The organism is Bradyrhizobium sp. WCU1 (assembly GCF_053474805.1).
In genome coordinates, this window is sequence record NZ_CM130280.1 from 5942713 (window position 1) to 6000238 (window position 57526).

Sequence of the window (57526 nt, forward strand, 5' to 3'; positions counted from 1 at the left end):
TCGTCATGAGCTTCGCAATGAAGCGCTGGTGGAAATCGAGGATTGAAGAAAATGGACATTCGCGGAAAGAAAGTTGTCGTGATCGGCGGCGCCGGGCTGATCGGGTCGCATGCGGTCGATCAACTGACGCAGACCGATGTCGGCGAGATCGTGATCTACGACAACTTCGTGCGCGGCACGCATGAAAACCTGGCCGGCGCGCTGCGCGACCCTCGTGTCAAGATTTTCGAGGCCGGCGGCGACATCACGCAGGTCGACATTCTCGATGCGGCCCTGAAGGGGGCCGACGGCGTTTTCCAGTTCGCCGCGCTGTGGTTGCTGCAGTGTCACGAATATCCGCGCACGGCTTTCGACGTCAATGTCAACGGCATGTTCAACGTCCTGGATGGCTGCGTGCGCAACGGCGTCAAGCGGCTGGTCTGGTCGTCCTCGGCGTCGGTGTACGGCGATGCCGTCGAGGAGCCGATGACGGAGGACCATCCGTTCAACAACAAGAACTTCTATGGCGCGACCAAGATCTGTGGCGAGGCGATGGCCCGTGCCTACCACTTCCGCTACGGCCTCGACTATGTCGGGCTTCGCTACATGAACGTGTACGGTCCGCGTCAGGACTATCGTGGCGCCTACATCGCGGTCATCATGAAGATGCTCGATGCCATCGACAAGGGAGAAGGACCGACGATTCTCGGCGACGGATCGGAAGCCTTCGATTTCGTCGCGGTGGAAGATTGCGCGCGAGCCAATCTCTGCGCCATGGGCGCGAGTGCGACGGACCGCTTCTACAATGTCGGCACCGGACAGCGGACCTCGCTGAAGCAGATCGCCGAGAAGCTCCTCAATCTCACCGGCTCCAACCAGCCGATCAACTATGCGCCGCGGAGCCAGGCCACGCTTGTGCGCAATCGCATCGGATCGCCGAAGCGGGCACAGGAAGAAATCGGCTTCACCGCCGCGATCGACCTCGATGACGGGTTGCGGCGGCTGATCGAGTGGCGCAAGAGCCATATCGATCAGGTCGATCAGCGGCGCGCCAAGGCCCAGATCTGAGCGCGCGTACGAGATCATTGAATAGATCGGCCAGGACAACATGTGCGGCATAGCCGGAATTCTGCACCGCGACGGGCGACCCGCTTCGATCACCGCGTTGACGGCAATGACCGATATCATTGCCCATCGCGGGCCGGACGGCGAAGGCCACTACTGCAACGGTCCCGTTGGCCTCGGTCATCGTCGGCTGTCCATCATCGATCTGACCGACGCCGCGCGGCAGCCGATGGAGACGCGCGACGGCCGATTTGTGCTGACCTACAACGGCGAAATCTACAACTTCAAGGAGTTGAAGATCGAGCTTTCCGCCAAGGGGCACGTCTTCAATTCGTCAGGTGACAGCGAAGTGCTGCTGCATGCCTTCGCCGAGTGGGGCATTGGTGCGCTGCTCAAGTTCAACGGCATGTTCGCTTTTGCGATCTGGGACAATCAAGAGCGGAAGCTCACATTGGCTCGCGACCGCTTTGGCGTGAAGCCGCTCTACTATGCGGAGCTCGGTCAGACCTTTGTGTTCGCGTCCGAGCATAAGGCCTTTCGGGCATTTCCCGAGTACAAGGCACGCGTCGATATCAGGGGCCTCTCGGAATATCTCAGCTTTCAGAACTTCTTCGCGGAGCGGACGCTGTTTGCCGGCGTGAAGTTGCTGCCGGCCGGTTGCTATCTGCAAATTTCGCAGGGAGGCAAGATTGGCGAGCCGGTGCAGTACTGGGATTTCCATTTCGAGGAACCCGAGTACGCAGTCGATGAGAACGAGGCGCTCGACGAGCTCGATCGCCTGTTCAGGCAGGCGGTCAACCGGCAACTCGTGAGCGACGTTGAGGTCGGGTGCTATCTCTCCGGCGGCATGGATTCCGGCTCCATTACCGCGCTGGCATCGAGTCAGCTGCCGTTCATGAGGACGTTTACGGTCGGCTTTGATCTCAACTCGGCCTCAGGCGTCGAGCTCGGCTATGACGAGCGGACGAAGGCCGAGTACATGTCCTATCTGTTCAAGACCGAACACTACGAAATGGTCCTGAAGGCGGGAGACATGGAGCGTGCACTGCCCCGGCTTGCCTGGCATCTGGAAGAGCCGCGCGTCGGGCAGTCCTACCCCAACTTCTACGCGGCGAAGCTCGCATCCAAATTCGGCAAGGTGGTGCTGACCGGGACCGGGGGAGACGAGCTCTTCGCTGGATATCCCTGGCGCTACTATCGCGCCGTCGTGAACGATGATTTCGATCACTACATCGAAAAATATTTTGGTTTCTGGCAGCGCATGGTTCCGAGTGGAACGATGCCGAGCCTGCTCGGACCGGTATGGGATGAGGCTAAGCAGACCTCGCCGATTGATATCTTCAGGGGGGTGTTCAAGGAGCACGCTTCGGAGCTGCGGCGGCCCGAGGATTACGTCAATCATTCGCTCTACTTCGAGGCCAAGACGTTCTTGAACGGGCTGCTTGTCGTCGAGGACAAGCTGGCGATGGCGCATGGGCTCGAGAGCAGGGTGCCGTTCCTCGACAATGATCTGGTCGATTTCGCGATGAAGCTGCCCGCCAAGATGAAGCTCGGCAATCTGACCGAGGTTGTCAGCCTCAACGAAAACGAGCCCGGCGGAAAGGCGCAGCGCTATTACGAGCGCACCAAGGACGGCAAGCTGATTCTGCGCAAGATGATGAGCCGGCACATTCCCGACGAAGTGGCGGAGCGCGAGAAGCAGGGCTTTTCCGCGCCGGATGCCAGCTGGTTCAAGGGTGAGAGCATCGAGTATGTCAAACGCAGGCTCTTCAGCAACACTGCCCGCATCTACGATCTGGTGGACCGGAAGACCGTCCGTTCACTGGTCGATGAACATCTGGAAGGCCGACAAAACAGGCGGCTGCTGATCTGGTCCCTGCTCAACCTCGAGCAGATCATGGAAAGCTGCTTTTAGGTGCGGATGAATGGGGGCGCGTTGAAGATGAATGGTCTCTTCCCGGCGGCAAGATGGGTGCGGGTCGGCCTGTCGCCGTACCGTAACTCACAGGCCCTGTGGACCACAGTCAAACAGATCCGGCGATATCCCGATCTCTTGCGCGAGATGGTCGATCGTGACCTGAGCGCCGCGCATGCGCGGCACGGGTTCGGCGCCTTGTGGGTTTTCATCCACCCGCTGGTCGTCGTCGGAACATACCTGCTCATCTTCGGCTTCGTGCTGGGCAGCAAGCTGTCGATCACCGCGGATTTCCCCGGCGACTACTCCGCCTACATCCTCGCAAGCCTGGTGCCGTGGCTGATCTTGCAGGCGGCGCTGGTGCGCGGGCCGGGCGCGTTGATCGGGAGCGCAAGTCTCGTCAAGCAGGTCGTGTTTCCTATCGAGCTGCTCCCGATCGCGGCGACCATTGCTGCGACGATCCCGCATCTGCCGGCCCTCGGGCTCGTCATTGTCTACAAGGCTTATGTGGGGGGTCTCAGCTGGATGCTGCTGTTGCTGCCGGTCGTGTTTACCATCCATGCGATTCTGGCGATCGGATTGAGCTTCGCCCTGTCCGCTATCACTCCGTTCTTCCGCGATATGCGCGAGATCGTTACGGTCTTCACGTCGATTGCGATGTATCTGATGCCGACGGTGTACCTGCCCGATTGGATGCCGCGTGCACTCCGTCCGTTGATCTATTCGAATCCCTTCAGTTACGTCGTCTGGGTCTACCAGGACGTTCTCTTCTTCGGTTCGTTCAGGCATCCGTACGCCTGGGCGGTGACCATCGTGTTCGCGCTGTTCAGTCTGGGGCTCGGATACCGCATCTTTGAAAAGCTGAAACCGTACTATGGCAATGCTCTCTGACGATCGAAACGACGGCGGACTGGTCCCGCTTGCCGGTTCATTGGAGCCGCAGTGCGCCATTCGCGTCACTGACCTGGGAAAAGCCTATCGGCTCTATCCGCAGCCGTTGGATTTCGTGAAGGAGATCCTCACCGGAAAGCCCCGACACCACGAGCATTGGGCAATCCAGAATGTTTCCTTTGAAGTGCTGCGCGGACGCGTGGTCGGCATCATCGGGCCGAACGGCGCGGGAAAGAGTACCCTCCTGAAGATCATCGCCGGACTGCTGGATGCCACAACCGGGCGTGTTGAAGTGGCTGGAAAGCTGTCTGCGATTCTGGAATTGGGCACCGGCTTTCATCCGGACGTGTCGGGGCGCGACAACATCGTCCTGGGCGGCATGTGCCTCGGCATGTCGCGAGCTGAGATCGAAGCGAAGGTTCCCTGGATCATCGATTTCAGCGAACTTGAAGACGTGATCGACCAGCCATTCCGGACCTACTCCAGCGGCATGCAGGCGCGGCTCACCTTTGCCACGGCGATCAGCGTCGATCCCGAACTCTTTATCGTTGATGAGGCTCTCGCAGCCGGTGACACCGCATTCGTCAACAAGTGCATGAAGCGCGTTCGTCATATTTGCGAAAGCGGCGCAACCGTCCTGTTCGTTTCGCATTCGAGCGGGCTGATCAGCGAACTGTGCGACGAGGCGATCTGGATCGACAAGGGACGGGTGCTGATGCATGGCAATGCCCAGCGCGTCAGCAAGGCGTATGAGCAGAGTGTCTGGGATATCGAGGAAGCGCGCAATCTCAGGGAGACCAAGAAGCTCAGCCAGTCGGTTGAGAACACGGCTGAAACCGGTAAATATCAGCTTGGCGGCGATACGCTGCAGATCACTGCCGTCGAGGTGCTTGACGTCGACGGCAAGCCGATCGGCGTCGTCAAAAACGGGCAGCCGCTTCGAATCCGGGTGTCGTGGTCGGGCGTCTCTGAGCACAAGCAGATTTACGCAAGCCTGCGGATCGATACCGCGCGGCTCCAGGCGGTCGCCGGAATTGAGGGGTACGACGGTGGCCTGTTTCTCGATGGAGAGAATGGTCTGCCGGAACGCGGAAGCGTGATCTACGAGGTGCCCGAGCTCGCTCTTGGCGAAGGGCAGTATTACATTTCAGCCTCTCTGTGCCATCACATGCTGCCGAAGGGGGCGGAAGCCATTTTGCACTATGTGGAGAAGGCGGCTCAGTTCTCGGTGGCGCGGAACTCGTTGTGGCACTTCAGCTACCTCTATGATCCGAAGTTTACCTGCCGGATAGAAGGCGACCTATGATCGAAGACGGATGGCGGGAGAGACTGGAAGCCTTCTTCGAGCTCAGGGCCAGTTCGATCACGGAGCGGCCGACCCTCGAAGATCTCTGCTATATTGCCGGCCGCAATCCGCGGCTGTGGGCTGACGAGCGCCTTCTCGACGACCTCAGATTCGACATGCTCGCCCTAATGAAGGTCGGCCAAAGCTCATCGATTCTTGAAGTCGGCTGTGCAGCCGGTTTTTTAGCGAAGGTCGTCGCTCCCAGTGTCAGTGAATATACGGGAGTTGATCTCGCCGACGCTCCGCTTGCGGTTGCAAAGCGGCTTGGACTGACAAATGCGAATTTCGAGAGAGCCCGCGGCGAAAGCCTCCAGTTCCCTGATCGGCGGTTCGATGCTGCGTTTTGTTATGACGTGTTCTCGAATTTCCCGTCGTTTGCGGTAGGGGAGCCCATCATTGCGGAAATGTTACGTGTGGTGAAGCCGCAAGGCCGCGTGCTGGTCGGATCCATTCCAGATCGCGAGAAGGCGGAAGAACTACAGGCCGTGGCGAACAATCTCACGACGAAATTCGAGCAGGAGTTTGGACCTGAAGCGGAGCGGGCGCCACTGGGAACAATTCGGAAATCCGAGCAAAGACCGGGCCCTGGAGCGAAGATCGCTAGATTGCTGGGATTGAGGAAGTTGTCGGCGCCGATTTCGCTCGAGATCAAGCCCGAGATCATCTCCTACTATTTCGATCGTAAGGATTTTGTGGAGCTTGGACGTCGCCTCGGCGTCGAAACTAGAATTGTCGATATCCATCCGCTGAATCCCTATTACGGCACGCGCTTCAATGCAGTGTTTGAATCGCGATGAAAGTCGTCCGATTTCGCAAAATCGATCGTAGCGCTTGGGACCGTCTGGCGCTGCAATCGCCGCAGGCCTGGCTCACACATCGGTCTTCCTGGGTCGAGATCGAGGAACGGTTCTTCGTGTCTGCGAACCTGTCGTTCGCTTTAGAAGAGAATTCGCAACTCGTCGGCATCCAGCCGTTGTTTATCAGTGAAGGCGCCGGAACGGCGCTTGGCGAGCGATTGCTACACTCGGGAATTCATCGCCATACTGGCCTTGCGCTCGACGCCGATATCGACGCTGGCGTAGCGAAGGCCGCGCGTCAGGCCGCGATGCACGAGATACTCGCTATCGCCGATCTATATGACGTCGATCGCATTCAGTTGAACTGCCACAATCTTGCGCCGGCAAATCGGCCTTCCGGAAGGGAGGCAGTGCCGTTCTGGGTCAGCGATTTCGGTTTTCAGCTTGGCATTGCGTTCGGACCGTCGGGAATGTTGCCTTGCCCCGGTTCCTCGACCCTGAATGCTGATCAATTGGTCGATCTTGCTCCGGCCGTTGAACAGTTGTTCGCGAGATTGGATAACACTTGCCGCACCGCGGTGCGGAAAGCGGAGAAATCAGGTCTGCAATTCGAGATATCGAGCGATGTCTCACATCTCGAAGCCTACATCAATATCGCGCGCGCATCGGCCACAAGAACCGGCGAAAGCCTGCCACCACTCGAATATTATAGAAGTATCTTCAGGTCATTTGCTGCCACGGCCGGCGTTCACGTCGCATTTGTCAGGCACGATATGAACGCAATTGCAGGCCTCATCTTGTTGGCTGACAAGAATGCGGTCAGTTTTCTCGCCGGCGTTTCCCTGCCCGACGCGATGAAGCTGAGGCCCAACGACTTCCTGCACTGGAACGCGATAAAGTGGGCCAAGCATTCGGGATTCGAAGTATACCGGTTTGGACCCTGGTTTCCTGAGGTGCCGCGCGACTGGCCGATCTCCAAGGTCTCTCTGTTCAAGACCAAATTCGGATCGAGAAGCCTGCCAATCATCCAGGGTAGCTTGTTCCGCCGGCCAGAACTCTACACGTCGAACCTTCCGAATCCGCTGAACGAGGTTGGGAGGATGCCGGCGCGACCGACTGTTTCCGGACCAGCGGGTTCTTCGTTGATAGCTCACCATCTCCAGATGTTCGGATTCGAGAGGGTCTCGTCGATGCAGGATGGCGAGCCCGTGGTGCTTCACCGGCCGAGCCTTGCCGATGTGCCTTTGGCGAACGGCGTTCTTGAGCGGGGCGGCTGCGTGATCGCTGTTCTTCCCAGCGTGCCATTTGGAAAAGCGTTCGGTGTCGAAACGGAAGCAAGAACAGTTGTCTCACCTGAGGTGTTCCACGCGAGATTTGCGGGTCAAAAACCGTGGTCGCGGCTGCGAACGTTGCATTCTCATATGCTCCTCAGGGCTGAAGGTGATGTGACGACTATCGTCACGAACCACCGGCAGGAAGCGGTCTGGCTTCAGAGGCAGGCAGGGAATGGCGGTTCGATCATTTTCATCGGAACGGATATCGCTTCCGATCTCGTTCGCTATCGGCAAGGCGATCCCGCGGCCGCGAACAATCGGCCCACGAAGACCATGTGGGGTATTGCCGGCGAGCGGCCGAACTATCTTTTCGAAGGCCAGCTTGCAGGGGAAAGCTTGCGTGAGCGACCCGCCGACTGGTGGTGCGAGGCGCTAGCCGACGCATTAGCGCGCCTGTGCGGGGTGAACAGATTGCCGATGCTGCCGAACGGGGCGGCGGGTGCCATCATCGTGACCGGAGATGATGACCAGGCGGCGCTGAGCCGTTATGCGCAGCAGCGGGAGGCGCTCGGATCGACGCCGATCACCTACTATCTTCACCCCCTCACAAAGCACACCGCGAGCACGCTCAAGCAACTTGGATCAGGCAGGAGGCTCGAGCTGGGTCTTCATCCCGATGCGCTTGAGCAGCCCAACCGGTACGCCGATCTTTTCACCGAACAGGCGAAATGGTTTGAGCAGTTGGCCGGAGAGAGCGCGCGGACCGTACGAAATCATGGCTTTCTGAATGATGGCTATTGGGGGCATGCGACGGCCTGGAATGCTCGCGGCGTGAAGGGCAGTTCGAATTTGCCGGGGCTCGACGGCTGCATCATCAATGGTTCGCTGTTGCCCGCCAAGCTCCTGCTGGACAACAAGCTGACTGAACATTGGAGCATCCTGACTGCGATCGGTGACGGGATCGTATTTGTGCATGGTTGGGATGATCGTCAATCGGCCAACTGTATCCTTGATCTGGCTGATCGGATTCGCAACGATGGCGTTCCCGGAGTGATCGTTGTCAATCTGCATCCCGAGAATATCGATAAGACTCGGGGGATGCACCGGGCAGTCCGCAAAGTTGTCGAGGACGGCTTTGTTCCGTGGACGATGAGCGAATGTTTTGAGTGGTTCGAACGCCGACAGCAACCGGCACTTGAGCTGCGAAAACGACCATCCTTTCAATGGTGGAGAAAAATTTGAGTACAGCTCGTCGGCGTTTGGTTGTGCTTGGGGGGCCCGGAGATGGGCTTGTCGTTGCAGAAGCCATTCACCAGGCTGCTGCGGCAGGGCAGGCGATTGAGCTCGTCGGCTTCCTTAATGATGCGCTGCCATCAGGCTCGGTTTTGCAGAATGTCCCGGTCCTTGGACGTTTCGAAGACTGGCGGCTACTCGATTCCGATATGCTGTTCTGCCCGGCGGTTCAAAAGGTGAAAGACATGCCGGCGCGGGTCGATAGGATCGAAAGCCTTGGAATTCCGGATGAGCGCTGGGGAACCATCATTCATCCGCGAGCTGTGGTGGCATCTGACGTTGAAGTCGGTGTGGGCGCCTTCGTGGCCTCCTGCGTCACGGTTCAACCCGGATCCCGGATAGGTCGATTTGCCAGCGTCCGCGCCGGAGCAGTTCTCGGGCACCACAGCGTTGTCGACGATCACGGCTATGTTGGACCGAATGCAACGATGTGCGGCCGAACTGTCGTGTCGTATGGCGCTCATCTCGGCCCCGGGGCCGTTCTGCTCGACAGCCGCACTCTCGGACCATTCTCCGTCGCGGGAATTTCGGCGGCGGTTACCAAGGACGTGCCCGAGTATTGGGTTGTGTTCGGAAATCCTGCCGTCCGGGTTGGTACGGTTCCAAAACGTCAGAGATAAAGAGTTACCCGACCAGCGGCATGTTGGAATCAAGGAAACATGGCCGCTCTCGCTGATCATCTCGTATCGAGGGAGGATGTATGACGGACGTTCGCGCCAAGATAGTTGAAATCATCAACGGAATAACGCGGCCTGCAAAGATCGGAAATTCCGATCCCGAGAAGTCGTTGCTTGCCGAGGGGCTCCTGGACTCTCTCGATTTTGCGAGCGTGCTGATGGCCATTGAGGACGAGTTCGACCTCGTTCTGCAGGATGCCGACGTGGAGGACTTGAATTCAATCAACAAGCTGGTCCAATTCGTTTCGGTCCATGCGACGGCGTAGGTAGGTTGGTTGTGTCGCGACCGCCACAACTTATTCTCGTCACCGATGACACTGCAGGCAGAGCCCTGACGATCGATGATATCGTCGTCGGCGACGCGGTCGAGCAGCAGTTTGCATTCGATCGTCCAGCGCGCGACGCCTTTGCGATCGTTGCAAACGATCGTGCGCCTGTTCACGACGACGAACGGTTTGCCCACAGCAAGGGATTCGGCGGTCCAATCATTCAGGGGTTCTGCGTTGCGTCGCGCTTCTCTCGGCTGATTGGAATGTACTTGCCGGGAGAGCACGCAATTCTGCAAGGCGTCAATCTTACTTTCCGGCAACCTACGTATGAAGGGCAAGCCGTTCGTTTCCGAGTGTGCGTAACGCGAGTCCTTCGACCCATGCGGGTCATCAAGTTGAGTCTTCTGACGACATCAGATAGCGGCGACCATCTGGAGGGCGAGGCGCAATGTCTGATACGGTAGCGGGGAACGCATCGTCTGTCGCATGTCTCCTGGAGCGCCTGGAGGGTCGACGAGACGCTCCGGCATTGGCGATTGGCAAGGCGGAAATATCGACCGGTCAGTTGCTCACGGCAATGGCCGCTTGGGAAGCGGATCTCTTGGCGGCTGGTATCGCGCCCGGCGATATCTGCGCTTTCGAGGGGGAATATGGCGTCGAATCGATAAGCCTGATCCTGGCGTTGCTGAAGCTCAAGACCGTTCTCGTTCCCTTCAGCCTCGGTGTCCGCGAGGAGCGTGGACGATTGTCCTCGCTTGCCAGAGTGAAGTGGTTCATCGATCCGCTCGCAAGAGGAATCGCGCGAGAGGGCGAGTTGGAGGGCCGCGATCACCCGCTGATCGAGGAACTCAGGACACGGGAGCATCCAGGTCTTATCGTATTTACCTCTGGATCGTCCGGCACCCCCAAGGCGATCCTTCACGACGTCGAACGTGTCGCCTCGAAGTTTCTAAAGCCTCGCAAGTCGTGGCGCATGCTGTTGATGCTGCTGATCGATCATTTCGGCGGAATAAACACGCTTCTTGCCTGTCTGTTTGACGGTGGCGTGGGGATATGCGTTGACAACAGATCTCCAGAAGCAGTGTGCCGGGCAGTATCGGATGGGCGGGCCGAATTGCTGCCGACGACGCCAACGTTCCTCGGCGTGCTGATCGGCTCGGGTCTTTGGAGAAAGTATGATCTCTCGTCAATTCGTTTGATCACATTCGGCGCCGAGCCCATGCCACCCGCAACGCTTCGGCGAGTGAGAGAGGTCTTTCCAAATGCGGCTCTCAAACAGACTTATGGCTTGTCCGAGCTCGGGGTCCTCCGGTCCTCGTCACCTGATCCTGAATCTCTATGGATAAGGATTGGAGGGGACGGGTTTGAGACGCGCGTGATCGATGGTGAACTCCACGTTCGATCGGCGTCATCCATGCTCGGGTACTTGAACGCGCCGAGTCCGGTGAACTCCGATGGCTGGATGAGCACTGGCGATCTTGTCGAGGAAAACGACCGCGGATTGGTGCGCTTTGTCGGGCGCAAAACCGAAGTTATCAATGTTGGTGGGCAAAAGGTCTTCCCACTCGAAGTCGAGGATGTGATCCTCGAGCTGGACGACGTTGTAGAGGTAGCCGTTCATGGAGTGCCTCACACTCTGCTCGGCAATGCAGTCGTTGCGCGCGTTGCACTTCAGCGACCGGAAGGTACGGGCGAGGCAATTCAGAGAATTCGCGATCACTGCCGAAGCCGTCTGCAAAAATACAAGGTCCCGATCCGGTTTGAGATTGTAGACCACGCTTCGCTGACGACGATGCGGTCGAAAAAGGCCCGGAACCGCCCGATGCCGGAGAACTGATTTTGTGTGGCGCACGAGAGTTTCCAGATGAATGACAAGCACAGCATTTTGGTAAGTGGCGGAAGTCGCGGCCTCGGCTTGGCGCTCGTGAAGGCCTTCCTGGCAGATGGGCATCGGGTTGCATCTTTCAGCCGCCGGCAATCAGGCGAGGTTGCTGGGCTCCTCAACGACTATCCGGATCAGTTTGTCTTCTCTGAGTGCGATATTACGGAGACCGATCGGTTCAAGGAGCTTATTCGGAACTTTGAAAAGCGCATCGGACGGCTTTCAGGCCTGGTCAACAACGCAGGGATCGTGGCGGAGGAAATTCTGGCGCGGCAGGATGTCGGCGACATCGAAAAATTGCTGGCGGTCAATCTCGCGGGACCGTTGCACCTTACTCGCGCCGCGATTCGCGGCATGATGATCAATGGCGCCGGTGTAGTCGTGAACATAAGTTCGATCGTCAGTGTTAGTGGATACAAGGGAACGGTCGCATATTCTGCTACTAAAGGTGGAATCAATGCGATGACGCGCGCCCTGGCCAGAGAGCTTGGCGGCCGGGGAATACGGGTAAATACCGTGGCGCCCGGCTATATGGAAACGGATCTCGTTGCCGACATGGATCCCTCGAAATTGAAGCAGATCGTGAGGCGAACTCCGCTGGGCAGAGCAGGGACAGTTGACGATGTTGTCGGGATCGTTCGCTTCTTGATGAGCGAAGAGGCCCGGTTCATCACTGGGCAGACAATCGTCGTCGACGGCGGCTTGACGGCTTGAGCGAGATGCAGACGCTTCTCTTTGAACCAGCCGCCGCATTTCGGGGACCGCGCGACTATGTGCACTCCACCGATATCTATGAAGAAATCATGGCCGGAGCCCGATATCACGGTGTCGCGCTCGATTGTGGCCTCGACCTGAAGATTCTTAATAGGATTTGCTATCGTCCCGTCTATTCCTTCGTAAGGGACGGAGACGTTGATACGGCTGACGCTGCGGCCATTGCCTTACTCCCAGGGTCTCCCTGGCAGGTGAAGATCATTGAAACGACGGAGCCGGTTGTCGCGCGGAAGAGCTATGACGAGCAGAAGATCTTCAACGCGTCCAGGATTGCTGGAAACCGGATATCACTCGTGGAACCGGTTGGGATGAGGCCTGTCGAGATTGCTACGGCTCTCTCGGTGAAGTTTCACAAATTTGGCTTCCCGCCGGATCCCGGCACGCGCTGGCTCCTGGCGCGGCTCGAGTTGTCTCGACTGTTTCGAGACGAGGATTCTGTTGGTCTTGCGATCGAGCTTGAACGCAGAGTCGGCAAGAAGATGACCCGATCCCGTATCGTCTCGGCAGACGGCGTAATCGGAGCCCTAACGTTTATCCTGGCATAGTGGATGAAATTGCGTATCGACGCAATTCTCCGCATGCCGCATCCAGCTGAGGCGCTCAATTGAACATCACCGAGCCAAGTTTTGACGAGAGTGAGATCGCCATCCTGCGGGAATGTCTCAATTCGAAATGGGTTACCCAGGGGCCATTAACCGAACGCTTCGAGAAGCTGATCGCAGCGAAGCATGAAGTAAAGCATGCCCTCGCGTGCACGTCGTGCACCGCGGCGCTGCATTTGGCGACCTTGGCCCTGAACCTTGGGTCGGGCGACGAGGTGATTGTCCCGGCCTTCACCTGGGTGACAAGCGCGCACTCCGCGGAATATGTCGGCGCAAAACCCGTCTTCGTCGACATCGATCTGTCGACCTTCAATATCGCTCCGGAACGGCTGGAGGCCGCGATCACGCCGCGCACGAAGGCGATCGTTGCGGTCCACCTGTTCGGTCTCGCCGCTCCGATGGATGAGATCAAGGCGATTGCAGAGCCTCGCGGTATCGCGGTGATCGAGGATGCGGCGTGCGCGATCGGCACGACCTACAAGGGCAAGCCGATTGGCGCGATCGGCGACATCGGTTGCTTTTCGTTCCACCCGCGCAAGGCGGTGACGACGGGAGAGGGCGGCGCCGTGACCACCAACCGCGATGACCTCGCGGAACGCGTGCGATCGCAACGCAACCACGGCGCCACCGGCGCTCCGGATGCGTCGATCGAGCCTCACGGCCCCTGGACGATGGCGACGTTCGACAATCTTGGCTTTAACTTGCGCTTGTCGGACATCCAGGCTGCCGTCGGCGTGGCGCAGATGGGCAAGCTCGACCGGCTGCTGTCGGAACGCAGGCGTCTCGGGCATCGCTATTCCGAGTTGCTGGCAGGAAACAATTCGATCGTGCGGCCGCTGGGCGGGGACGTCGACGGGCATGCGTTTCAATCCTACGTTATTCGTGTCGTTGACGGAGATCGTGCGCGCCGCAACGCAATAATGGCGACGCTGGCTGCCGCGGGAATCCAAACCCGCCCGGGCACGCATGCGGTGCATCGGCTCGGCTACTACAAGAACAAGTATGGCCTGCGGCCCGAGCAGTTTCCGAACGCGGCACTTGCCGAGGACACGACGATCACACTGCCTATTTTCCCGAACATGACGGAAGAGGATCAGGCCCGGGTGGTTGATTGCATTAATCGGGCAAGCGCCTGAGGCAAGCGCGGAACGGCATCGGTGTCTTCGAGACTCTTTCGGTCGGCGCGCTACCTGCTTGAGGGGACGCGCTTTCCCAACCTTACGCGGTTCGCCCGAAAGAACCAGACGTTTGAAGCAGCTCTCTCGGCACTTGCTCCAACGCGAGGGAGAGGACGCGTAGACCAGGCGATCGTTGGAAACGCGAACCGGTTTGCTGCCGAGGGCGATTACGCGCTGCTCACCACTCTGCTGGATGCGTTGCGGCCGTTCCTCAATCCCGATCAATCGCCTGACGCGCGCGACTTCTGGGATGCTCTCGTCGCCGATTGTCGCGCGATCACTGAGGATCGCTTGCGGAGCGGAGAGATGAATTCGCTCTGGGGGGTCACGCCGATCGTCAATCTGACTTCGGGCGTCGCCGCAGACCGTGCCTTGGGCGTCAATGCGCGCTCGCTCGTGTTTACGACGTACCATACGTCTTCGAATTTCGATTTTGTATGCTCTGAAATTCAAGCGCGCCTCGTGGCCGAGCGGGGCGAGGACTGGTTCCTGTTTCGATGGCTCATGCTGATCTGGGCGATCGCCAACTTCGATTTTTTTCATCTCTACAACGATCGCGGCATCATCGAGCCGGCAGGTGGCTACGGCAGTCCCCGCTTCGGAATTGCGGTGCGCGAGATGGAAATCTATCGGCAGGCCGGGAAACGGCTCTATACCTACGCATATGGCGCAGACCACAGAACGCGCGAAAAAAACATGGCGCTGGGAAAATGGAATTTCTGCTCGGAATGTCCTGATCCGGGCGTCTATTGTGTCTGCGACGATGCCGGTGGCGCTGCCATGCTGCAAGTCATCAGGGAGTACTCAACGGCCGTGGTCGCGCATGGGCTCGCCATGAAGCTCATTCCTGGTGCTCGAAATGTGCCGTACTTGACGGTCGATGTTGACAGGGTATCTCCCGGGCCACCCCGGAGTCGAGGGAACGGCAAGCTGGTCGTGGGCCACTTTCCAAACCACGGTTATTTCAAGGGGACGAAGTATCTGCAAGGCGCAATCGACTCCCTGCAGGCTGAAGGTCATCAAGTCGAGTTCCTGCAACTGAGCGGAAGGCCGCACGATGAGATTCTGGCAGCGATGCAGACGATCGACGTTCTTGTCGACCAGCTCATCAGCGGGTCGTTCGGCTTGACGGCCGTTGAGGCAATGGCATCGGGCTGTCCCGTCATCTGCTACCTGCACGATGGGGTCGCGGTGGCCGAGCGGGAGGCCTGTCCGGTCATCGAGGCAAATCCGGACACGATAAAGCAGGTCCTGCATCAGCTGATCCTGGACCGCGCGCGGCTTTCCGACGCCGGCGCTGCCGGCCCTCACTATGTCCGCAGAAACTACTCGGTGGAGGCGCTGGGCAAGCATTTGGCAGATCTTTATCTGGCAACTGCGGACTTGCCGATACCGCTGAAGGCAAGAGTTGCCGAAAGCGCCAGGTTGCTGAATTCGTGATGCCGTCAAAGCGATGCATGCCCGAAAATCCGAACTGGCTTTGCCGTCGCGTCGCTCATGCACGGAGCGCCTGAACCAGTGTCAGTTTCCTATGTCGAAGCGCGCCTCGAGAGCCCCTTGAGCCCAACCGACGCAACACGCGCGATCGAGGCTGAAAACGCACGCGCATTGCGTCTGGTCGACGACTTCCAGCGAAGAATGGGGCGACCGCTCCGGGTTCTTCACATCGGCAACATCGCCAACAATGCCTACAACAATGCCCGGATTCAGCGACAGCTCGGCATCCAGGCGGATGTGCTCTGCTATAATTATTACCACATCATGGGCTGTCCCGAGTGGGAGGACGGCGCGCTGCAGGAGGGATCCTCGGCGCTGGGGCAGGATCATTTCAAACCGGATTGGTGGGCGACCAGCTTGAAAGGATGGAAGCGGCCTCGCTGGTTTGTTCAGGGGCCATCCGCGCTTTGCATTGAATACCTTCGCGCCAAGAACGCAGGTTGGCGAACGACGGCATATCTGAAATGGCTGGAGCTGGAGCTGAAGGCGCTTCAGGACGCCCGTTCCGGCGACAATGCGGGCTTCCGTGCCAAGTATGTTCCCCAGCATCTGAGATTCCTGCTCTGGCTCAGCGGACCCGGTCGGTCGTCGCAAGGGAGCAGGCAGCCGCTCAGCCTGTACAGAATATGGCTGGGCACTCTCGTGGCAAACGGCGTGCTCGGTCGTGAGGGCAAGACGGACGAATTCGAAGCGAGCTGGCTGGACAAAATCTCGGCCGCCGCATGGTTGAGGATTGCGCGCCGGGGTCCGCAGGCCGATGCGGAGGCCCGGGCCGCACTCGGGGCCCTGCGGGAAGATGTTCGCTGGTTGTGCACCGGCGGATTGCGGGAGAGATCGTCTTCGGTCGCCCGTTCACTGACCCACAGCTTCCTGGCGCTGCTCGAGCGGGTCATGCTCAAGTTCGTTCCGGTTTCGGAATCCGGCTGCGTGGCGCGATCGATGTCCGATCCGGTGACGCGGGCGAAGGAAATCGAGGCGCTGCTCGATGAAATCAGGAGGGATCCCGCCGAGCTTGACGGTCAGTCACTTCGTTACCGCGAAGAGTATGTAACGATCCATCCGAAGCCCTTCGAAGATGTCCTGCTGCACTATGACATCATCCAGGGATATGCGATCGACGGACTGATACCGATGATGAACGGCGTCAAGAATTTCAGCTGCTACGAGCACGGAACGCTGCGCGAAATCCCGTTCGAGAACAATCTGACCGGATTGATCTGCCGGATCTCGTTTCAGCGCGCGCCCGCAGTCTTTGTAACCAATTCGGACGTCCTGCCGTCGGTCGAACGCCTGGGACTGGCGAAGGACAAGGTCGTCTACCTTCCGCACGCGTTCGACAATCACAAGTTGCGCGCATTCCGTGAAGCATACCCGGAGCTAAAGCCCCCGACGGGCGGGCCGGTGATCTTCTTCAGTCCGTCCCGCCATCATTGGAAACTGGGAAATTCGTCCTGGCAGAAGGGCAATGATGTGATCATCCGGGCCGCGGCCGAAGTCGCGCGGGAGACGAGAAACTTCAGGCTTGTGTTCGTCGAATGGGGCCAGGAAGTCGCAGACAGCAAGGCGTTGATCGACGAACTGGGCCTGTCCGAGCTGGTCGAATGGATTCCGGCCATGTCGAAGCGGGAGCTGTGGCAGCGCTACTGCGTATCGCACGCGGTGGTCGATCAATTCGTTGTTCCAGCGCTCGGCGGCGTCGGGTTCGAGACGATGGCGCTGGGTGTCCGGCTGATCTCGGCGATCGACAGGCAGCAGACCGCGTTGTTCTTCGGTCAGGAGCCGCCGCTGCTCGCGGCCGGCAATGTCGCCGATTGCGCCGGCCGAATGCGGGAAGTCATCCAGGATCCTCTCGATACCCAGGGCCGGGGTGCCGCCGCTTCGCAATGGATGTCGACCTACCATTCCGCGGAAAGAATCGTTGCTCTCCAGTGCAAGGCGTACAGCAATTTGCTGGTGGGGCAGTGGTGATGGCGTTTCCCGCGAGGCCGATGCTGATTTCCTAGAGTTGCCATAGAATGATGCTCAAGCAGATATCATCTTTCATCAAGCAGTATCCTCCGCTTTTCCGCGCGCTGCGTCCCGTATTCTATTTCGGTTTTGGCCGGTGGAATGTGCTGGTCTCACAGCTCGTGGTCCGCCGCGCACAGTTCGTGCAGGCGCGAATCCCGAAGATGTCCGATGCGGCCGACGCGACGTCGCGAAACAGGCAGATTGGCCGATCTGCCTCTGGTCGCGAGGTGGTGATGCTCGTCGTCTCCGATCTGCGTGTGGACCCCCGGGTTGAAAGAGAAGCCCGCGCGCTCGGCGCCGCCGGATATGACGTGACGGTGATCTGCCCCGAGCCTGCGAAGGGGGCAGGGGCAACCTTCAATCTTGATTGGGGACCGCGCGTCCATATTCAGCACGCCGATTGGACGGCCGCGACGTTCATGAGCGAGCAGCCGGGTTACATTGCGGAACAGCTCTACCTGGAAGCGGTGAAGAGGAAGCCATTTGCGTTCCATGCGCATGATCTCTCCACGGCCTATGCCGCGATGGCGGCCGCAAAATACCGTGGCGCACACCTCGTGGTCGACTTCCACGAATGGTTCTCGGAGAACGTTCATTGGAGCACGAAGCAGTCCGCCTGGGCGCCGTATCCGCCGGAGTGGAAGCGGGCGCTGCAGGAGCTGGAGGTTCGTTGTCTCAACGAGGCGTCGGCCACCATCACGGTGTGCGACTCGATCGCGGATGCGATGAAGGCCGAGCTCGGCGGCAGCCGCCCCGTCGTGGTCCGTAACATTCCGGATATCGCGGTTACGCCGACGCGCGCGTATCCGCCGCTGAAGCAGCAACTGGGGCTGCCGGAATCGACCTTCGTGCTGCTGTGGCAGGGAGGAACCGGCCCGACGCGCCTGATCGAGCCGATCATCGAAGCCCTTGCTTATGTACCCGACTGTGTTTTCGTCATCCGGGGGCCTTCGCTGGATCTGTTCGGGCCCGACTATCTGGCATTGGCACAGCGCGTCGACGTGGAGGGCAGGGTGGTGCTTGCTCCGCCGGTGCCGTCGAAGGACGTTGTCGCGGCCGCCCGCGGCGCAGATGCCGGCATTTGGACATTGCCGGCGCTGTGCCGCAACTTCACCTTTGCGCTCCCCAACAAGATCTTCGAATACCTGGCCGCCGATCTCCCCGTCCTCGTTGCGCACTACGCGGAAGCGAAGCGTCTTGTCGAGGAGAACGCGGTCGGGTTGACGTTCGATCCCTACGATCCGCGTTCCATCGCGGAATCGATCAACCGCATGGTCCAGGACAAGCAGCTCCGGGCAGACTTCAAGGCGAGCACGCGGACGACCCTCGCAAAGCTCGATGCAAAGTCGGAATGGCAGAAGGTCGTTTCGCTCTACGAGAGCCTGTCTCCAAAAAAGCCGCTGCAGCGCGGATCCACGCAATGAAGGATCGACTGAGATCGCTCGCGCGGCAGGTTTTGCCGCGGAGCGTTCGGGTCTGGATGCTCACGACCTGGTCGATCGCGAGATCGCCGGGGCGGGGAGCCGTCGTGCGCCGCAAATTCCACGCGCTGCCGCTGAAGCTTCTCAGGCTGGTCGCAACGGGAGTTTCGATCGCCATTCTAAAGCTTGCGACCTACGTCGCTCCCATAGCCGGAGCCATGCGGTTGCGGCGCGGACGACCCAGGACCTTGTGGGGCGTAACGCCGATCCTGACCTTGGAGCTTAAGGCCAGGGCTGACCGGATGCTCGGCTTCCGGTCGACGTCTCTTGTCTACGTAACCTACGTCATCATGTCGCGCTTCGACCTGAATCTCCAGCGTCCCTACGTTCGGGCGCTCAGCTTCGCCCTGGGGCTCGCATTCCAGCGCGTGGTGCTCGCGTGGGCCTTGATGCGATATGACGTGTTTCACTTCTTCGCCGACCGCGGGCTGCTTGATTCAACGCAGCGCTTGCAGATCAACTTCGAGGAGCTTGCCGCGCTGCGACGGGCGCGCAAGCGGGTCTATATCTATGCGTATGGTGCCGATGTCCGCACCCGGCAGGCGACCCTAGCGCTCGGCCGATGGAATTTCTGCGTCGATTGCACGGAAGCGCCGAAATACTGCACCTGTCACGACGCAGAGGCTCAGCGCTATATTTCGGAAGTGGCCAGGAACGTGACGGCCCTGGTCTCGCTCGGTGACATGCTGACCTACATGCCGACGGCAAAACATATCAACTACTGGCCGCTCGATCTGGATCGGTTGAGTGCGGTTCTCCCTGACGCGCTGTCCGGTCCGCTGCGCGTCGCGCACGCGCCAAACCACACGCACTTCAAGGGCTCGAAATACCTGGAGCGGACCATCGACCGGCTGAAGCTGCAGGGGTACGATATCGAATATTGCAAGGTCCAGGGCGTGCCGAACAGCCAGGTGATCGAGCTTTTCGCGCAATCCGACATCGTGGCGGATCAGTTCATCGGCGGCGCGTACGGCTACACCGCGCTCGAAGCGATGGCGCTCGGCAAGCCGGTCCTGAGCTTCGTTAGAAGTCCGGATCTGGTCGAGGCGCCGGAGGAATGCCCGATCATCAACGCAACTCCGGACGAGCTCGAGCAGGCATTGCTGTGGATCCTCCGCAATCGGGAGCGCCTTCGCAGGATCGGCGAGCAGGGACGGCGCTATGTCGAGCGGTGGCACGGCATCTCCGCCATCGCTGCACGACTGGGTCAACTCTATCGAGAGACCGCAAATTTCCCCCCGAACGTCGTTGACCGCATTCGGATCGCCCAGGATCAGGAGGAAGCTCGCCGCAACGCTATTGCTGTCGCCGCGAATTGGGAGCATCCGTTCCAGGTCACGCGGCAGTCTGCTCCGGACGATGTCGGTGCGCTCGCGAGGACGATACCCTGATGACCGACCCGCAAAGGCGCTTCTGGTGACGTCAGTCGACGCTTTCGCCGCAATGATGTCGTCGCTACGGCCGCAGCCGCAAGGCGTCGATTGGCATCGGCGTTTTCAGCAAGAGCATGGGCGGGCGCTGCGTGTGCTGCACCTCGGCAACATCGCGAACAATGCGTTCAACAATGCCAGGATTCAGCGCCAACACGGCATAGATGCCTATGTCATCGCCTATGAAAACTATCACATCATGGCTTGCCCTGAATGGGAGGAGGCGGTGTTCGAGGGGGACCTCGGAGATCCGTTCTTTCCCGAGTGGACCAAGGTCAATCTCGGGGGCTACCGGCGGCCGCGATGGTTTGCTTCCGGGCCTCTGAAACTGTGTTGCTCGATGATTGCCGCCGAGGTTGGCGGGCAGTCGGACCAAGCCGATGAAGTTCGACGCGCGCTGGATCGCGCCCGGCAATCCGTGAGCGGGCAGACGCTGTCCGTCCGCGCGACTCGTCTTGGCCAGAAGATAGCACGGCGGATTCGCAGATCGCCTGCGATGGCCCGCGATCTCTTCCTGAGGCGCGTGCTGGCAAAGGATGATCCGGAGCAGATGCGGCTTGCGGCGGTATGGCGGCAAGGCAGCGCGCCGGCTTCACCGCCGAGCGCTGCCGATTTCGCCAGCTACCGGGCGCGGCTCGCGCCGCTCGTCGGTCTGCTGGATCAGTTCGACGTCATCCAGGCTTACGCAACCGATGGTGCTTGGCCGCTGCTCGCCCAGCGCCCTTACTTCGGATATGAGCATGGAACGTTGCGGGCGCTTCCATTTCAGGACGATAGCCTCGGGCGGCTGACCGCCACCGTGTTCCTTGGAGCTGACCACGTTTTCGTCACCAATATCGATTGCGTACCTGCCGCGCGGCGGCTCGGCGTGCCGCCGGATCGGATTACGCCGCTTCCGCACGCCTTCGACGACACGAAACTCATAGAATTCGGGAAGCAGAATAGCGCGATCCGGCCTCCCGGCGACGGTGTCGTTGTATTTCACCCGACCCGTCATGATTGGCGCGACGCGGACCCCAGCCTCGTGAAGGGCAATGATCGGTTGATCCACGCCTTTGCGAGCGTGGTGCAGCAGGCGCCGGCGCTGCGACTTGTGATGATCGCCTGGGGACGCGACCTCGACGCCTCGCGGGAGCTGATACGGAGCCTGGGTCTCGATAACAGGGTGGAGTGGCTTGCGCCGATGCGCAAACCGGAGCTTTGGAGAACATATCTTCGCAGCCACGCCGTGCTGGATCAGTTCGTTCTCCCGTCATTCGGTGGCATCACCTTCGAAGCGCTGGCGCTCGGAAGGCGCGTCATCACGAACGTGGATTCGGGCATGGCGAGGGATTTCTTCTCCGAAGCTCCTCCCATCCTGTCGGCATCGACGGAGAGTGAGATTGCCGACGCGCTTCTCCGGATCGTGGCCGATCAGGACGACCGGCATCGGATCGGCGCGGCCGGTGCAGACTGGATCCGGCAGTATCACTCCGCGGCGAGAATCGTCGAGTTGCAATTGACTGCGTATCAACGGCAGATCGAAGCCGCGCGTGGGCATCATGGCGATCACCAAGGCTAACGGCACGGCCAGTCTTATTTGCTTAACAAGATGAAAATCCTTCACGGCCCCTTCAATATCGGCAATCAGCCCTGGTCGCTCTCGCGTGCCGAGCGCAGGCGCGGCAACAGCAGCGACCTGGTCGTTCGCAGCGGAACCTGGTTTCGCTATCCGGCGGACAAGGTGCTGTATGACGAAACGGCAACCGAGTTTCAGAAAGCAGCGCGTAGCGCGTGGTTCGGATTGTCCGCGCTGCTTCGCTACGACGTGCTCCACTACTATTTCGGCACGACATTCCTGTACACGGGCTATGCATTCGAGGGCGTGGGCCGGATGGGACCGCTGCTGAAGCGGCTGGTGACGATCGATCTCCAGCTGGCCAAGGGGCTGGGCAGGAAGCGGTTCATGACCCTGCAGGGATGCGACGCAAGGCTGGCGGGGGAGGGCAATCGGCGAAATCAGTGGACTATGTGTGCCAGCGGGCGTTGCTCAGCCTTTGAAACCTGCGTCGCGTCACTGGATGCGCGCCGGTCCCGCTTGATCGATCGTGTGCTGCCGCTGTTCGACCGCGTGTTCTATCTCAATCCGGAACTGGGGCACGTCGTTCCGGGCGGGCAGTTTCTCCCCTACGCCAACGTGGAGATCAGTCATTTCTCGCCCGAGTATCCCCGCGCCGAAGGCAGGCCGAGGATCGTCCACGCGCCGAGCGATCCGAGTATCAAGGGCACCCAGATGATCCTCGATGCGCTTGAGCGCCTGAAATCCCGGTTCGACTTCGAGCTGATCCTGGTCGAAAAGAAGACCCACGAAGAGGCGATGGCCATCTACAGGTCGGCCGATCTTGCCATTGACCAGGTGCTTGCGGGTTGGTACGGCGGCTTTGCTGTCGAGATGATGGCGATGGGAAAGCCAGTGGTTTGCTACGTCAGGGAAAACGACCTGCAATTCATCCCGCCGGCCATGCGGGATGATCTTGCGATCCTGAACGTCGATCCCGCACGGCTCACGGAAGATCTTGCGTCCATTCTCGAGCGCCGGGCCGAATGGACCGAGCTGGGAAAGCGATCTCGTCGTTATGTCGAGCGATGGCACGATCCCGACCACATTGCCGGGGCGATGATCGAGGCCTATCGCAGCCCCGACAGTACGTTCGTGCTGGCGCCCGCTGGCGTCGAGGTCGGGTAGATTCAGATGTGCGGCATTTCAGGCATTTTGCATTTTGGCTCTTGTCCGGACGCGGACGAGCGCATCCGCCGCATGGCGGCCAGCATCGAGCACCGCGGTCCGGATGACGACGGCTACTATGCCTCGCCCGACGTAGCATTGGGCTTCCGCCGACTTGCGATCGTCGATCTTGTCTCGGGCCACCAGCCGATGAGCAACGAGGACGGCACCGTATGGGTCGTCTTCAACGGCGAGATCTACAATCACCGCGAGCTCAGAAAGCAGCTCGAGGCCGCCGGCCATGTCTTTGCGACGGACCACTCGGACACCGAGGTTCTGGTGCATGGCTGGGAGCAGTGGAAGGACGGGCTGTTCAGCAGGCTGAACGGCATGTTCGCCTGCGCGATCTGGGACGAGCGGCAGCGTGAGCTGGCGATCGCCCGCGACCGGTACGGGATCAAGCCGCTCTACGTCGCGGAACTGCCCGGCAAGGGTCTCGTCTTCGGCTCGGAGGTGCGTGCGCTCTACGCCAGTGGGTTGATCGACAAGCAGTTCGATGCGTCGGCAACCCTGGAGTACTTCACGCTGATGAACAATTGGGGAGGGCGCACGCCGTTCCGCGGCGTTCGTCTCCTCAAGCCGGGTACCTTCGAGCGATTTGCGGCGAGTGGAAGTTCGAGCGGCACCTATTGGTCGCCGTCCTATCATCGCAAATACTCGCCCGGTTTGGCACGGGCCTCGGGCGAGTTTGGCGAGATATTGCAGTCCGCGTTGCGGAGACAGTTGGCCGCGGACGTTCCGGTGATGGCGTATCTATCGGGCGGCATCGACAGTTCGGCAATCACGGCTGGTGCGCACCAGATCGATCCGGTGGTCCGCGCCTATTCGTGCATCTTCGATCTCGAGAATGTCGGCGTCGACAAATTTGTCGATGAGCGCGAGTTCTCGAGGGCGGTCGCAAAGCAGCTCAATATCGAACGCGTCGAACTCATGGTGCCGCAGGACGCGCTGGTCCGTCACCTGGATGCGACGGTCGGCGCGATCGAATATCCTCGCATGGGAATGGCCTATGTGAATTATCTGATCGCGCAACGCGTCGCTCAGGACGCCAAGGTCGTTCTGTCGGGTACGGGCGGTGACGAAGTCACCGGAGGATATGTCGGCAGATATGCCATTGTGCCGAGGGCGGCTCCGGCTTCCCTGATGCGACGTGCCCTTCAGCGTCTTCGCGCCGGAGCGGCGGGTCGGGCGGCCTCAAGCGATGCCTTTGCCCTCTACCGGGCAAGCCTCAATGTCCCGATCTCGGCGGAGCGCATCAAGGATGCCTTTACGCCGGAGTTCTTGCGAGCCGCGGGAGGTTTCGATCCGCTCGCCGCGATCGGAGATGCGATCGGCTCGGTTCCGTCGCAAGACCCTTGGGACGTCATCATGCACGTCGATATGACCACCTACCTTCCAGGCCTTCTGGCTCTGGAAGACAAGCTGTCGATGGCGCATTCCCTTGAGGCGAGGGTGCCGCTGCTTGATAACGAGCTGGTCGACTATCTGCTCAACGTGGACTGGAGCCTGCTGTCCGACGGCTCCACGGGGAAGATCCTGTTTCGCGAAGCCGTCCGGCCGCTGGTGCCCGATACGATCTACCGGAAACCGAAGATGGGATTTGGTCCTCCGGACGCATCTTGGTACAGGGGCATTCTGCGCTCATGGATCGAGGAGCAACTTTCTGAATCCCGCATCAGGCAGCGCGGCGTGCTCCAGTATGACTTCGTACGTCGGATTCTGAACGAACATTTCGAAGACAGGGCAAGCCATGTCGCGCTGATCTGGTGTTTGCTCAGCTTCGAGTCCTGGTGCAAGCAACACGGCGCCTATGGCGGTGCCCTCCATTAGTTGCAGTTGTAGGAGCTAGATTTATGCGAACCGTTGCGTCTTCACGTCTCCGTCCGAACGGAATGGAGCTTCAGCTCGAGGCTTTCACGCAACAGGACGGCCAGATTATCGAAGGCATCCTTCGGACGCCCGATGCATCGCTGTGGTATCCGATCCTGCAAGGGGTTCCCTGCTTCCTGAGCGGCCCGATGCAGCCCGACCTGAGCGAGTTCTGCTCGCGCTACGGCTTGCCGAAGCCGGCGACCGCGCAGAGCCGGCCGGAGGCCCATGAGCAGGCCAAGACGAACCAGACCTTCTCGGACAAGTGGCGCCGCTTCAAGCAATACGGACTGCAACCCGAGCACAAGGAATTCCTGTTTGGTTGGTATTGCAAGAAGCTCGGGCTGCCCGATCTGGACGCCTTGAAGGCGTTCTACCGGTCCAAGCAGCGCGTGCTCGAGGTTGGTCCGGGGTCGGGCTTCAACACCCGGTTCATCGCCGAGAACTGCCCGGGCGAGGTGTTTGCGCTCGACGTGTCCGACGCGGCATTGACGACATTCGAGAACACCCGTGATCTCGAGAACTGTTCGGTCGTTCAGGCCGACTTGATGGAAGCGCCCTTCCCCGATGATACGTTTGACTTCATCATCGCGGACGGGGTGCTGCATCACACGCCGAACACCCGGGCGGCGGTAGAAGCCCTGTATCGAAAGGTCAGGCCCGGCGGCCAATTCTTCTTCTACGTCTATCGGAAGATGGGAGCCGCGCGGGTATTCGCCGACGATCATATCCGCCAGAATTTCATGCTGCTCTCCGCGGAGGAGTGCTATGCGGCCTGCGAAGGCATCACGGAGCTGGGCCGTGAATTGTCACGGCTGAATGCCACGATCACGCTGGAGAAGCCGATTCCGGTGCTTGGAATTCCCGCAGGAACGCACAACGTCCAGCGATTGCTGTACTACAACTTCCTGAAGTGTTTCTGGAACGAGGCGTTCGACTACGAAACGAACAACATGGTCAACTTCGATTGGTATCATCCGCACAACGCCTGGCAGCATAGCGATGAGGAGGTTGCAGGCTGGATGAAGGAACTCGGGGTCAAGAGCTACACCTTCAACGACTCCAATCCGAACGGGATCTCCGTTTTGCTGACGAAGCCAACGGTCTGACACGGCATGCGGATATTATTGACAGGCTGTACCGGGTTTGTCGGTTCTGCCCTCGGGCCCCGGTTGGTGGCCGAGGGACACGAGCTTTTCTGCGTTTGCCGGCCAGGAACGTCGGTCGCGTTCGGAACGGCCGTGGTTTGGGATGGAGCGACGGCGATCGAGGATTCCAGTTTCCCAAAGATGATAGATGTTGTCGTCCATGCCGCTCAATCGAGGCGCTACCGCAATTTTCCAGCTGACTCGCGCGAGATGTTCGACGTCAACGTCAACATGACGATGCGGCTGCTGGATTGGGCGGCTCGGGCCGCGGCCAAGCACTTCTGCCTGCTTTCGTCGGGGGCGGTGTACGAGCCGTTTACGGGAGCTCTGCGCGAGGATGTCGCCTTAGCGCCTTCCGGATTCCTCGGCGCAAGCAAGCTAGCTTCTGAAATCGTCGCGAAGCCGTTCTCCAGTATCTTTTCCGTGAATACTCTGAGGTTGTTCTTTCCGTACGGCCCGGGTCAACACGACAGGCTGATTCCGCAGCTGATAAGCAGGATCCGGGACGGCGCGGCGATCCAGCTCTCGGGCAGCAAGGATGGAATTCGCCTCGCGCCCACCTTCATCGACGACATTGTCGAGGTCATTCTCGCAAGCATTGCTTCGTCATGGACGGACACGCTGAACGTGGCAAACTCAGAGGTGCTCTCGATCCGCCAGATCGCGAATGCGATTGGTCGGGAGCTCGGCGTCGAGCCGAAGTTCGAGATCGTGAATCCGAACACGCCTTCCGTCGATATCGTTCCTGAACTGGATCGTCTCGCATCCCGCGTGGATTTGCGGCGATTTGTGCAGTTCGGGGCAGGGCTGCATAGGATGATATCCGCGAATTCTCTTGATGTGCCGGATCATCGTCTGGCCGAGACGCAACACCGCTCGTGAAGCCATGACGCTGAAGATATTGACCATCGTTGGTGCTCGGCCCCAGTTCATCAAGGCGGCGGCCGTCAGTCGCGCGATCCGCGCGACCGATGGGCTCTCGGAAGTGATGGTGCACACTGGCCAGCATTTCGATCCGAACATGTCGGACGTCTTCTTCGAAGAGCTGGACATTCCGCGGCCGCGCCATCATCTCGATATCCACGGCGGCGGCCATGGCGATATGACGGGCCGCATGCTGATGGCGATCGAGCCGATCATGCTCGCCGAGAAGCCGGACTGGGTCGTCGTCTACGGCGACACCAATTCGACGCTGGCCGGCTCTCTCGCGGCGTCGAAGTTGCATATTCCGGTCGCGCATGTCGAGGCGGGACTTCGATCGTTCAACCGCCGCATGCCGGAGGAGATCAATCGGCTGGTAACGGACCATCTCTCCGCTCTGCATCTCTGTCCGACGGCGACTGCCGTCGCCAACCTAGCCGCCGAAGGCGTAACCGCCGGCGTCCATCATGTCGGTGACGTCATGTACGATGCGACCTTGTTCGTGACCGGCAAAGCAGAGAAGAGCTCGACGATATTGACCGGTCTCGGGCTCGCCCCGAAGGCCTATGCGCTCGCGACGATCCATCGTGCCGAGAACACTGGTGATCGGCAGCAGCTTCTGGCGGTCGTGCAATTCCTCCAGGAGCGGTCACGAAAGTTTCCCGTCGTGCTCCCGCTCCACCCACGCACGCGACAGGCGGCCCTGGCTTTAGGGGTCGACCTAGACGGCTTGAAGGTTATCGACCCGGTCGGTTACCTCGACATGGCTAAGCTTCTGCACAACGCGGTTGAAGTTTATACGGACTCGGGAGGGGTGCAGAAGGAGGCTTATTTCCATCGCGTCCCGTGCATCACCTTGCGTGACGAGACGGAGTGGACGGAGACGGTCACGCACGGTTGGAACCGGCTATGGAAGCAGCCGGGCCATGCAGTTCAACGCGATATTGACGAGTATGGGACTGGTCGTGCGGCCTATGAAGTCACGCGCCTGTTGAGCGTTGGCGGCCCTCGATAGCCTTGCCGGCCGACGCTGCGGTCGGAGCGCCGCAATCGCAAGCGACACTCCCGCCTGGTGCGTACCGCAGCGCCTGAAGAGGCCCCGAGGGCGGCTTCCGGGGTTGTGGCTTTGCCACTATGGCGCTATCAGAGGCCGAATTGGATGCTCCTCAGGCCGGTTATCCGTATCAACCCCGTACGAGTGCTAAAATGAATTCCGAACTGATCGCAAAGCTCAACGATAGAACGGCCAAGATCGGCATCGTCGGTTTGGGCTATGTCGGCTTGCCCTTGATGCTCCGCTATTGCGAGGTGGGCTACAAGGTGATCGGCTTTGATATCGACCAGACCAAGGTCGACGCGCTCCACGCAGGCCGCTCCTACATCGAGCATATTTCGAGCGCCAGCATTCGCAATGCGACGGAGCTTGGGTTCGAGCCGACGACCGATTTCTCACGCGCGCGGGAGGTCGATGCGCTGATCCTGTGCGTTCCGACCCCGCTCAATAAATATCGCGAGCCCGATCTCAGCTTCGTGCTGGATACGACGGAGTCGCTGCTGCCATACCTGCATCAGGGAATGGTGCTGTCGCTCGAGAGCACGACTTATCCCGGCACGACCGAGGAGGAGTTGAAACCGCGTATCGAGAAGCGCGGCTTCACCGTGGGGAATGATGTGTTTCTGGTGTTTTCACCGGAACGCGAAGATCCCGGTAACCAGAATTTCTCGACCCGGTCGATCCCGAAGGTGTGTGGCGGCTGCACGCCGGCATGTCTGGAGGCTGGCATTGCCCTGTATGGCCAGGTGATCGACAAAGTCGTTCCCGTGAGCTCGACGCAGGCCGCCGAACTGACGAAGCTGCTGGAGAACATTCACCGCTCGGTGAATATCGGTCTCGTCAACGAGATGAAGATGGTCGCCGACAAGATGGGGATCGACATTCACGAGGTGATCCGCGCGGCGGCAACCAAGCCGTTCGGATTTGTTCCGTACTATCCCGGCCCTGGCATCGGCGGCCACTGCATTCCGATCGACCCGTTCTACCTGACCTGGAAGGCGCGGGAATATGGTATGCATACGCGCTTCATCGAGCTCGCTGGCGAGATCAATTCCTCAATGCCGGAATATGTCGTGTCGAAGATCTCGCTGGCGCTCAATCAGCGACACAAGTCGATCAGCGGCAGCTCGGTCCTGGTGCTCGGTATCGCTTACAAGAAGAATGTCGACGACGTTCGTGAATCGCCTTCGGTGCTATTGATGGAGAAGCTTCGCGACCTCGGCGCCAAGGTCGCCTACAGCGATCCGCACGTCCCTGCGTTCCCGAAGATGCGCGCGCATTCGTTCGACCTGTCGAGCGTCGCGCTCACCGAGGACAATTTACGGGGCTTCGACTGCGTCCTCCTGGCGACCGACCACGACAAGTTCGACTATGAGCTGCTCCGCGCACATGCTCCGCTGCTGGTCGATTGCCGCGGAAAGTTTCCTCGGCGTGCGGACAATATCATTCGCGCGTGAGGATCTCGCAGGCGCTCCGGCGATCCCTCGCGCCGGACGACTTGTCTGGGAACGGCGGACTGGCGAACTTTGGAGCGCCGCGCTAGCCAGTGCTTGTCGCTTGTAGATTTTCGCTCACAGCGGCCTTCGGCGCCTGGTCGAAGGCCGACCGTGGCGCGATGTACCAGAGCAGGAACAGCAGCCCGGTGCCGTTCGTCAGCAAAGCCGTCGAAAGCGGCACGTTGAGGAGCACCTGGGGAAGCAGTCCGGCGGAGAGCAGCACAAATTGCGACGGCAAGCCGGCCGACAGGCGGTTGCCGAGAGCGATGATCAGTCCGCAGCCCAGCGCGGACAGCGGCGCCAGCACGAGGCCGACCGAAGCGATCCCTTCGGTGGCGAACAGCGAAGCATTGAAGGCGCCTAGATCGTAGGACCTGGCCATGACGGCCCATATCGGCTCGTTGTAGGCGCATGGAACCACGAGCTTCAGCACGTTGATCTGGCAGAAATGGGTCAGCGGGTGCGCTGAGAAGTAGTTGTTGTAGATTTCAAGGGCGAGCGACGGGATCGCAACCATCCTGGTGTTGACGGTGCCGAAATAAACCAATCCGGGTGTGAGCGGAAACACCTCGGCCTTGACCAGGACGAACAAGATGACGCCGATCAGGACAGGCAGGAAGAACGACAGAATCGTTGCGAGCCTGGCCTCGGCCACCAGCTTGCAGACGACGGCGAGGAACAGCAGCCAGACCGGAGCAAACAACGCCATCTTGGTCAGCATGATCGGGTAGAACAGAAGCATCAGCAGCAGGGCGATCCCTGCCTGCCAGATCCGCTTGCTGGTGACGAAGCAGGCAAAGGCGAGCGGCAACAGGGCGTTCGAGACGATCCAGACGGCGTATTGCAGGACACCTGGCAACGCCACCTCCGCGCGGTATTTGTACATCTCGGAGAGGTTGACTAGCTTGAGGCTATAGAGAGAGCCGATACCGATGATGGCGGCTGAGCCGATCAGGATGGCGGATGGCATCATGTGAAACGCGCGGGCCGGCATCACGACAGCCTGTCGCACCGGGCTGGTGATGAACAGCGCTGGGGCGAGGAATGCAAAGGCCGAGAGTACGATCGAGGCAAGCGCCAGGCGGTGATCGTAATCGAGTAACGAGAATTCGATGAGCCAGAGATAGCCCAGGACCATCACGTAGAAGTAGAAGCCGACGAGATAGCCAAAGCTGAAGCGTCCGATTACGAACAGGATCACGACCGGGCTGAATGCCACGACGTTCAGAATTGCTGCCGCCAGGTGCGACTTCTCAAAGCCGATGACAGCCGGGAAGGAATTGGTGATCGTGATGCAATACAGCGAAACGGCGCAAACCACGATGTGGGCATAGGCGAGCAGGGCAAGTCTGGCCTGGCGCCAACCGAAACCGGGCTCCAGCTGAATAGCGCGATCGTTCATTCTCATCTACCGCCGTGTCGGACTGTGCGTTGAGACCGTTTCATTGGTGGTTGTCGTATTCGGCAGACTAAGCCCACGCGATTGCCAACCGATGTTATGTCTTGGACCAAGGGACATGGCACGGCTCGAACAGGACGGCAAGAATGATGCCCACACGGCATTCTATTGCTCCCGCCCAATAGCACAAATTTCGTGTGCTGCAGCGACGCGTCCGAGCGCGGTTGAATTTGTGTGATGTGGTCTTGATGCCGGGATGCGGTGTTTTCGGATTATCCTGTTGCGGCTCCGGCGGGCCGGTGGGGGATTCCGCACCCGTAGTGTTCAGTTCGTCGTGACATTCCGAGGCGCGAGTGTCGGGCGCGGGCGACCCGAATCGGGTCCCTGATCGCGTGGCCTTGCGTTAACCCGGGTTTTCTGGGTAATGGAACGCTATCGTGCGGCTCGCAGGGCCGCTTGTTCCCTCGGCTTTTCGGCTGGCTGCAACGGTCGGCCGCGAGACAAGACAGGGCCTGTTGCATGATCAGATTCGGCCTGCTCGGGTGCGGGCGTATCGCCAAGCGCCATTCCGACCTCCTGGGTGGCAATCACATCGCGGGAGCAAGCCTGGTTGCGGTCTGCGATCCGATCCGCGCGCGGGCGGATGCGGTTGCCGGGAAGTTCGCTGTTCCGGCCCATTACGACATGGACGAATTCCTGGCACGCAAGGATATCGACGCGGTTGCCGTGCTGACGCCGAGTGGCCTGCACCCCGCACATGTGATCGCCTGCGCGAAGGCCGGCAAGCACGTCGTGGTCGAGAAGCCGATGGCGTTGCGGCTGCAGGACGCCGACGACATGATCCGGGCTTGCGATGAGGCCGGCGTGAAGATGTTCATCGTCAAGCAGAACCGCTTCAACGTTCCGGTGGTCAAGGCGCGCGAGGCGCTCGACGCCGGCCGCTTCGGCAAGCTCATCCTGGGGACGGTGCGGGTCCGCTGGTGCCGCGACCAGGCCTATTACGACCAGGACGATTGGCGCGGCACCTGGGCCTATGACGGCGGCGTGCTGACCAACCAGGCGAGCCACCATGTCGACATGCTGGAGTGGTTCTTCGGTGACGTGGTGAGCGTGCATGCGCGGGCGACGACGGCGCTGGCCAATATCGAAACCGAGGACACCGCTGTGGCGACGCTCAAGTTCCGCAACGGCGCGCTCGGCATCATCGAGGCGACCACTGCGGCGCGGCCGACCGATCTCGAGGGCTCGCTGTCGATCCTCGGCGAAAAGGGCACCGTCGAGATCTCCGGCTTCGCCGTCAACCAGATCCGGCACTGGCGCTTTGTCGACGAACTGCCGTCGGACAAGGACGTCGTGGAGAAGTTCTCGGTCAACCCGCCCAACGTCTACGGCTTCGGCCATCAGGCCTATTATCACCACGTGGTCGATTGCCTGGAGAACCAGCGCGCCGCGTTGGTCGACGGGCTCGAGGGCCGCAAGAGCCTTGAACTGATCTCGGCCCTCTATGAGTCGATCGAGACCGGCGAGGAAGTTGCGCTGCGGTTCACGCCGCGGTTGAGCCGGCTGGGTGTCGTTTCGTGAATCGACCGGACGTGCATCAGGCCAGCGTGCGCGACGTCGCGTTCGGCGAACGCGTCAAGATCGTCGAGCCCTGCAATCTCTATGGCTGCAAGCTCGGCGACGACTGCTTCGTCGGGCCCTTCACCGAAATCCAGAAGGGCGTGGCGGTCGGGGCGCGCACCCGCGTGCAGTCGCACGCCTTCATCTGCGAGCTCGTCACCATCGGCGAGGACTGCTTCGTCGGGCACGGCGTGATGTTCGTCAACGACACCTTCTCCACCGGCGGACCGGCGCGCGGACGCAAGGAGCTGTGGCGCGAGACCGTGATCGGCAACCGGGTGTCGATCGGCTCCAACGCCACGATCATGCCGGTCAGGATTGCCGACGACGTCGTCATCGGCGCCGGATCTGTCGTGACCAAGGACATCACGACACCAGGTACGTATGCCGGCAATCCGGCGCGCCGGCTGCTGGCGAGCCAATAGGGCAATAGGGGAATATCGATGGCTGTGCCGTATGCCGACCTGCAATTGCAGTACCAGTCCATCAAGGGCGAGATCGATGCCGCGATCGCCGGCGTGATCCGCGATAACGCCTTCATCCGCGGCAGCTATGTCGACGCCTTCGAGCGCGAGTTCGCGTCGGCCGCGGAAGTTACGCACTGCGTCTCCTGCGCCAACGGCACCGACGCGCTTTACCTCGCGATGCGCGCGCTGAAGGTGCAGCCGGGCGACGAGGTGATCACGACGGCGCATTCCTGGATCTCGACCGCGGCGATGATTACGCATTCAGGCGCCACCGTCGTGTTCTGCGATACCGACGACGCGACGTTCACGATCGATCCGGCAGCGATCGAGGCTGCGATCACGCCGCGCACGGTCGGCATCATCCCGGTGCACCTGTACGGCCAGCCGGCCGACATGGATGCGATCATGGCGATCGCGCACAAGCACAAGCTTTGGGTGATCGAGGATTGCGCCCAGGCTCATCTCGCGCGCTACAAGGGCCGCATGGTCGGCACGTTCGGCGAGGCGGCGACCTATTCATTCTATCCCGGCAAGAACCTCGGCGCGATGGGCGATGCCGGCGCCGTCGTCACCAACGATGCCGCGCTTGCCGAGCAGATGGCCATGCTGGCGCGCCATGGCGGCCTGGTGAAGCACCAGCACCATATCGAGGGCGTCAACAGCCGGCTCGACGGCATGCAGGCTGCGATCCTTTCGGCCAAGCTGCCGCATCTCGACGCGTGGACCGAGGCCCGCCAGGCCGCGGCCGAGGTCTATGATGCGGGTCTCAACCAGATCGAGGATGTCGTGGTGCCCGAGGTCGCGCCGGGGCGCAGCCACGTCTACCACCTCTACACGATCCGGCATCCGCGCCGCGACGCGCTCGCCGCGCATCTGAACGCCAACGGCGTGCAGACCGCGATCAACTATCCCACCGCGCTGCCGTTCCTGCCGGCCTATGCCCGGTTTGGCCACCGGCCCGAGCAATTTCCCAACGCCCATCGCGACCAGGGCCAGATTCTCTCGCTGCCGATCTTCGCCGAGATCACGCGGCAGCAGCAGGACGAGGTGATCGACCTGGTTCGGACGTTCTGATTGCGACCGTTGAGGCTCAGCTTCGCTGCAGCAGAGGCTTCAGGAACAGCTCCAGATTGGAGCCCGGGAACAGGTGGCCTTTCAGGCCCGCCGCACGCGCGGCCTCGAGGTCGGTCGGTTGATCACCGACCAGAAAGCTTCGCTCGACATCGACGGCAAAGCGCTCCAGCAGGTCATTGATCATGCCCGGCGATGGCTTGCGGCGATGGCTGACCTGCCGATAGCGCTCGACGGTTCCGTCAGGATGGAACGGACAGTACTCGAAGGCGTCGATATGGGCGCCGATCTTGCCGAGCTCGGCCGCCATCCAGTCGTGGAGCTTTTGGACATCCGCCTCCTCGTAGAGGCCTCTTGCAACGCCTGACTGGTTGGTCACGACAAACGCATAATAACCCATGTCGTTGACCGCCTTCACGGCCTCGCGCGCGCCGTCGATCCAGATCAGCCTGTGGCTCTCGAACAGATAGCCGATGTCCCGGTTCAGGACGCCGTCCCGATCGAAGAAAACCGCCGGCCTTCGCCGCTGATCTCCGGAAGCGCTGCTCATGAGGTGATGATCCCGTCTCCACGAGGCATGAGTCAGCTCAATAGTTCACAATGCCGCGCGCGACAACGCGGACTGGACCTCATGCGGGGCGTCGATCATCGTTCGTCCGCAATCACCTTGCCGTCGTTCGGCAGCGAGCCTGCGCCGACGAGCTCAACGGCGCCGCCGAGCTTTGTCACCGCACGCAGCGTCGCCGCGACTTCGCCCTGCAGGGCATCCGCCGCCGAGGTACATTCGGCCCGCAGCGTCATCGCGTCGGTCTCGCCGGCGCGGGTGACGACGAGGCGCAGCCGTCCGAGCTCGGGATGGCGCTTGCCGATTTCCGCGATCTGCTCCGGGCGCACGAACATGCCCTTGACCTTGGTGGTCTGGTCGGCGCGGCCCATCCAGCCCTTGATGCGCATGTTGGTGCGTCCGCACGGGCTCGCACCGGGCAGGACGGCGGTCAGATCGCCGAGCGCGAGGCGAATCCAGGGATGATGCGGATCGAGCGAGGTCACCACGATCTCGCCGACATCACCGGGCGCCACGGGATCGCCGGTGCCCGGCTTGACGATCTCCAGGATCAGATCCTCGTTGACCGTCATCCCCTCGCGCGCCGGGGTCTCGAATGCGATCAGGCCGAGATCGGCGGTTCCAAACGCCTGGTAGGCCTCGACGCCGCGCGCCTTCATCTCCTCCTGCAACGATTTCGGAAATGCGGCGCCCGAGACCAGCGCGCGCTTGATCGACGAGACGTCGCGGCCGGCGTTAGCGGCGGCGTCGAGCAGGATCTTCAGGAAGTCCGGGGTGCCGCTATAGCCGACCGGGCGATAGGCCTCGATCAGCTCGAATTGCTGCTCAGTATTGCCGGGGCCGGCCGGGATCACGGCACAGCCGAGCGCCCGTGCGGAGGCGTCGAAGATGAAGCCGCCGGGGGTGAGGTGATAGCTGAAGGTGTTCAGCACCACGTCGCCCTCGCGGAAGCCCGCCGCAAACAGCGCCCGTGCCCCGCGCCAAGGGTCCGCCTGGCGGCCTTCGGGCTCGAAGATCGGTCCGGGCGAGGTGAACAGGCGGGCAAAGGAGCCGGGCTTGTCGGCCACGAAGCCGCCGAACGGCGGGGCGGCTTTGTGCAGGGCCGGGAGCTCCGATTTGCGCAGCACCGGCAGTCCCGCCAATGCCTCCCGGCTCGTGATGGATGCGGGATCGGTGCCCCGCAGCAAATTGGCATAGGCGGGCGCTGCCATCGCCTTGCGCAGCACCTCCGGCAGCCGGGCGAACAGGGCGGCCTCGCGGGCGGCCGGATCGCGCGTTTCAAGGGCGTCGTAATGGTCGGTCATGGCGGGTCCTTGAGGGGAGGATTTGCGCAGGTGGCGTGCCGGTCTGCCCGTGCTATCAGACGGTGAGCGCTGACATTGGGACGGTTCCAGGAAGCACGATGGCTGAGGCAGAGAACGTGGCGGCGGACGGGGCCGCCGATGTCGTCGCGAGGTTGAAGCGCCGCATCATCGACCACGCCTTGCCGCTGTGGTCGACGGTGGGGTGGGACAGCACGGCCGGCGGCTTCGTCGACCGGCTGCATCAGGATGGGACAGCCGACAACGCGGCCCCGCGCCGCCTCCTTGTGCAGGCGCGCCAAATCTATTGCTACGCCAAGGCGGCCCAGATGGGCTGGTATCCCGAAGGGCGCGCGATCGCGCTGAAGGCGCTGGATTACATGCTCACCAAGGCCAAGGCGCCGGACGGCCGGCCGGGCTTTGTGTTCAGCCTGACGCCGGAGGGCGGCGTGCACGATCCGCTGCGCGACACCTACGGCCATGCCTTCGTGCTGCTCGCACTGGCGACTGTCTACGGCCTCGACCAGGACGCTCAGGTTCGCGCCGAGATCGACGCGCTGCTGGCGTTCCTCGACACCCAGCTGCGCTCGCCCCATGGCGGCTTCCAGGAAGGCCTGCCGCCGTCGATGCCGCGGCGGCAGAACCCGCAGATGCATCTGTTCGAGGCGATGATCGCCTGCTTCGACGCGACGCATGATCTGTCGTTCCAGAACCGCGCCGGCGATTTCTTCGCACTGTTCCTCGCCAACCTCTATGACAAGCAGACGCGGACGCTGGGCGAATATTTCGAGGAGGATTGGTCGCGGATCCCGCCGGTCAGCGTCGAGCCCGGGCACCTTGCGGAATGGGTCTGGCTGCTGAAGGGTTTTGAGCGGATCACCGGCTGCCCAACAGGGCGCCCGCGCGGCGAGCTGCTGGCCTCGGCGCTGCGCTATCGCGACGCCACCGGCTGCCTGATCGACGAGGGCGATGCCGAGGGCAACATCCGCCGCCACACCAGGCGGCTGTGGCCGCAGAGCGAGTTGGCGAAGGCCTGGATCGCGCAGGCCGAGTCGGGCGAAGCCGGCGCTGCGGACGAGGCGCGCGGGGCGCTGGTGCTGCTGGAGCGGCACTATCTCAGCCATCCCGTGGCCGGCGGCTGGTACGACCAGTTCGACGGCGGCGGCAATTCGCTGATCGCCACGATCCCGGCGTCGTCGTTCTACCATGTGCTCTGCGCGGTCACGGAAGCGGAGCAGGTGCTCAGCTAGGGCCGCCTTCCTGGTGTGACGCGCTTTCTGCACACGCAACTCCGCCCGAAAACGCTCCATATCCTCAGAGCCAGCGCTTGCGCCGCTTGAAGCTCTTCAAATTCTTGAAGCTCTTGCGCTGGTCGCCGGCGCCGCCGAGGTAGAATTCCTTGACGTCCTCGTTGTCGCGCAGCTCGTCGGCGGAGCCGTCGAGCACCACCTTGCCCTGTTCCATGATGTAGCCGTGGCTTGCGACCGAGAGCGCCGCGCGCGCATTCTGCTCGACCAGGAGGATCGTGACGCCGAGATCGCGGTTGATCTCCTTGATGATCGCGAACACTTCCTTGACCAGCAGGGGTGACAATCCCATCGACGGCTCGTCCATCAGGATCATCTTCGGGCGCGCCATCAGCGCGCGGCCGATCGCGAGCATCTGCTGCTCGCCGCCGGAGAGATAGCCGGCAAGGCCGGTGCGCTCCTTCAGGCGCGGGAAATATTTGAACACCATGTCGATGTCGGCAGAGACCTCGCCGTCGCGCCGGGTGAAGGCGCCGAGCCGCAAATTCTCCAGCGACGTCATGTCGGCGACGATGCGGCGGCCCTCCATCACCTGGAAGATGCCGCGGCGGACGATCTTGTCCGGGTCGATGCCGTTGATGCGCTGGCCCTCGAACAGGATCTCGCCGCGGGTGACCTCGCCGTCCTCGGTCTTGAGCAGGCCGGAGATCGCCTTCAGCGTGGTCGACTTGCCGGCGCCATTGGCGCCGAGCAACGCCACGATCGCGCCCTTCGGCACCTCGAGGCTGAGGCCGCGCAGCACCAGGATGACGTCGTCATAGACGACCTCGATATTGTTGATGCTGAGCAGCGGCGGCGGTGGGACCGCCATCGGCCCCGTGCGGGTGGCTTCGAGGGTTTCGTTCATCTCGACTATTCTCCGCTGTCGTCACCCGCGTTTCGTGCGCAATTGCGCACTCGAGCGGGTGACCCAGTATTCCAGAGACGCCGGCGATCACATCGTGAGAGCGCGGCGAACTGAATCCCCCGCTTTCGCGGGGGATGACGATTGTTGTCGAGGCTGCGCTCGCGGCAGCCTCACGATCCTCACCAGCCGAACCATTCCGGCTTGCGCGGCAGCTCGACGGTCTTCACTTTCTCGAGCTTGATCGTGCCCTTGCCCATCAGGTCGTTGATGTCGCCGTCGGTCGCGCCGGAAACCTTGGCGCGATAGAGATCGACCTTGGTCGTCGGGCGATGATCCTTCTCGGTCCAGTTCGAGGGATTGCAGACGCCGTCCATCCCGGCCGGCACCCAGTCCTTCTTCTGGTAGAAGCCCTTGGCGACGTTCTCGCCGGTGGCGCCGCCGTTCTTGGCGGCCCAGTCCAGCGCTTCCTTCATGTAGAGCGCGCTGCACACCGCGGCGATGTAGTGCACCGGGCGATAGACCTTGCCCGACGGGTCGGACATCTTCGAGATTTCCATCACCGTCTTCATGCCCGGCGCGTTGCCGCCCCAGCCGACCGCCGTGCGCAGCGGGAAGATCACGCCGTCGGCGGCATCGCCCGCGGTCTTGGCGGCGTTCTCATCCATGCCCCAGACGTTGCTCAGGAACTGGACGTCGACGCCGGCGGTCTTGCAGGCCTTCATGACCGAGATGTTGGAGGCTGCGGTGTTGCCGAGATAGGCGTAATTGGCGCCGGAGCTCTTCAGGCTGAGGCACTGCGCCGAATAGTCGCCGGGCGACAGCGCGAACACCAGCGGCGGCAGCACTTCGAAGCCGAGCTCGGTTGCGAGCGCCTCGCCGGCGGCCTTCGGCGCGTTCGGATAGGGGTGGTTGGCGCCCATGTGGACGAATTTGGGCTTGCCCGGCTTGCCCTTGGCCTTCCAGTCCTCGGCCGCCCAGGTCAATTCGGCGCGCAGCGCGTCCGAGTAGCTCGGGCCGTAGAAGAAATTGTACGGCGCCGGCTTGGCCTTGCCGCTGGTGCCTTCGGGATCGGTCAGCGCGGCGGCATACGAGCCCGACAAATCGGGGATCTTGTCCTGCGCGAGGAAGCCGGTCAGCGCCTCGGTGTCCGCGGTGCCCCAGCCCATGATTGCTGCGACCTTGCCGTCCGGCGCCGACCATTTCTTGTACAGCGCGATCGCGCGCGGCACCTGGTAGCCATAGTCGTTGCTGTCGACGCTGAGCTGCTTGCCGCCGACGCCGCCGTTCTTGTTGACCCAGGCGAAGGTGTCGGCGACGCCCTGGCCATAGGGCGTGCCGACGTCGGAAGTGCCGCCCGAGAGGTCCTGCAGATGGCCGATGGCGATCTGCGCCTGCGCGGTGCCGGCGGCGCTGCCGATCAGCAGCGCGAGAGAGACCGAGCTCAAAAGGGATCTAATCGTCATTTTTGTTTCCTCCTGCTTATTCGTTGAACCGAATTTTGAGTTGCTCGATACGTCAGTGCGAGAACGGGTAAAGCTTCCAGTAGGCCTTGATCTGCCGCCAGCGGTGCGCGAGGCCGTCAGGCTCGAACATCAAAAATCCGATGATGATCAGGCCGATCGCGATCTCGCGCAGGAACGTGATGTTGTTGTTGAGCTGCAGCGCCTTGTCGATGGCGCCGCCCTTCAGCCACGCGCTCAGCCATTCCATCGATTCCGGCAGCAGCACCACGAAGGCGGTGCCCATCAGCGTACCCATCACCGAGCCGGTGCCGCCGATGATGACCATCGCGAGGAACAGCACCGAGCGCTCGATGCCAAAGCCCTCCTGCGAGACCACCAGCTGATAATGCGCGTACAGCGCGCCGGCGATGCCGGCAAAGAACGCGGCAAGTCCGAACGACAGCGTCCGGTACTTGGTCAGGTTGATGCCCATGATCTCGGCGGACAGATAGTGATCGCGGATCGCGACCAGCGCACGGCCGTCGCGGGTGCGCATCAGGTTGGTGACGAGAAGATAGCTGAGCACCATGTAGGCGAGCACGACGTAGAAATATTGCCGGTCGCCGCGCAGCGTGTAGCCGAAGATCGAGAACGGGTTGGCGCTGGCCGGCACCGAGCCGCCCGAGAACCAGTCGGCGCGCGAGAAGAAATCGAGCAGGATGTACTGCGCGGCGAGCGTCGCGATGACGAGATAGAGCCCCTTCAGCCGAGCCGCCGGCACACCGAAGATCAGGCCGACCAGCGCCGTCACCACGCCGGCAAGCGGAATCGCGAAGAACACCGGGATCGGCAGGTTGTTGGAGATGTAGGCCGAGGTGAAGGCGCCGAACAGGAAGAACGCGGCGTGGCCGATCGAGATCTGGCCGGTGAAGCCGACCAGGACGTTGAGGCCGAGCGCAGCGATCGCGAAGATGCCGATCTGGATCGCGATCGAGAGCAGGTAGTTGGACAGCAGCATCGGCGCGAAGCAGGCGAGCACGATGCCGGCAATCGCGAAATTGCGGCTGGTCGCGGTCGGGAAGATCGTGGTGTCGGCCGCATAGCTGGTGCGGAAATCGCCGGACGGAATGAGTGTACTTGTCGCCATGGATCAGACCCGCTCAATGTCCTTGGTGCCGAACAGGCCGTACGGCTTGATCATCAGGATGATGATCAGGACGTAGAACGGCGCGATCTCGTAGAGATTGCCCCAGTGCAGATACTCGCTGTCGACATACTGCGCGACGTTTTCCAAGAGCCCGATGATGATGCCGCCGAGCACGGCGCCGCCGACCGAGTCGAGGCCGCCGAGGATCGCGGCCGGAAAGACCTTGATGCCGTAGGCGGAGAGGCCGGACGACACGCCGTTGACCACGGCAACCACGACGCCGGCGACCGCCGAGACGGTGGCCGAGATCGCCCAGGCCATCGCGAACACGCTCTTCACGGAGATGCCGAGCGACTGCGCGACCTGCTGGTTGAAGGCGGTGGCGCGCATCGCCAGGCCGTATTTGGAGGCGCGGAAGAACCAGGCCATGCCGACCATCATGGCGAGCGAGACCACGAGGCTCATCACATAGACGGTCTGGATCTGCAGCCCGAACAGGCTGATCGACTGGCTCTGGAATATCTGCGGAAACGGCTGCGGGTTGACGCCGAAGATCCACTTCAGCGCGGCTTGGAACACGGTCGACAGGCCGATCGTCACCATGATCACCGAGATGATCGGCTCGCCGATCATCGGGCGCAGGATCACGACCTGGATCGCGATGCCGAAGATGAACATGAACACCAGCGTGATCGGCATACCGATCCAGAACGGCAGCTGGTACTTGGTCAGCAGCGCCCAGCATACCCAGGCGCCGACCAGCAGCAGCTCGCCTTGCGCGAAGTTCACGACCTGGGTCGCCTTGTAGATCAGCACGAACGACATCGCGACCACGCCATAGAGCGTGCCGACCACGAGGCCGTTGACGATCAGCTGGATCAGGAACTGGGTGTTCATGGGGTACCGTGCTATCTTCGCCTCTCCCCGCTTGCGGGGAGAGGCCGGCGCGCTGCCGTCGATGCGAAGCATCGTCGGGAGTGCGGCGGGTGAGGGGGAGTCTCCGCATGCGCGGTGCTAGAGAGTCTAAAACCGAACGCGCGAGGAATCTGCGAAGCGCGTCGACGGATGCGGAAGGAGCGCTCTGGTACCGGCTCCGCGGTCGCAGGCTGAATGGTTACAAGTTCGTCAGACAGGAGCCGATAGGGCCTTACACGGTCGATTTTATCTGCCGCGAACATCGCCTCGTGATCGAGGTGGATGGTGGACAACACGCCAACAGTCAGACCGACGCCGTTCGCGACAAATGGCTCATCGATCACAAATACCGGGTCTTGCGCTTCTGGAACAACGAGATCTCCGGCAATTTGGCTGGTGTTCTTGAAACCATTCTCACCGCGCTTGCGGAGGCTCCCCCTCACCCGGATCGCTGACGCGATCCGACCTCTCCCCGCAAGCGGGGCGAGGTGAAGGTCTGTGTATGACGCGGACACAGTCATTCCGCGGCCTCCGCGATCGCAGCACGGCCGAGATCGACCACCTGCAACGTGGTGCGGACGCGTTGCGTCGTGCCGTCCTGGAAACGGATCACGGTGTCGACGGGAATGTTGGCCTTGCCGCGGTAGATCGCCTCGATGATGTCGGCGTATTTCTCGTTGATGACGCTGCGCCGGACCTTTCGGGTCCGGGTCAGCTCGCCATCGTCGGCATCGAGCTCCTTGTACAGCAGCAGGAAGCGTGAGATGCGCTGCGCCGGCGGCAGGGTAGCGTTGACGGTCTCGACCTCTTTCTTCAGCAGCGCGTAGACTTCCGGCCGCGACGACAGGTCGGTGTAGGTCGTGAAGGAGAGGCGGTTCTTCTCCGCCCATTTCGAGATGATCGAGTAGCGGATGCAGATCATCGCGGCCAGTGCGTCGCGGCCGGCGCCGAGCACGACGGCTTCTGCGACATAGGGCGAGAACTTCAGCTTGTTCTCGATGTATTGCGGAGAGAACCGTTCGCCGCGCGAGGTCTCGGCGAGATCCTTGATGCGGTCGATCACGACGAGCTGCCGGTTGTCGTTGTAGTAGCCGGCGTCGCCCGAATGCATCCAGCCGTCCTTGATGTCGGCGACCGAGGCTTCGGGGTTCTTGTAGTAGCCGTGGAACATGTTCGGGTGCCGCACCACGATCTCGCCGACGCCGTTGACGTCGGCATTGTCGATGCGGATCTCGATGTTGTCGGCCATCGGTACGCCGGTCGTGTCGGGATCGACCTTGCCTTCGGGATGCAGCGTGTAGGCGCCGAGCAGCTCGGTCTGGCCGTACAGTGTGCGCAGCGGCACGCCCATCGCCTGGAAGAACTTGAAGGTGTCCGGCCCGAGCGCCGCGCCGCCGGTTGCCGCCGAGCGCAGCCGGGTGAAGCCGAGCCGGTCGCGCAGCGCGCGGAACAGGATCTGGTCGGCGAAGACAGAGCGCTTGCCCTCCGCGAGCGCCGCGAGCCCGGTCTTCATGCCGAGCTCGTAGAGCCGCTGCTTGAACGGCGAGGCGTCCATCACGCCGGCGCGGACGTCGGCTGCGATCGATTCCCAGACCCGCGGTGCGAACAGCACAAAGGTCGGCGCGATCTCGCGGAAATCGTGCATCATGGTGTCGGGCTCTTCGACGAAGTTGACCTTCATCCGGGAGAGCAGCGCTTTGCCGAGCGCATAGATCTGTTCCATGATCCACGGCAGCGGCAGCACCGAGACGTATTCGTCCTCCGGCCCCTTCGGATCGAAGGAAAGATAGGTCGCGCAATGCCGCAGCACGCGCCCGGCCGAGAGCATCGCGAGCTTCGGATTGGCCGTCGTGCCTGAGGTCGTGCAGAGGATTGCGACGTCGTCGCCATCAGTGGCATCGACCAGCCGGTCGTACAGATCAGGCTCGCGCGCGGCGCGGTCGCGGCCCAGCCCAACGAGCTTGCTCGCCTCCATCAGCCTCGGATCGTCGTATTTGCGCATGCCGCGCGGATCGGAATAGATGATGTGCCTGAGATTGGGCACCCGATCGGCAAGGCCGAGCAGCTTGTCGACCTGTTCCTCGTCCTCGGCGAAGACGAGCTTGGCCTCGCCATAGGTCAGGAGATAGGCGGCTTCCTCGTCCAGCACGTCGCGGTAGAGGCCGAGGCTCATCGCGCCGATCGCGTGGGTCGCGATCTCGGCGGCGACCCAGTCTGGCCGGTTGTCGCCGATGATGCCGATCACGTCGTCGCGGCCGAGGCCGAGCTCGACCATGCCGAGCGCGAAGTCGTGGGTACGGGTCTGATAGTCGTTCCAGGTGAATTCGCGCCACAGCCCGAGATCCTTCTCGCGCAGCGCGATCTCGCCGCCGTGCTCCCTGGCGTTCAGGCGCAGCATCTTGGGAAAGGTGTCGGCCTGCGCGGCGCGACCGGCATAATCCATCATGCCGCGCTCTCCCGCACTGCCGGCTTGTCGTCGGGGTCGACCAGCACCTCGTCCTCTTCGCCGAGATAGGCGCGCTTGACGTGGGGATCGGCGAGCACGGTCGCCGGATCGCCCTCAGCGATCTTGCGGCCGAAGTCGAGCACCATGACGCGGTGGGAGATGTCCATCACGACGCCCATGTCGTGCTCGATCATCATCACAGTCATGCCGAACTCTTCGTTGAGATCGACGATGTAGCGCGCCATGTCTTCCTTCTCTTCGAAGTTCATGCCGGCCATCGGCTCGTCGAGCAGGATCAGCTGCGGCTCCAGCGCCATCGCGCGGGCGAGCTCGACGCGCTTGCGCAGGCCGTAGGGCAGGGTGCCGGCGGTCGCCTTGCGCACCGACTGCAGATCGAGGAAGTCGATGATCTCCTCGACCTTGCGGCGGTGTTCCAGCTCCTCGCGGCGCGCACCGGTCAGCCAGTACAGCGAGCCCGTGATGAAGTTGTTCTTCAGGAGGTGATGGCGGCCGACCATGATGTTGTCGAGCACGCTCATGTGGTGGAACAGCGCGAGATTCTGAAAAGTCCGGCCGATGCCGAGACGGGGCCGCGCGTTCGGGGTGAGGCCGGTGATGTCCTGGCCGCGGTAGAACAGCTGGCCTTCGGTCGGCCGGTAGCGGCCGGAGATGCAGTTGACGATCGAGGTCTTGCCGGCGCCGTTCGGGCCGATGATGGAGAACAGCTCGCCCTCGTTGACGCTGAAGCTCACATCGGTCAGCGCGCGGACGCCGCCAAAGCGCAATGAGACTCCGCGCACCTCGAGACTGTTGGCCACCCTGTTCCCTCCAGATACGGGCGCTTTGGCGCGCTCTTTATCTTTCGTTTCGAGCTCGGTTCGATCTTACATGGGCCGCCGAAGGAAACCATCCGACTAATGATGCCGGCGTCCGGGAGCATCGCTCGCCCCGATCGCCTGCGTCATGCGCGGTAACGCCGCACCCGCCTGCAAGCCCGCTCGCGCGTCGTCCGCCTTCAGCGATCCATCGAAGCGCTGCACGCGGCGTTACGCGAGGTGGCTCTGAATACGAGAAAGCGATAGGTTGAATTGTCATGTGCCCGACATTTGGTCAGGAATTTTCGCTGGCATTCCAGGCCTCGGGTCCCTGGCTTCGTGCACGGCGTTGCTGCGGTGCAATATCTTGGGTGGGATGCCGTCGCTAGAATGATTGCTGCTGATTACCTGAAGCGCATCGCGGCCTGGTCGCGCGAACTGACCGAGCAAGAGATCGAGATCGCGCGCGCCGGCATCTCCGAGAAGTCGTACCGCGCCAACGAATTCATCTTCATGCGCGGCGACAATTTCCAGTACTGGACCGGCATCGTTACCGGGCTGGCGCGGATGGGCATCGTCTCGCGCGGCGGCAAGGCCGCGAGCTTCGCGGGCCTCACGGCGGGCGCGTGGTTCGGCGAGGGCACTGTGCTCAAGAACGAGCTGCGGCGCTACGACGTGGTCGCGCTGCGCGATACGCGCCTCGCGATGATGGATCGCCGGACCTTCGTCTGGTTGTTCGAGAACAGCGTCGGCTTCAACCGCTTCCTGGTTGGACAGCTCAACGAGCGGCTCGGCCAGTTCATCGCGCTGCTCGAATATGGCCGCACGCTGGATGCGACCGCACGGCTGGCGCGCTCGATCGCCTCGCTGTTCAATCCGATTCTCTATCCCGAGCTTACCCTGCACCTTGAAATCACCCAGGAGGAGATCGGGGCGCTGTCGGGAATCTCCCGGCAGAACGCCAACCAGTGCCTGAAGCGGCTCGAGCGCGAGGGGCTGCTGCGGCTCGAATATGGCGGGGTCACGATCATCGAGCTCGACCGGCTGCGCCACTACGGCGAGTGAGCCGGCCCCAGACCGCTTTGAATCGGGTTTTCAAAGCTTTAAGGCCCTGATTCCAAACGATTATGCCATTAGACTTGGAGGTGGCCGGGTGCTACAGACCGGCCTCGTCGGGATCGCGCGGCCTCGCGCTCTCTGGAGATGATATGACGGCTCAGGACTCAAAGCGGCGCGTTGCGCTGATCACCGGCGTCACCGGGCAGGACGGCGCCTATCTCGCCGAATATCTGCTCGGCCTCGGCTACACCGTGCACGGGATCAAGCGCCGCTCGTCCTCGTTCAATACCGCGCGCGTCGACCATCTCTACCAGGACCCGCATGCCGGCAACGTGCCGTTCCTGATGCACTACGGCGACATGACCGATTCGACCAATCTGATCCGGCTGATGCAGCAGATCCGGCCGACCGAGATCTACAACCTCGCCGCCCAGAGCCACGTCCAGGTCAGTTTCGAGAGCCCGGAATACACCGCCAATGCCGACGCCATCGGCGTGCTGCGCCTGCTGGAGGCGATCCGCATCCTCGGCATGGAGAAGGAGACCCGGTTCTACCAGGCCTCGACCTCGGAGCTGTACGGGCTCGTGCAGGAGGTGCCGCAGAAGGAGACCACGCCGTTTTATCCGCGTTCGCCCTACGGCGTCGCCAAGCTGTACGGCTACTGGATCACGGTGAACTACCGCGAGGCCTACGGCATGTTCGCCAGCAACGGCATCCTGTTCAACCATGAGAGCCCGATCCGCGGCGAGACCTTCGTGACGCGCAAGATCACCCGCGCCGTCGCCCGCATCGAAGTCGGCCTCGAGAACAAGCTCTATCTCGGCAATCTCGATGCCAAGCGCGACTGGGGCCACGCCCGCGACTATGTCGAGGGCATGCACAAGATCCTGCAGGCGGATGAGCCCGGCGATTTCGTGCTCGCGACCGGCGAGACGCGGTCGGTGCGCGAGTTCGTCGAGCTGGCGTTCACCGAAGTCGGCCGCAGCATCGAATGGCGCGGCAAGGGCGTCGAGGAGATCGGTGTCGACAAGGCATCGGGCAAGACGCTGGTGCAGATCGACCCGACCTATTTCCGCCCGACCGAGGTGGATCTTCTGATCGGCGACGCCAGCAAGGCGCGCGCCAAACTCGGCTGGGCGCCCAAGACGCCGTTCGCGCAACTGGTGAAGGAAATGGTGGCCAGCGATCTCGTCGAGGCCAGGCAGGATGCGGCTCATGGCAAGCACGGCGTTTGAACTGAAGGGCAAGACGGTCTTCGTTGCCGGCCATCGCGGCATGGTCGGCTCGGCGTTGATGCGCCGACTGGCGCGCGAAGACGCCGATCTTCTGACCGTCTCGCGTAGCGAGGTCGATCTGCGCGACCAGGCCGCAGTGAATGCCTGGTTCGCCGCGAAGCGGCCGCAGGCCGTGTTCCTTGCTGCTGCCAAGGTCGGCGGCATCGTCGCCAACAACACGCTGCGGGCCGAATTCCTCTACGACAATCTGGCGATCTCGACCAATGTGATCCAGGCGGCGCATGCCAATGGCTGCGAGAAGCTGATGTTCTTCGGCTCGTCCTGCATCTATCCGCGCCTCGCGCCGCAGCCGTTGCGCGAGGATTCGATGCTGACCGGCCCGCTGGAGCCGACCAACGAGCCCTACGCCATCGCCAAGATCGCCGGCATCAAGATGGCCGAAGCCTATCGCAGCCAGTATGGCGCCGATTTCATCAGCGTGATGCCGACCAACCTCTACGGTCCGGGCGACAATTATCATCCCGAATACAGCCACGTCGTCGCGGCGCTGATCCGCCGCTTCCACGAGGCCAAGGTCTCGGGCGCCGCCGATGTCGTGGTGTGGGGCACCGGCACGCCGCGCCGTGAATTCCTCTATGTCGACGATCTCGCCGACGCCTGCATCCATCTGATGAAGACCTATTCCTCGCCGGAACTGGTCAATATCGGCACCGGCGAGGACATCACGATCGCCGAATTCGCCCGCGTCGTTGCGGCCACCGTCGGCTACCGCGGCGAGATCAGCTTCGACAGCTCGCGCCCCGACGGTACGCCGCGCAAGCTGCTCGACGTCAACAGGCTCGCCAAGCTCGGCTGGCGCGCCACCACCCCGCTCGAGGATGGCATCAAGCTCGCGTACCAGGCCTATCTGAGCGAGACCAAGCAGGCGGCGGAATAACGCCGAACTGCTACGTCGCCGCCGTGCGGGGCGGCGCTTTCGACAGCGCAGTCGCCATCGCCGAGATCAGCGGCTTCATGAAGAACGCATCGTTCGCCGGGTAGATGTCGGTGGATAGGCCGTACGTCTTCAACTCATTCGAGACCACGGGCCCGACGGAGGCGATCGGCGTGCGCTCCAGGCCGTCGCGCAATTGCGCCTCACACCGGTGCGCCTGTGCGACCTCCATGAGACGCCGAACCTGACCGGAGCTCGTCAGCGCGATGGCGTCGATGCGGCCCTGCGCCATCTGCTCGATCGCGGTCACGATGTTGGCGTCGGCGGCCTGCGCGTCATAGACGTAGGGCAGCACCGTATCGACCTCCGCGCCCTGCGCGTTGATCGCGGCGATCAGGGTGGCGTGATCCTTGTCCGGATAGAGTTGCAGGCCGAGCCGATGGCCGCTCAGGTCGAGCTTCGCCAGCATCTCGGCGACGCCTTCCGAGGTCGGCTTCTCGGTCGTCATTTGCGGCTCCAGGCCGATCTCGCGCAGCGCGCGGCCGGGCTTGGGGCCGCGGGCGAATTTGCGGGCCTTGCCGAGGCTGCCGACAAACTCCGCCTCGACGTCGATCCGGCGCACGACCTTCATCAGGCGACGCAGGCCCTCGCCGGTCATCAGCACGAGGTCGTCGAGCGGTCGTTCGATGGCGCGGCGGATCCAGGCCTCGATCGGCGCCGGGTCCGGCGCGTCGTGGATGGTGAACATCGGGCATTGCAGCACATCGGCGCCCTGCTCGGCGAGCAGGCGGGAAAACTGTGCCTCCTCGCGCGTCTCGAGGATCAGGATGCGGTAGCCGTTCAGCCGGTCAGCCATGATGGTCCCTAACAAACATTGTCGTCATTTGTTCGATTTGACCCCCGCACCGGGATTGGCGCAAGGCCGCCTGCGGTGATAGACGGGGCCCGAAAATGATCCTTCCACGCAACTGCTCAAGCTTTGGTCAATTGGCATGCCCGACCATCAATTCGTTCTGACCCTGTCCTGTCCGGATCGTCCGGGGATCGTCTCCGCGGTCTCGACTTTTCTAGCGCATAACGGCCAGAACATCCTGGATGCCCAGCAGTTCAACGACACCGAGACCGACAAGTTCTTCATGCGCGTGGTGTTCACCGCAGCCGACCTGGCGGTCGGGCTGCCGGCGCTGCAGACCGGTTTTGCCGCGATCGCCGAACGTTTCGGCATGGAATGGCAGATGCGCGACCGCGCCAGCCGGCGCCGGGTGATGCTGCTGGTCTCGAAGTCCGATCACTGCCTGGTCGACATCCTCTATCGCTGGCGCACCGGCGAGCTCGAGATGATCCCGACCGCTGTTGTCTCCAACCATCCGCGCGAGACCTATGGCTCGCTCGATTTCGGCGATATCCCGTTCCATCATCTTCCGGTGACGAAAGACACCAAGCGGCAGCAGGAAGACGCGGTGTGGAAGCTGGCCCAGGATACCAAGACCGACCTCGTGGTGCTGGCCCGCTACATGCAGATCCTGTCCGACGAGATGTCGGCGCGGCTGTCGGGCCGCTGCATCAACATCCATCATTCCTTCCTGCCTGGCTTCAAGGGCGCCAAGCCCTATCACCAGGCTCATGAGCGCGGCGTCAAGCTGATCGGCGCCACCGCGCATTACGTCACCAGCGATCTCGACGAAGGGCCGATCATCGATCAGGACGTCGAGCGCATCAGCCATCGCGACACGCCCGAGGATCTCGTGCGCAAGGGCCGCGACATCGAGCGCCGCGTGTTGGCCCGCGCGATCCGCTACCACCTCGCCGACCGCGTCATCCTCAACGGGCGCAAGACCGTGGTGTTCGTGGACTGATCCGCGTTTCATGATGCCGCGTTCCGATCGATCATCGCGAAGCACCGGAGCAGATCCGGCACATCTTCTTCGGCCATTGCCACATGGTGCTGAGCGGCTCGGTTGCCGGCGTCCCCACCACGTCACCGTCTACATGGTGGAGTTCGGCTACCGCGGCGAAATGCTGCGCGAGGATGCTCTCGATTAGGCCGACGCTCAGTGGGCAGCGCTCTGCGTTGTCGCCGCCGCCTTGGGATCATCGCCGCGCTCGGCCGCCGGCATAAGGCGCTTGCGCTCCCGTTCCTGCATGAACTTGTCATATTCCGGGGTGCCCGGCCGCGGCGGCGCGTCGGCGGGCAGGCCGCCGGCCCAGGCCGGAATGTAGTCGGCCATTCCCGCCGAAACTTTTTGGTTCACGGTGCCGCACCCCGCGAGCGCGCAGGCCGCGAGCGCGAGGGCAGTCAGGACAGGGATGTGGCGTGTGAAGTTTGGCATTGGCGGCAGCATACAGCCCTGATCTTTATGGAAGATGATCTTGGGCGCGACCGTTCGGCTGCAATTGTGCTTGTTTGTTGACAATGGCGATTGATTTGTACGACCGTACAAATGAAGCGAGATCGCGGCCCATCCAAGCGGGCGAGATCGGTTCTCGTTGGGGCGTTGAGTTTCGGGGAGCGATTCTGGTATCCTGATACTTGTAGCTATGGCTGGGCTGATCACTCCACGCGCGACACCCGTCCATCGTCCGATTGACAATGGGGCGCTTGGAGACGCCTTGTCGGGCTGCGGCTTGGCTGTGACATGCTGGGGCTAAGGTTGAGGCAAGGGCCGGGGACTCGGCTCGATGCAGAAGAATGGAAGGGGGAGGGATGTCGATGTTCAATCGTCGCAAGATGTTGTTGTGGGGCGCTGCTGCGGCCGCGCTTCCCGGATTGTGCGCCGTGGCGGCGCGGGCGGACGATGCCGTCAAGATCGGCCTGATCCTGCCCATGACCGGCGGCCAGGCTTCGACCGGCAAGCAGATCGATAATGCGATCAAGCTTTACATGCAGCAGAAGGGCGACACCGTCGCCGGCAAGAAGATCGAGATCATCCTGAAGGATGACGCCGCGGTGCCCGACAACACCAAGCGGCTCGCGCAGGAATTGATCGTCAACGACAAGGTCAGCTTCATCGCCGGCTTCGGCGTGACGCCCGCGGCGCTGGCCGCGGCGCCGCTGGCAACGCAAGCCAAGATCCCGGAAGTCGTGATGGCGGCCGGCACCTCGATCATCACCGAACGCTCGCCCTATATCGTGCGCACCAGCTTCACGCTGGCGCAGTCCTCCACGATCATCGGCGACTGGGCGGTCAAGAACGGCATCAAGAAGGTCGCGACGCTGACCTCCGACTACGCGCCGGGCAACGACGCGCTGACCTTCTTCAAGCAGCACTTCACCGCCGGCGGCGGCGAGATCGTGGAAGAGGTCAAGGTCCCGCTCGCCAACCCCGACTTCGCGCCGTTCCTGCAGCGGATGAAGGATTCCAAGCCTGACGCGATGTTCGTGTTCGTGCCGGCCGGGCAGGGCGGCAACTTCATGAAGCAATATGCCGAGCGCGGGCTCGACAAGAGCGGCATCAAGGTGATCGGCCCTGGCGACGTCATGGACGACGATCTGCTCAACAACATGGGCGATGCCGCGCTCGGCGCGGTGACCGCGCATCTCTATTCGGCGGCGCATCCGTCCCAGATGAACAAGGACTTCGTTGCCGCCTACAGGAAGGCGTTCGGCAGTCGCCCGGGCTTCATGGCGGTCAGCGGCTATGACGGCATTCATCTGATCTACGAGGCGCTGAAGAAGACGGGTGGCGATACGAACGGCGACAAGCTGATCGAGGCCATGAAGGGCATGAAGTGGGAGAGCCCGCGCGGTCCGATCTCGATCGATCCGGAAACCCGCGACATCGTGCAGAACATCTACATCCGCAAGGTCGAGAAGGTCGACGGCGAGCTCTACAACGTCGAGTTCGCGACCTTCGAGGCCGTCAAGGATTCCGGCAAGACCAAGAAGTGACGCGCGAAAGCGCGTCATCCCGGGGCGCGCCTTAGCGCGAACCCGGGATCTCGAAGTTTTTGAAATGAGATTCCGGGACCAGCGCCGGCGCGCTGCCCCTTACATCGGGCTTTGTCTGAATTCATGGCCTCTATCCTCACCAATTTGTTCGATGGCGTCGCTTACGGCATGCTGCTGTTCGTGCTGGCCTGCGGGCTTGCGGTGACGCTCGGGCTGATGAACTTCGTCAACCTCGCGCATGGCGCCTTCGCCATGGCCGGCGGCTATATCTGCGCCGTGCTGGTGAACAATTCCGGCTGGCCGTTTTTCGCCGCGCTGCCGCTCGCCTTTGTCGGCAGTGCCCTGATCGGCATCGCGCTGGAGCGCACGCTGTACCGCCATCTCTACAGCCGCAGCCATCTCGATCAGGTGCTGTTCTCGATCGGTCTGGTGTTCATGTCGGTCGCCGCGGTCGACTACATCATGGGATCGTCGCGGGTCTTCATCAAATTGCCCGCGGCGCTGGAGGGCCAGATCGATCTGTTCGGCGTCGGCATCGGACGTTATCGGCTGATGATCGTCGTGATCTGCGGCCTGCTCACGCTGGCGCTGCAGCTGATCCTTGCCAAGACGCGGTTCGGCAGCCGTCTGCGCGCCGCGGTCGACGATCCGCGCGCCGCGATCGGTCTCGGCATCAACGTGCCGCAGGTGTTTGCGTTCACCTTTGCCTTCGGCTGTGGCCTCGCCGGCCTCGGCGGCGCGCTGAGTGCGGAGATCCTCGGGCTCGATCCATATTTCCCGCTGAAATTCATGATCTACTTCCTGATCGTGGTGACGGTCGGTGGCTCCTCCTCGATCACCGGACCATTCCTCGCATCGCTGCTGCTCGGCATCGCCGACGTCGCCGGCAAATATTATGTGCCCAAGGTCGGCCCCTTCGTGATCTATACGGTCATGATCGTGATCCTGCTCTGGCGCCCGAACGGCCTGTTCGGCCGCACCGCGGCGCGGTGAGGCTGAGATGACCGCGCTATCCGACGTCTCCTCTCACGCGATGGCCGGCGCGCGCTGGCGGGTCAGCGAGGTCGCGTTCTGGGGGCTCGCGCTCGCCTGCGCGTTCCTGTTCCCGTCGCGCTACCTGATCATGACCGACATCGTGCGGCTCGGCCTGTTCGCGCTGTCGCTCGACCTGATCCTCGGCTATGCCGGCATCGTCTCGCTCGGCCATGCCGCATTCTTCGGCGTCGGCGCCTATTCGGCCGGATTGCTGGCGTTGCACGGCATCATCAGCGAGCCCGTCATCGCGCTGGTCGCCGCCGGCCTCGTTGCGGCGGTGCTCGGCTTCCTGACCAGTTTCCTGGTCATCCGCGGCGTCGATCTGACCCGGCTGATGGTGACGCTTGGCATAGCGCTATTGCTGGAAGCGCTCGCTGAGCGCTTCTCTGATATCACCGGCGGCACCGATGGCCTGCAGGGCATCGAGATGCAGCCGATCCTCGGGCTGTTCGCCTTCGACATGTTCGGCAAGACCGGGTTGTTCTACTCGCTGATCGTGCTGTTCATCCTGTTCCTGCTGGCCCGCCGCGTGGTGCATTCGCCGTTCGGCCTGTCGCTGCGTGCGATCAGGAACAATCCGCTGCGCGCGGCTGCGATCGGCATACCGGTCAACCGCCGCCTGATCGCTGTCTACACGCTGGCCGCGTTCTATGCCGGGGTCGCCGGCGCGCTGTTCACGCAGACCACGGCGCTCGCCTCGCTCGACGTATTTTCTTTCGAGCGCTCCGCCGACCTGATGCTGGTGCTCGTGATCGGCGGTACCGGCTATCTCTATGGCGGCCTGATCGGCGCCGTCGTGTTCAAGATGCTGCAGGAGCTGTTTCAGAGCCTCACCCCGCAATACTGGCTGTTCTGGATCGGCCTCGTGCTGGTCGTGATCGTGATGGTCGGCCGCGCACGGATCCACCGCTGGGTGCTGTTCGTGCCGAACCTGATCATCCGTCAATTCGCCGGTCGCAAGGCCGCCGTCGCCGTGCCGGAGAACGAGGCGTCATGACGATCGCGCTGGAAACCCGCAATCTCGAAAAGTCCTTTGGCGGTCTTCGCGTCACCCGCGATCTCTCGCTGAAGGTGATGCAGGGCGCCCGCCACGCGTTGATCGGGCCGAACGGCGCCGGCAAGACCACCGTCATCAACCAGCTCACCGGCGTGCTGACGCCGAACAGCGGCCGCATCCTGCTCGAAGGCAGCGACATCACCGGCCTCTCCGTGCACAAGCGGGTTCTGCGCGGGCTGTCGCGCACGTTCCAGATCAACCAGCTCTATCCCGACCTGACCCCGCTCGAGACCATCGGGCTTGCGGTCTCCGAACGAATGGGCCGCGGCGGCGACTGGTGGCGGCGGATGGGAACGCGCGATGACGTCAACGCCGAGATCGCCGAGATATTGTCGCGCTTCCATCTGCTCGACGTCATGACCGAGCTCACCTCGACATTGCCCTACGGCAAGCAGCGCCTGCTCGAGATCGCGGTCGCGATTGCTGCCAAGCCGCGGGTGCTGCTGCTCGACGAGCCGGCGGCCGGTGTCCCCGAGAGCGAGCGGCAAGATATCCTGGCGGCGGTCGTGGCATTGCCGCGCGACGTCACCGTGCTGCTGATCGAGCACGACATGGACCTCGTGTTCTCGTTCGCCGACCGCATCTCGGTCCTGGTCAATGGCGGCCTGCTCACCCAGGGTACGCCCGACGAGGTCGCGCGCGATCCGCAGGTGAGGGCGGTCTATCTCGGCGAGGCCGCCGATGCCTGATCTGCTCTCCATCCAGGGCCTGCGCGCCGGATACGGCGAGGCGGTGGTGCTGCCCGACATGTCGCTCGCGCTGGCCGACGGCCAGGTGCTTGCGCTGCTCGGCCGCAACGGCACCGGCAAGACCACGCTGATCAACTCGATCGTCGGGATCACCCGCCGTTTCGGCGGCAGCGTCGCGCTCGCAGGCCTCGACATCACGGCACTGCGGCCCGATCAGCGCGCCCGCGCCGGGATCGGCTGGGTACCGCAGGAGCGCAACATCTTCCGTTCGCTGACGGTGGAAGAGAACATGACCGCGGTGGCGCAGCGAGGGCCGTGGACGGTCGCGCGGGTGTACGAGATGTTTCCGCGGCTGAAGGAGCGGCGCAGCAATTTCGGCAACCAGCTGTCCGGCGGCGAGCAGCAGATGCTGGCGATCGGCCGCGCGCTGACCTTGAACCCGAAGGTGCTGCTGCTCGACGAGCCGACCGAGGGGTTGGCGCCGATCATCGTTGAGGAATTGTTAAAGGCGATCGGAACCATCACGCGCTCCGGCGGCATCTGCTCGATCATCGTGGAGCAGAACGCGCAAAAGATTCTGGGGCTCGCCGACCGCGTTGTGATATTGGAACGCGGCATGATCGTGCACGACGCCGCAAGCAGCGCGCTGAAGGCTGATCGCTCCGTCCTCGAGCGCCATCTCGGCGTTGCCGCGACCAAGAAACACTGACGACCTCAGGGAGTTCACCATGCAGCGAACCAAGCCTCCGTTCCGCGCCGACGAGGTCGGCAGCCTGTTGCGGCCGCCGAAGATCAAGGAAGCCCGCGCCAGGCTGGAGAAGGGCGAGATCTCGGCCGACGAGTTGCGCAAGGTCGAGGACATGGAGATCGAGAAGGTCGTGCACAAGCAGGCCTCGGTCGGCCTCAAACTCGCGACCGACGGCGAGTTCCGCCGCTCCTGGTGGCACTTCGACTTCCTCAGCCATCTGACCGGCTGCGAGCTGTTCCACCCCGACATGGGCATCCAGTTCGCCGGCGTACAGACCCGGCACGATGCCATCCGCGTGATTGGCAAGCTGGATTTCTCCGATCAGCATCCGATGCTCGATCACTTCGGGTTCCTGAAGAAGTATGCCGACCAGGCGCATGTCACGGCGAAGATGACGATCCCGTCACCCGCGGTGCTGCACTTTCGCGGCGGCCGCAAGCTGATCTCGAAGGAGGTCTATCCCGATCTCGAGGAGTTCTATCAGGACCTCGGCAAGACCTATCGCAAGGCGGTGAAGGCGTTCTACGACGCCGGTTGCCGCTACCTGCAATTCGACGACACGGTGTGGGCCTATCTATGCTCGCCGGAGGAATTGCAGAAGTCGCGCGACCGTGGCGACAATCCGGATGGACTGCAGGAGATCTACGCCCGTGTCATCAACTATGCGATCGCCGATCGGCCGTCCGACATGGTGATCACGACGCATGTCTGCCGCGGCAATTTCCGCTCGACCTGGATTTCCTCCGGCGGCTACGAGCCGGTGGCCGAGACCATGCTGGCCGGTACCAACTACGACGGCTACTTCCTCGAATATGATTCCGACCGCGCCGGCGGCTTCGAGCCGCTGCGCTTCCTGCCCAAGGGCAACAAGGTCGTCGTGGTCGGCGTCATCACCTCGAAGTTCGGCGAGCTCGAGAAGAAGGACGACATCAAGCGGCGGCTGGAGGAGGCGGCGAAGTTCGCCCCGATCGAGCAGCTCGCGGTGTCCCCGCAATGCGGCTTCGCCTCGACTGAGGAGGGCAACATCCTGTCCGAGGAAGAGCAGTGGGCGAAGCTGCGGCTGGCCGTCGAGGTCGCGAACGAGGTGTGGGGCAAATAGCATCAACTCGGTCGTCATTGCGAGCGAAGCGATCCACGTCCCCGCGAGGACAGAATGGATTGCTTCGTCGCTTCGGGGGAGGGTGGCTTCACTGCTCCCCCAGATAGACCTCGCCGAGCAGCGAGGAGTTCGACCACGGCACCTGCTTGCCCTTGGTCGCGGCGACGACCTCGGCTCGGACCCGCGTCAGCATCTGCTGCACCTCGAGGCCGGGCGTGCCGACATGGCGCGACAGCGCCGTCGAGAACGGGCTGTTGGCGCCCTCGCCGTCGAGCGCGACCTGGCCCGGCGCGGTCGCGTACGCGATCAGCGTGCCGGCGCCGAGCGTCGAGCCTGATCCGAGCGAGGTGGGCGCGGCAAGACCGGAGCCGGCCTCGATGCCGCGGCTTGGGCCTGCGGATGCCACCTGCGGCGCCATCGGATTGTTGCGGCAGGCATCGAGGATCAGGATGTTGGTGCGGATCTGATCGTCGAGACCGGCCATGATCGTATCCATATCGACCATCGCGTCGGTCATGCGTGCACCCGCCTTGAACTCGATATCGACCGGCACGAGGTAGTTGCGGCCGTCGACCTGCACGCCATGGCCGGCATAGTAGACCACGGCGATCTGCGACCGCGTCGCCTCGCGCAGGAAGTCATGGATCGTCCTCTGCATCGCGTCGCGATCGAGATCGAGACCCTCCGAGACGGTGAAGCCGATATCGCGCAGGCTCCTGGCGATGGCGCGCGCATCGTTGGGCGGATTGGGCAGCGCTTTCACATGCGCATAGGCGCCGTTGCCGATCACGAGTGCGACGCGCCGCCCGGTCGCTGCGGCCTGCACGC

General features: G+C 62.1%; 52 protein-coding genes (2 of these 52 running past the window's edge). 40 read left to right on the plus strand and 12 right to left on the minus strand.

What is annotated here, in order from left to right; all coding sequences use genetic code 11:
- The 25 genes from ACTUWL_RS27730 to ACTUWL_RS27850 all read left to right on the plus strand — a co-directional run.
- A protein-coding gene (locus ACTUWL_RS27730) for an acyltransferase (protein WP_021080469.1) crosses the window boundary here: on the plus strand, window positions 1-46 show its end. The gene continues 548 nt to the left of window position 1, outside the view; the window shows 46 of its 594 coding nt (coding positions 549-594); its start codon lies beyond the left edge, outside the window; its stop codon occupies window positions 44-46.
- 5 nt (window positions 47-51) lie between these two features.
- Window positions 52-1047 (plus strand): NAD-dependent epimerase/dehydratase family protein, encoded by a 996-nt coding sequence (locus tag ACTUWL_RS27735; RefSeq protein WP_021080470.1) that lies wholly within the window; start codon window positions 52-54, stop codon window positions 1045-1047.
- A gap of 40 nt (window positions 1048-1087) precedes the next feature.
- Window positions 1088-2959, plus strand: coding sequence for an asparagine synthase (glutamine-hydrolyzing) (gene asnB, locus ACTUWL_RS27740; RefSeq protein ID WP_021080471.1), 1872 nt, complete (start codon window positions 1088-1090; stop codon window positions 2957-2959).
- Between the two features lie 27 nt (window positions 2960-2986).
- Entirely contained in the window at window positions 2987-3850 is an 864-nt protein-coding gene (locus ACTUWL_RS27745; RefSeq protein ID WP_158267760.1) for an ABC transporter permease, read from the plus strand.
- A complete protein-coding gene (locus tag ACTUWL_RS27750) occupies window positions 3834-5156 on the plus strand; it encodes an ABC transporter ATP-binding protein (protein ID WP_106940143.1) in 1323 nt (440 codons plus the stop codon). The genes ACTUWL_RS27745 and ACTUWL_RS27750 overlap by 17 nt, the downstream gene beginning before the upstream one ends.
- Window positions 5153-5992 carry a class I SAM-dependent methyltransferase gene (locus tag ACTUWL_RS27755; RefSeq protein WP_021080474.1) on the plus strand — a complete coding sequence of 280 codons (840 nt, stop codon included), beginning with the start codon at window positions 5153-5155 and terminating at the stop codon, window positions 5990-5992. Before ACTUWL_RS27750 ends, ACTUWL_RS27755 begins: the two co-directional genes overlap by 4 nt.
- On the plus strand, window positions 5989-8508 hold the full coding sequence (locus tag ACTUWL_RS27760; RefSeq protein ID WP_021080475.1) for a GNAT family N-acetyltransferase: 2520 nt from the start codon (window positions 5989-5991) through the stop codon (window positions 8506-8508). The genes ACTUWL_RS27755 and ACTUWL_RS27760 overlap by 4 nt, the downstream gene beginning before the upstream one ends.
- Window positions 8490-9179: a hypothetical protein gene (locus ACTUWL_RS27765; protein ID WP_106940142.1), complete on the plus strand. Its 690-nt coding sequence runs from the start codon at window positions 8490-8492 to the stop codon at window positions 9177-9179. Before ACTUWL_RS27760 ends, ACTUWL_RS27765 begins: the two co-directional genes overlap by 19 nt.
- 80 nt (window positions 9180-9259) lie before the next feature.
- The gene (locus ACTUWL_RS27770) at window positions 9260-9502 is read left to right on the plus strand and encodes an acyl carrier protein (protein ID WP_021080477.1); all 243 of its coding nucleotides are present in this window, start codon (window positions 9260-9262) and stop codon (window positions 9500-9502) included.
- Window positions 9503-9513: 11 nt separating this feature from the next.
- The gene (locus ACTUWL_RS27775; protein WP_158267759.1) at window positions 9514-9969 is read left to right on the plus strand and encodes a MaoC/PaaZ C-terminal domain-containing protein; all 456 of its coding nucleotides are present in this window, start codon (window positions 9514-9516) and stop codon (window positions 9967-9969) included.
- A 65-nt stretch (window positions 9970-10034) separates the two neighbouring features.
- Entirely contained in the window at window positions 10035-11342 is a 1308-nt protein-coding gene (locus ACTUWL_RS27780) for an ANL family adenylate-forming protein (protein WP_158267758.1), read from the plus strand.
- Between the two features lie 27 nt (window positions 11343-11369).
- Window positions 11370-12101: an SDR family NAD(P)-dependent oxidoreductase gene (locus ACTUWL_RS27785; RefSeq protein WP_021080479.1), complete on the plus strand. Its 732-nt coding sequence runs from the start codon at window positions 11370-11372 to the stop codon at window positions 12099-12101.
- On the plus strand, window positions 12098-12706 hold the full coding sequence (locus ACTUWL_RS27790; protein ID WP_146160344.1) for a hypothetical protein: 609 nt from the start codon (window positions 12098-12100) through the stop codon (window positions 12704-12706). The genes ACTUWL_RS27785 and ACTUWL_RS27790 overlap by 4 nt, the downstream gene beginning before the upstream one ends.
- A gap of 59 nt (window positions 12707-12765) precedes the next feature.
- Window positions 12766-13899: a DegT/DnrJ/EryC1/StrS family aminotransferase gene (locus tag ACTUWL_RS27795; protein WP_021080481.1), complete on the plus strand. Its 1134-nt coding sequence runs from the start codon at window positions 12766-12768 to the stop codon at window positions 13897-13899.
- A gap of 21 nt (window positions 13900-13920) precedes the next feature.
- On the plus strand, window positions 13921-15381 hold the full coding sequence (locus tag ACTUWL_RS27800; RefSeq protein ID WP_035652255.1) for a glycosyltransferase: 1461 nt from the start codon (window positions 13921-13923) through the stop codon (window positions 15379-15381).
- A gap of 117 nt (window positions 15382-15498) precedes the next feature.
- Complete coding sequence (locus ACTUWL_RS27805) at window positions 15499-17406, plus strand: glycosyltransferase (RefSeq protein WP_158267757.1); 1908 nt, start codon at window positions 15499-15501, stop codon at window positions 17404-17406.
- 47 nt (window positions 17407-17453) lie between these two features.
- Complete coding sequence (locus tag ACTUWL_RS27810) at window positions 17454-18872, plus strand: glycosyltransferase family 4 protein (RefSeq protein WP_021080484.1); 1419 nt, start codon at window positions 17454-17456, stop codon at window positions 18870-18872.
- Window positions 18869-20320: a glycosyltransferase gene (locus tag ACTUWL_RS27815; protein WP_021080485.1), complete on the plus strand. Its 1452-nt coding sequence runs from the start codon at window positions 18869-18871 to the stop codon at window positions 20318-20320. Before ACTUWL_RS27810 ends, ACTUWL_RS27815 begins: the two co-directional genes overlap by 4 nt.
- 25 nt (window positions 20321-20345) lie before the next feature.
- A complete protein-coding gene (locus tag ACTUWL_RS27820; RefSeq protein ID WP_021080486.1) occupies window positions 20346-21920 on the plus strand; it encodes a glycosyltransferase family 4 protein in 1575 nt (524 codons plus the stop codon).
- Between the two features lie 30 nt (window positions 21921-21950).
- Window positions 21951-23084 (plus strand): glycosyltransferase, encoded by a 1134-nt coding sequence (locus ACTUWL_RS27825; RefSeq protein WP_021080487.1) that lies wholly within the window; start codon window positions 21951-21953, stop codon window positions 23082-23084.
- A 6-nt stretch (window positions 23085-23090) separates the two neighbouring features.
- Window positions 23091-24953 (plus strand): asparagine synthase (glutamine-hydrolyzing), encoded by a 1863-nt coding sequence (gene asnB / locus ACTUWL_RS27830; protein ID WP_021080488.1) that lies wholly within the window; start codon window positions 23091-23093, stop codon window positions 24951-24953.
- Window positions 24914-26101, plus strand: coding sequence for a class I SAM-dependent methyltransferase (locus ACTUWL_RS27835; RefSeq protein WP_146160343.1), 1188 nt, complete (start codon window positions 24914-24916; stop codon window positions 26099-26101). Before asnB (ACTUWL_RS27830) ends, ACTUWL_RS27835 begins: the two co-directional genes overlap by 40 nt.
- 66 nt (window positions 26102-26167) lie before the next feature.
- On the plus strand, window positions 26168-27022 hold the full coding sequence (locus tag ACTUWL_RS27840; RefSeq protein WP_448212475.1) for an NAD-dependent epimerase/dehydratase family protein: 855 nt from the start codon (window positions 26168-26170) through the stop codon (window positions 27020-27022).
- 4 nt (window positions 27023-27026) lie between these two features.
- Window positions 27027-28076: a non-hydrolyzing UDP-N-acetylglucosamine 2-epimerase gene (wecB, locus tag ACTUWL_RS27845; RefSeq protein ID WP_021080491.1), complete on the plus strand. Its 1050-nt coding sequence runs from the start codon at window positions 27027-27029 to the stop codon at window positions 28074-28076.
- A gap of 191 nt (window positions 28077-28267) precedes the next feature.
- Entirely contained in the window at window positions 28268-29572 is a 1305-nt protein-coding gene (locus ACTUWL_RS27850; RefSeq protein ID WP_021080492.1) for a nucleotide sugar dehydrogenase, read from the plus strand.
- A gap of 82 nt (window positions 29573-29654) precedes the next feature.
- On the opposite strand, the gene ACTUWL_RS27855 is transcribed toward ACTUWL_RS27850, so the two are convergent.
- Window positions 29655-31013 (minus strand): hypothetical protein, encoded by a 1359-nt coding sequence (locus ACTUWL_RS27855; RefSeq protein WP_021080493.1) that lies wholly within the window; start codon window positions 31011-31013, stop codon window positions 29655-29657.
- Between the two features lie 516 nt (window positions 31014-31529).
- Here ACTUWL_RS27855 and ACTUWL_RS27860 point away from each other — a divergent pair.
- From ACTUWL_RS27860 to ACTUWL_RS27870, 3 genes are read left to right on the plus strand one after another with little or no spacing between them, the layout of a single operon-like run.
- Window positions 31530-32591 (plus strand): Gfo/Idh/MocA family protein, encoded by a 1062-nt coding sequence (locus tag ACTUWL_RS27860; RefSeq protein ID WP_021080494.1) that lies wholly within the window; start codon window positions 31530-31532, stop codon window positions 32589-32591.
- A complete protein-coding gene (locus ACTUWL_RS27865) occupies window positions 32588-33055 on the plus strand; it encodes an acyltransferase (RefSeq protein ID WP_035652274.1) in 468 nt (155 codons plus the stop codon). Before ACTUWL_RS27860 ends, ACTUWL_RS27865 begins: the two co-directional genes overlap by 4 nt.
- Before the next feature lie 18 nt (window positions 33056-33073).
- Entirely contained in the window at window positions 33074-34171 is a 1098-nt protein-coding gene (locus ACTUWL_RS27870; protein ID WP_021080496.1) for a DegT/DnrJ/EryC1/StrS family aminotransferase, read from the plus strand.
- Between the two features lie 16 nt (window positions 34172-34187).
- Here the strand turns inward: ACTUWL_RS27870 and ACTUWL_RS27875 are convergent, their stop codons facing one another.
- Window positions 34188-34718, minus strand: a complete 531-nt coding sequence (locus ACTUWL_RS27875) for an HAD family hydrolase (protein WP_021080497.1) — start codon at window positions 34716-34718, stop codon at window positions 34188-34190.
- A gap of 95 nt (window positions 34719-34813) precedes the next feature.
- Window positions 34814-36037 (minus strand): phenylacetate--CoA ligase family protein, encoded by a 1224-nt coding sequence (locus ACTUWL_RS27880; RefSeq protein ID WP_021080498.1) that lies wholly within the window; start codon window positions 36035-36037, stop codon window positions 34814-34816.
- Between the two features lie 98 nt (window positions 36038-36135).
- Between ACTUWL_RS27880 and ACTUWL_RS27885 the strand changes: the two genes are divergently transcribed.
- Entirely contained in the window at window positions 36136-37284 is a 1149-nt protein-coding gene (locus ACTUWL_RS27885) for an AGE family epimerase/isomerase (protein WP_021080499.1), read from the plus strand.
- A 64-nt stretch (window positions 37285-37348) separates the two neighbouring features.
- On the opposite strand, the gene ACTUWL_RS27890 is transcribed toward ACTUWL_RS27885, so the two are convergent.
- From ACTUWL_RS27890 to ACTUWL_RS27905, 4 genes are all read right to left on the minus strand, one after another.
- Window positions 37349-38188 (minus strand): ABC transporter ATP-binding protein, encoded by an 840-nt coding sequence (locus ACTUWL_RS27890; protein ID WP_021080500.1) that lies wholly within the window; start codon window positions 38186-38188, stop codon window positions 37349-37351.
- A gap of 179 nt (window positions 38189-38367) precedes the next feature.
- On the minus strand, window positions 38368-39651 hold the full coding sequence (locus ACTUWL_RS27895) for an ABC transporter substrate-binding protein (RefSeq protein WP_021080501.1): 1284 nt from the start codon (window positions 39649-39651) through the stop codon (window positions 38368-38370).
- Between the two features lie 52 nt (window positions 39652-39703).
- The gene (locus tag ACTUWL_RS27900; protein WP_021080502.1) at window positions 39704-40777 is read right to left on the minus strand and encodes a branched-chain amino acid ABC transporter permease; all 1074 of its coding nucleotides are present in this window, start codon (window positions 40775-40777) and stop codon (window positions 39704-39706) included.
- Window positions 40778-40780: 3 nt separating this feature from the next.
- A complete protein-coding gene (locus ACTUWL_RS27905) occupies window positions 40781-41674 on the minus strand; it encodes a branched-chain amino acid ABC transporter permease (protein WP_024585024.1) in 894 nt (297 codons plus the stop codon).
- A gap of 107 nt (window positions 41675-41781) precedes the next feature.
- Between ACTUWL_RS27905 and ACTUWL_RS27910 the strand changes: the two genes are divergently transcribed.
- Window positions 41782-42147: an endonuclease domain-containing protein gene (locus tag ACTUWL_RS27910; protein ID WP_021080504.1), complete on the plus strand. Its 366-nt coding sequence runs from the start codon at window positions 41782-41784 to the stop codon at window positions 42145-42147.
- A gap of 62 nt (window positions 42148-42209) precedes the next feature.
- On the opposite strand, the gene ACTUWL_RS27915 is transcribed toward ACTUWL_RS27910, so the two are convergent.
- Window positions 42210-44138, minus strand: a complete 1929-nt coding sequence (locus ACTUWL_RS27915; RefSeq protein WP_021080505.1) for a long-chain fatty acid--CoA ligase — start codon at window positions 44136-44138, stop codon at window positions 42210-42212.
- Window positions 44135-44956: an ABC transporter ATP-binding protein gene (locus ACTUWL_RS27920; protein WP_021080506.1), complete on the minus strand. Its 822-nt coding sequence runs from the start codon at window positions 44954-44956 to the stop codon at window positions 44135-44137. Before ACTUWL_RS27920 ends, ACTUWL_RS27915 begins: the two co-directional genes overlap by 4 nt.
- Window positions 44957-45343: 387 nt before the next feature.
- Here ACTUWL_RS27920 and ACTUWL_RS27925 point away from each other — a divergent pair, with 387 nt between their 5' ends.
- The 3 genes from ACTUWL_RS27925 to fcl all read left to right on the plus strand — a co-directional run bounded on the left by ACTUWL_RS27925 (window position 45344) and on the right by fcl (window position 48184).
- Window positions 45344-46018, plus strand: a complete 675-nt coding sequence (locus ACTUWL_RS27925) for a Crp/Fnr family transcriptional regulator (protein ID WP_021080507.1) — start codon at window positions 45344-45346, stop codon at window positions 46016-46018.
- Window positions 46019-46161: 143 nt separating this feature from the next.
- Window positions 46162-47247: a GDP-mannose 4,6-dehydratase gene (gmd, locus tag ACTUWL_RS27930; RefSeq protein WP_021080508.1), complete on the plus strand. Its 1086-nt coding sequence runs from the start codon at window positions 46162-46164 to the stop codon at window positions 47245-47247.
- Window positions 47228-48184, plus strand: a complete 957-nt coding sequence (gene fcl, locus ACTUWL_RS27935) for a GDP-L-fucose synthase (protein ID WP_035652373.1) — start codon at window positions 47228-47230, stop codon at window positions 48182-48184. The genes gmd and fcl overlap by 20 nt, the downstream gene beginning before the upstream one ends.
- A 10-nt stretch (window positions 48185-48194) precedes the next feature.
- Here fcl and ACTUWL_RS27940 read toward each other — a convergent pair whose 3' ends face one another.
- Complete coding sequence (locus ACTUWL_RS27940; protein ID WP_021080510.1) at window positions 48195-49037, minus strand: uroporphyrinogen-III synthase; 843 nt, start codon at window positions 49035-49037, stop codon at window positions 48195-48197.
- A 136-nt stretch (window positions 49038-49173) separates the two neighbouring features.
- Between ACTUWL_RS27940 and purU the strand changes: the two genes are divergently transcribed.
- Complete coding sequence (gene purU / locus ACTUWL_RS27945) at window positions 49174-50037, plus strand: formyltetrahydrofolate deformylase (RefSeq protein ID WP_021080511.1); 864 nt, start codon at window positions 49174-49176, stop codon at window positions 50035-50037.
- 195 nt (window positions 50038-50232) lie between these two features.
- Here the strand turns inward: purU and ACTUWL_RS27950 are convergent, their stop codons facing one another.
- Complete coding sequence (locus tag ACTUWL_RS27950) at window positions 50233-50511, minus strand: hypothetical protein (RefSeq protein ID WP_035652375.1); 279 nt, start codon at window positions 50509-50511, stop codon at window positions 50233-50235.
- 380 nt (window positions 50512-50891) lie between these two features.
- Here ACTUWL_RS27950 and ACTUWL_RS27955 point away from each other — a divergent pair, with 380 nt between their 5' ends.
- From ACTUWL_RS27955 to ACTUWL_RS27980, 6 genes are all read left to right on the plus strand, one after another.
- Entirely contained in the window at window positions 50892-52070 is a 1179-nt protein-coding gene (locus ACTUWL_RS27955; protein WP_021080513.1) for an ABC transporter substrate-binding protein, read from the plus strand.
- Between the two features lie 123 nt (window positions 52071-52193).
- Window positions 52194-53063 (plus strand): branched-chain amino acid ABC transporter permease, encoded by an 870-nt coding sequence (locus ACTUWL_RS27960; protein ID WP_021080514.1) that lies wholly within the window; start codon window positions 52194-52196, stop codon window positions 53061-53063.
- Between the two features lie 7 nt (window positions 53064-53070).
- Window positions 53071-54102 (plus strand): branched-chain amino acid ABC transporter permease, encoded by a 1032-nt coding sequence (locus ACTUWL_RS27965; protein WP_021080515.1) that lies wholly within the window; start codon window positions 53071-53073, stop codon window positions 54100-54102.
- Window positions 54099-54851 carry an ABC transporter ATP-binding protein gene (locus ACTUWL_RS27970; RefSeq protein ID WP_021080516.1) on the plus strand — a complete coding sequence of 251 codons (753 nt, stop codon included), beginning with the start codon at window positions 54099-54101 and terminating at the stop codon, window positions 54849-54851. The genes ACTUWL_RS27965 and ACTUWL_RS27970 overlap by 4 nt, the downstream gene beginning before the upstream one ends.
- On the plus strand, window positions 54844-55560 hold the full coding sequence (locus ACTUWL_RS27975) for an ABC transporter ATP-binding protein (RefSeq protein ID WP_021080517.1): 717 nt from the start codon (window positions 54844-54846) through the stop codon (window positions 55558-55560). The genes ACTUWL_RS27970 and ACTUWL_RS27975 overlap by 8 nt, the downstream gene beginning before the upstream one ends.
- A gap of 19 nt (window positions 55561-55579) precedes the next feature.
- On the plus strand, window positions 55580-56698 hold the full coding sequence (locus ACTUWL_RS27980; RefSeq protein ID WP_021080518.1) for a cobalamin-independent methionine synthase II family protein: 1119 nt from the start codon (window positions 55580-55582) through the stop codon (window positions 56696-56698).
- Window positions 56699-56786: 88 nt separating this feature from the next.
- Here ACTUWL_RS27980 and ACTUWL_RS27985 read toward each other — a convergent pair whose 3' ends face one another.
- Window positions 56787-57526 carry the end of a caspase family protein gene (locus ACTUWL_RS27985; protein ID WP_021080519.1) on the minus strand. It continues 979 nt past the right edge of the window, so 740 of the gene's 1719 nt are visible here — the last part of the coding sequence; the start codon falls outside the window, past its right edge — the gene reads right to left on this strand; it ends in the stop codon at window positions 56787-56789.

What these genes read in the sequence shown, in the direction of transcription:
- gmd (WP_021080508.1), top strand. Translation starts at nt 46,162, where the DNA reads ATGACGGCTCAGGACTCAAAGCGGCGCGTTGCGCTGATCACCGGCGTC.
- ACTUWL_RS27955 (WP_021080513.1), top strand. Translation starts at nt 50,892, where the DNA reads ATGTTCAATCGTCGCAAGATGTTGTTGTGGGGCGCTGCTGCGGCCGCG.
- ACTUWL_RS27970 (WP_021080516.1), top strand. Translation starts at nt 54,099, where the DNA reads ATGACGATCGCGCTGGAAACCCGCAATCTCGAAAAGTCCTTTGGCGGT.
- ACTUWL_RS27810 (WP_021080484.1), top strand. Translation starts at nt 17,454, where the DNA reads ATGATGCTCAAGCAGATATCATCTTTCATCAAGCAGTATCCTCCGCTT.
- ACTUWL_RS27875 (WP_021080497.1), bottom strand. Translation starts at nt 34,718, where the DNA reads ATGAGCAGCGCTTCCGGAGATCAGCGGCGAAGGCCGGCGGTTTTCTTC.
- ACTUWL_RS27770 (WP_021080477.1), top strand. Translation starts at nt 9,260, where the DNA reads ATGACGGACGTTCGCGCCAAGATAGTTGAAATCATCAACGGAATAACG.
- ACTUWL_RS27895 (WP_021080501.1), bottom strand. Translation starts at nt 39,651, where the DNA reads ATGACGATTAGATCCCTTTTGAGCTCGGTCTCTCTCGCGCTGCTGATC.
- ACTUWL_RS27880 (WP_021080498.1), bottom strand. Translation starts at nt 36,037, where the DNA reads ATGACCGACCATTACGACGCCCTTGAAACGCGCGATCCGGCCGCCCGC.
- asnB (WP_021080471.1), top strand. Translation starts at nt 1,088, where the DNA reads ATGTGCGGCATAGCCGGAATTCTGCACCGCGACGGGCGACCCGCTTCG.
- ACTUWL_RS27735 (WP_021080470.1), top strand. Translation starts at nt 52, where the DNA reads ATGGACATTCGCGGAAAGAAAGTTGTCGTGATCGGCGGCGCCGGGCTG.
- ACTUWL_RS27750 (WP_106940143.1), top strand. Translation starts at nt 3,834, where the DNA reads ATGGCAATGCTCTCTGACGATCGAAACGACGGCGGACTGGTCCCGCTT.
- ACTUWL_RS27925 (WP_021080507.1), top strand. Translation starts at nt 45,344, where the DNA reads ATGATTGCTGCTGATTACCTGAAGCGCATCGCGGCCTGGTCGCGCGAA.
- ACTUWL_RS27755 (WP_021080474.1), top strand. Translation starts at nt 5,153, where the DNA reads ATGATCGAAGACGGATGGCGGGAGAGACTGGAAGCCTTCTTCGAGCTC.
- wecB (WP_021080491.1), top strand. Translation starts at nt 27,027, where the DNA reads ATGACGCTGAAGATATTGACCATCGTTGGTGCTCGGCCCCAGTTCATC.
- purU (WP_021080511.1), top strand. Translation starts at nt 49,174, where the DNA reads ATGCCCGACCATCAATTCGTTCTGACCCTGTCCTGTCCGGATCGTCCG.
- ACTUWL_RS27870 (WP_021080496.1), top strand. Translation starts at nt 33,074, where the DNA reads ATGGCTGTGCCGTATGCCGACCTGCAATTGCAGTACCAGTCCATCAAG.
- ACTUWL_RS27910 (WP_021080504.1), top strand. Translation starts at nt 41,782, where the DNA reads ATGCGCGGTGCTAGAGAGTCTAAAACCGAACGCGCGAGGAATCTGCGA.
- ACTUWL_RS27885 (WP_021080499.1), top strand. Translation starts at nt 36,136, where the DNA reads ATGGCTGAGGCAGAGAACGTGGCGGCGGACGGGGCCGCCGATGTCGTC.
- ACTUWL_RS27855 (WP_021080493.1), bottom strand. Translation starts at nt 31,013, where the DNA reads ATGAACGATCGCGCTATTCAGCTGGAGCCCGGTTTCGGTTGGCGCCAG.
- asnB (WP_021080488.1), top strand. Translation starts at nt 23,091, where the DNA reads ATGTGCGGCATTTCAGGCATTTTGCATTTTGGCTCTTGTCCGGACGCG.
- ACTUWL_RS27905 (WP_024585024.1), bottom strand. Translation starts at nt 41,674, where the DNA reads ATGAACACCCAGTTCCTGATCCAGCTGATCGTCAACGGCCTCGTGGTC.
- fcl (WP_035652373.1), top strand. Translation starts at nt 47,228, where the DNA reads ATGGCAAGCACGGCGTTTGAACTGAAGGGCAAGACGGTCTTCGTTGCC.
- ACTUWL_RS27960 (WP_021080514.1), top strand. Translation starts at nt 52,194, where the DNA reads ATGGCCTCTATCCTCACCAATTTGTTCGATGGCGTCGCTTACGGCATG.
- ACTUWL_RS27950 (WP_035652375.1), bottom strand. Translation starts at nt 50,511, where the DNA reads ATGCCAAACTTCACACGCCACATCCCTGTCCTGACTGCCCTCGCGCTC.
- ACTUWL_RS27815 (WP_021080485.1), top strand. Translation starts at nt 18,869, where the DNA reads ATGAAGGATCGACTGAGATCGCTCGCGCGGCAGGTTTTGCCGCGGAGC.
- ACTUWL_RS27900 (WP_021080502.1), bottom strand. Translation starts at nt 40,777, where the DNA reads ATGGCGACAAGTACACTCATTCCGTCCGGCGATTTCCGCACCAGCTAT.
- ACTUWL_RS27890 (WP_021080500.1), bottom strand. Translation starts at nt 38,188, where the DNA reads ATGAACGAAACCCTCGAAGCCACCCGCACGGGGCCGATGGCGGTCCCA.
- ACTUWL_RS27745 (WP_158267760.1), top strand. Translation starts at nt 2,987, where the DNA reads ATGAATGGTCTCTTCCCGGCGGCAAGATGGGTGCGGGTCGGCCTGTCG.
- ACTUWL_RS27765 (WP_106940142.1), top strand. Translation starts at nt 8,490, where the DNA reads ATGGTGGAGAAAAATTTGAGTACAGCTCGTCGGCGTTTGGTTGTGCTT.
- ACTUWL_RS27980 (WP_021080518.1), top strand. Translation starts at nt 55,580, where the DNA reads ATGCAGCGAACCAAGCCTCCGTTCCGCGCCGACGAGGTCGGCAGCCTG.
- ACTUWL_RS27915 (WP_021080505.1), bottom strand. Translation starts at nt 44,138, where the DNA reads ATGATGGATTATGCCGGTCGCGCCGCGCAGGCCGACACCTTTCCCAAG.
- ACTUWL_RS27760 (WP_021080475.1), top strand. Translation starts at nt 5,989, where the DNA reads ATGAAAGTCGTCCGATTTCGCAAAATCGATCGTAGCGCTTGGGACCGT.
- ACTUWL_RS27785 (WP_021080479.1), top strand. Translation starts at nt 11,370, where the DNA reads ATGAATGACAAGCACAGCATTTTGGTAAGTGGCGGAAGTCGCGGCCTC.
- ACTUWL_RS27940 (WP_021080510.1), bottom strand. Translation starts at nt 49,037, where the DNA reads ATGGCTGACCGGCTGAACGGCTACCGCATCCTGATCCTCGAGACGCGC.
- ACTUWL_RS27850 (WP_021080492.1), top strand. Translation starts at nt 28,268, where the DNA reads ATGAATTCCGAACTGATCGCAAAGCTCAACGATAGAACGGCCAAGATC.
- ACTUWL_RS27965 (WP_021080515.1), top strand. Translation starts at nt 53,071, where the DNA reads ATGACCGCGCTATCCGACGTCTCCTCTCACGCGATGGCCGGCGCGCGC.
- ACTUWL_RS27825 (WP_021080487.1), top strand. Translation starts at nt 21,951, where the DNA reads ATGAAAATCCTTCACGGCCCCTTCAATATCGGCAATCAGCCCTGGTCG.
- ACTUWL_RS27860 (WP_021080494.1), top strand. Translation starts at nt 31,530, where the DNA reads ATGATCAGATTCGGCCTGCTCGGGTGCGGGCGTATCGCCAAGCGCCAT.
- ACTUWL_RS27975 (WP_021080517.1), top strand. Translation starts at nt 54,844, where the DNA reads ATGCCTGATCTGCTCTCCATCCAGGGCCTGCGCGCCGGATACGGCGAG.